The sequence below is a fragment of the Melioribacter sulfuriphilus genome (assembly GCF_052656625.1).
Genome location: NZ_JBQXXK010000009.1, coordinates 57,672 through 115,342, shown reverse-complemented (window position 1 = coordinate 115,342; position 57,671 = coordinate 57,672). Strand labels below are relative to the sequence as shown.

The 57,671-nt window shown below is 37.1% G+C and carries 57 protein-coding genes, 1 tRNA gene and 1 riboswitch (2 of these 59 cut by a window edge); of the genes, 19 read left to right on the top strand and 39 right to left on the bottom strand.

Features of this window, described 5'->3' with window-relative positions; translation table 11 throughout:
* The 4 genes in view from trxB to ACUN8G_RS12585 are tightly spaced (at most 40 nt apart) and all read right to left on the bottom strand, a layout consistent with a single transcriptional unit that may run on beyond the window.
* Positions 1 to 25: the 5' end (the start) of a thioredoxin-disulfide reductase gene (gene trxB, locus ACUN8G_RS12600; RefSeq protein ID WP_437345231.1), read on the bottom strand. Its footprint begins 926 nt before the window's first position; 25 of the gene's 951 nt are visible here — the first part of the coding sequence; the start codon lies at positions 23 to 25; its stop codon lies beyond the left edge, outside the window.
* Between the two features lie 40 nt (positions 26 to 65).
* Entirely contained in the window at positions 66 to 998 is a 933-nt protein-coding gene (queG, locus tag ACUN8G_RS12595; RefSeq protein WP_437345232.1) for a tRNA epoxyqueuosine(34) reductase QueG, read from the bottom strand.
* A gap of 28 nt (positions 999 to 1,026) precedes the next feature.
* On the bottom strand, positions 1,027 to 1,362 hold the full coding sequence (gene nirD, locus ACUN8G_RS12590; protein WP_437345233.1) for a nitrite reductase small subunit NirD: 336 nt from the start codon (positions 1,360 to 1,362) through the stop codon (positions 1,027 to 1,029).
* On the bottom strand, positions 1,359 to 2,210 hold the full coding sequence (locus ACUN8G_RS12585) for an MBL fold metallo-hydrolase (RefSeq protein WP_437345234.1): 852 nt from the start codon (positions 2,208 to 2,210) through the stop codon (positions 1,359 to 1,361). The genes nirD and ACUN8G_RS12585 overlap by 4 nt, the downstream gene beginning before the upstream one ends.
* Positions 2,211 to 2,263: 53 nt before the next feature.
* On the opposite strand from ACUN8G_RS12585, the gene ACUN8G_RS12580 reads away from it, so the two are divergent.
* Positions 2,264 to 3,157, top strand: coding sequence for an endonuclease/exonuclease/phosphatase family protein (locus tag ACUN8G_RS12580; protein WP_437345235.1), 894 nt, complete (start codon positions 2,264 to 2,266; stop codon positions 3,155 to 3,157).
* A 38-nt stretch (positions 3,158 to 3,195) separates the two neighbouring features.
* Here ACUN8G_RS12580 and ACUN8G_RS12575 read toward each other — a convergent pair whose 3' ends face one another.
* The 9 genes from ACUN8G_RS12575 to ACUN8G_RS12535 form a co-directional block, all read right to left on the bottom strand.
* Positions 3,196 to 3,528, bottom strand: coding sequence for a 4Fe-4S dicluster domain-containing protein (locus tag ACUN8G_RS12575; RefSeq protein WP_437345236.1), 333 nt, complete (start codon positions 3,526 to 3,528; stop codon positions 3,196 to 3,198).
* A 122-nt stretch (positions 3,529 to 3,650) separates the two neighbouring features.
* The gene (locus tag ACUN8G_RS12570; RefSeq protein ID WP_437345237.1) at positions 3,651 to 4,355 is read right to left on the bottom strand and encodes a TPM domain-containing protein; all 705 of its coding nucleotides are present in this window, start codon (positions 4,353 to 4,355) and stop codon (positions 3,651 to 3,653) included.
* Between the two features lie 12 nt (positions 4,356 to 4,367).
* Positions 4,368 to 4,973: a LemA family protein gene (locus ACUN8G_RS12565; RefSeq protein WP_437345238.1), complete on the bottom strand. Its 606-nt coding sequence runs from the start codon at positions 4,971 to 4,973 to the stop codon at positions 4,368 to 4,370.
* Between the two features lie 17 nt (positions 4,974 to 4,990).
* Positions 4,991 to 6,352 (bottom strand): PFL family protein, encoded by a 1,362-nt coding sequence (locus ACUN8G_RS12560; protein WP_437345239.1) that lies wholly within the window; start codon positions 6,350 to 6,352, stop codon positions 4,991 to 4,993.
* A 29-nt stretch (positions 6,353 to 6,381) separates the two neighbouring features.
* Positions 6,382 to 6,660 (bottom strand): ACT domain-containing protein, encoded by a 279-nt coding sequence (locus ACUN8G_RS12555; RefSeq protein ID WP_437345783.1) that lies wholly within the window; start codon positions 6,658 to 6,660, stop codon positions 6,382 to 6,384.
* 146 nt (positions 6,661 to 6,806) lie between these two features.
* Positions 6,807 to 7,646, bottom strand: a complete 840-nt coding sequence (locus ACUN8G_RS12550; RefSeq protein WP_437345240.1) for a hypothetical protein — start codon at positions 7,644 to 7,646, stop codon at positions 6,807 to 6,809.
* Positions 7,643 to 8,506: a tetratricopeptide repeat protein gene (locus tag ACUN8G_RS12545; RefSeq protein WP_437345241.1), complete on the bottom strand. Its 864-nt coding sequence runs from the start codon at positions 8,504 to 8,506 to the stop codon at positions 7,643 to 7,645. The genes ACUN8G_RS12550 and ACUN8G_RS12545 overlap by 4 nt, the downstream gene beginning before the upstream one ends.
* Positions 8,493 to 8,915, bottom strand: a complete 423-nt coding sequence (gene yidD / locus ACUN8G_RS12540) for a membrane protein insertion efficiency factor YidD (RefSeq protein WP_437345242.1) — start codon at positions 8,913 to 8,915, stop codon at positions 8,493 to 8,495. Before yidD ends, ACUN8G_RS12545 begins: the two co-directional genes overlap by 14 nt.
* 83 nt (positions 8,916 to 8,998) lie before the next feature.
* A complete protein-coding gene (locus ACUN8G_RS12535) occupies positions 8,999 to 10,147 on the bottom strand; it encodes an acyl-CoA dehydrogenase (RefSeq protein WP_437345243.1) in 1,149 nt (382 codons plus the stop codon).
* Positions 10,148 to 10,185: 38 nt separating this feature from the next.
* On the opposite strand from ACUN8G_RS12535, the gene rlmN reads away from it, so the two are divergent.
* From rlmN to ACUN8G_RS12500, 7 genes are read left to right on the top strand one after another with little or no spacing between them, the layout of a single operon-like run.
* A complete protein-coding gene (gene rlmN / locus ACUN8G_RS12530) occupies positions 10,186 to 11,328 on the top strand; it encodes a dual-specificity RNA methyltransferase RlmN (RefSeq protein WP_437345244.1) in 1,143 nt (380 codons plus the stop codon).
* Positions 11,329 to 11,345: 17 nt separating this feature from the next.
* Positions 11,346 to 11,855 carry a hypothetical protein gene (locus ACUN8G_RS12525; RefSeq protein ID WP_437345245.1) on the top strand — a complete coding sequence of 170 codons (510 nt, stop codon included), beginning with the start codon at positions 11,346 to 11,348 and terminating at the stop codon, positions 11,853 to 11,855.
* Positions 11,855 to 12,298 carry a hypothetical protein gene (locus ACUN8G_RS12520; RefSeq protein WP_437345246.1) on the top strand — a complete coding sequence of 148 codons (444 nt, stop codon included), beginning with the start codon at positions 11,855 to 11,857 and terminating at the stop codon, positions 12,296 to 12,298. The genes ACUN8G_RS12525 and ACUN8G_RS12520 overlap by 1 nt, the downstream gene beginning before the upstream one ends.
* Before the next feature lie 50 nt (positions 12,299 to 12,348).
* Positions 12,349 to 14,679, top strand: coding sequence for a TonB-dependent receptor (locus tag ACUN8G_RS12515; protein WP_437345247.1), 2,331 nt, complete (start codon positions 12,349 to 12,351; stop codon positions 14,677 to 14,679).
* Positions 14,680 to 14,683: 4 nt separating this feature from the next.
* Positions 14,684 to 15,574 (top strand): DUF4249 family protein, encoded by an 891-nt coding sequence (locus tag ACUN8G_RS12510; protein ID WP_437345248.1) that lies wholly within the window; start codon positions 14,684 to 14,686, stop codon positions 15,572 to 15,574.
* 43 nt (positions 15,575 to 15,617) lie between these two features.
* Positions 15,618 to 15,941, top strand: a complete 324-nt coding sequence (locus ACUN8G_RS12505; protein ID WP_437345249.1) for a DMT family transporter — start codon at positions 15,618 to 15,620, stop codon at positions 15,939 to 15,941.
* 2 nt (positions 15,942 to 15,943) lie between these two features.
* On the top strand, positions 15,944 to 16,483 hold the full coding sequence (locus ACUN8G_RS12500) for an RNA methyltransferase (RefSeq protein ID WP_437345250.1): 540 nt from the start codon (positions 15,944 to 15,946) through the stop codon (positions 16,481 to 16,483).
* On the opposite strand, the gene ACUN8G_RS12495 is transcribed toward ACUN8G_RS12500, so the two are convergent.
* The 4 genes from ACUN8G_RS12495 to secA are packed head-to-tail and all read right to left on the bottom strand — an operon-like array spanning position 16,480 to position 22,791.
* Positions 16,480 to 17,136: an AlbA family DNA-binding domain-containing protein gene (locus tag ACUN8G_RS12495; protein ID WP_437345251.1), complete on the bottom strand. Its 657-nt coding sequence runs from the start codon at positions 17,134 to 17,136 to the stop codon at positions 16,480 to 16,482. The genes ACUN8G_RS12500 and ACUN8G_RS12495 overlap by 4 nt on opposite strands.
* Complete coding sequence (locus ACUN8G_RS12490; RefSeq protein WP_437345252.1) at positions 17,133 to 19,364, bottom strand: tetratricopeptide repeat protein; 2,232 nt, start codon at positions 19,362 to 19,364, stop codon at positions 17,133 to 17,135. The genes ACUN8G_RS12495 and ACUN8G_RS12490 overlap by 4 nt, the downstream gene beginning before the upstream one ends.
* 17 nt (positions 19,365 to 19,381) lie before the next feature.
* Complete coding sequence (locus ACUN8G_RS12485) at positions 19,382 to 19,720, bottom strand: P-II family nitrogen regulator (protein ID WP_437345253.1); 339 nt, start codon at positions 19,718 to 19,720, stop codon at positions 19,382 to 19,384.
* 8 nt (positions 19,721 to 19,728) lie between these two features.
* Positions 19,729 to 22,791 carry a preprotein translocase subunit SecA gene (gene secA / locus ACUN8G_RS12480; RefSeq protein ID WP_437345254.1) on the bottom strand — a complete coding sequence of 1,021 codons (3,063 nt, stop codon included), beginning with the start codon at positions 22,789 to 22,791 and terminating at the stop codon, positions 19,729 to 19,731.
* Positions 22,792 to 22,957: 166 nt separating this feature from the next.
* Between secA and ACUN8G_RS12475 the strand changes: the two genes are divergently transcribed.
* The gene (locus ACUN8G_RS12475) at positions 22,958 to 25,741 is read left to right on the top strand and encodes a [protein-PII] uridylyltransferase family protein (protein WP_437345255.1); all 2,784 of its coding nucleotides are present in this window, start codon (positions 22,958 to 22,960) and stop codon (positions 25,739 to 25,741) included.
* Between the two features lie 5 nt (positions 25,742 to 25,746).
* Here ACUN8G_RS12475 and ACUN8G_RS12470 read toward each other — a convergent pair whose 3' ends face one another.
* The 7 genes from ACUN8G_RS12470 to greA are packed head-to-tail and all read right to left on the bottom strand — an operon-like array spanning position 25,747 to position 33,095.
* Positions 25,747 to 26,829: a DUF4837 family protein gene (locus tag ACUN8G_RS12470; protein WP_437345256.1), complete on the bottom strand. Its 1,083-nt coding sequence runs from the start codon at positions 26,827 to 26,829 to the stop codon at positions 25,747 to 25,749.
* A gap of 49 nt (positions 26,830 to 26,878) precedes the next feature.
* Positions 26,879 to 27,544: a diacylglycerol/polyprenol kinase family protein gene (locus ACUN8G_RS12465; protein ID WP_437345257.1), complete on the bottom strand. Its 666-nt coding sequence runs from the start codon at positions 27,542 to 27,544 to the stop codon at positions 26,879 to 26,881.
* A complete protein-coding gene (gene ftsH / locus ACUN8G_RS12460; RefSeq protein ID WP_437345258.1) occupies positions 27,534 to 29,606 on the bottom strand; it encodes an ATP-dependent zinc metalloprotease FtsH in 2,073 nt (690 codons plus the stop codon). Before ftsH ends, ACUN8G_RS12465 begins: the two co-directional genes overlap by 11 nt.
* An 18-nt stretch (positions 29,607 to 29,624) precedes the next feature.
* A complete protein-coding gene (gene hpt, locus ACUN8G_RS12455) occupies positions 29,625 to 30,188 on the bottom strand; it encodes a hypoxanthine phosphoribosyltransferase (protein ID WP_437345259.1) in 564 nt (187 codons plus the stop codon).
* Positions 30,176 to 31,528, bottom strand: a complete 1,353-nt coding sequence (gene tilS / locus ACUN8G_RS12450; protein ID WP_437345260.1) for a tRNA lysidine(34) synthetase TilS — start codon at positions 31,526 to 31,528, stop codon at positions 30,176 to 30,178. The genes hpt and tilS overlap by 13 nt, the downstream gene beginning before the upstream one ends.
* Positions 31,529 to 31,537: 9 nt before the next feature.
* Complete coding sequence (gene ribD / locus ACUN8G_RS12445) at positions 31,538 to 32,623, bottom strand: bifunctional diaminohydroxyphosphoribosylaminopyrimidine deaminase/5-amino-6-(5-phosphoribosylamino)uracil reductase RibD (protein ID WP_437345261.1); 1,086 nt, start codon at positions 32,621 to 32,623, stop codon at positions 31,538 to 31,540.
* Position 32,624: 1 nt separating this feature from the next.
* Entirely contained in the window at positions 32,625 to 33,095 is a 471-nt protein-coding gene (gene greA / locus ACUN8G_RS12440) for a transcription elongation factor GreA (protein ID WP_437345262.1), read from the bottom strand.
* Between the two features lie 473 nt (positions 33,096 to 33,568).
* On the opposite strand from greA, the gene ACUN8G_RS12435 reads away from it, so the two are divergent.
* On the top strand, positions 33,569 to 34,732 hold the full coding sequence (locus ACUN8G_RS12435; RefSeq protein ID WP_437345263.1) for a thioredoxin family protein: 1,164 nt from the start codon (positions 33,569 to 33,571) through the stop codon (positions 34,730 to 34,732).
* Between the two features lie 51 nt (positions 34,733 to 34,783).
* Here the strand turns inward: ACUN8G_RS12435 and ACUN8G_RS12430 are convergent, their stop codons facing one another.
* Positions 34,784 to 35,428, bottom strand: coding sequence for a hypothetical protein (locus ACUN8G_RS12430; RefSeq protein WP_437345264.1), 645 nt, complete (start codon positions 35,426 to 35,428; stop codon positions 34,784 to 34,786).
* A gap of 94 nt (positions 35,429 to 35,522) precedes the next feature.
* Between ACUN8G_RS12430 and ACUN8G_RS12425 the strand changes: the two genes are divergently transcribed.
* The 8 genes from ACUN8G_RS12425 (at position 35,523) to rpsU (ending at position 43,462) form a co-directional block, all read left to right on the top strand.
* Positions 35,523 to 36,020: a CYTH domain-containing protein gene (locus ACUN8G_RS12425; protein WP_437345265.1), complete on the top strand. Its 498-nt coding sequence runs from the start codon at positions 35,523 to 35,525 to the stop codon at positions 36,018 to 36,020.
* Entirely contained in the window at positions 36,017 to 39,115 is a 3,099-nt protein-coding gene (locus tag ACUN8G_RS12420) for a PD-(D/E)XK nuclease family protein (protein ID WP_437345266.1), read from the top strand. Before ACUN8G_RS12425 ends, ACUN8G_RS12420 begins: the two co-directional genes overlap by 4 nt.
* A gap of 49 nt (positions 39,116 to 39,164) precedes the next feature.
* Complete coding sequence (locus tag ACUN8G_RS12415) at positions 39,165 to 40,064, top strand: response regulator transcription factor (RefSeq protein WP_445480946.1); 900 nt, start codon at positions 39,165 to 39,167, stop codon at positions 40,062 to 40,064.
* 163 nt (positions 40,065 to 40,227) lie between these two features.
* Complete coding sequence (locus ACUN8G_RS12410) at positions 40,228 to 40,626, top strand: hypothetical protein (protein ID WP_437345268.1); 399 nt, start codon at positions 40,228 to 40,230, stop codon at positions 40,624 to 40,626.
* Between the two features lie 68 nt (positions 40,627 to 40,694).
* Positions 40,695 to 42,110, top strand: a complete 1,416-nt coding sequence (locus ACUN8G_RS12405; RefSeq protein WP_437345269.1) for a M14 family zinc carboxypeptidase — start codon at positions 40,695 to 40,697, stop codon at positions 42,108 to 42,110.
* Between the two features lie 8 nt (positions 42,111 to 42,118).
* Positions 42,119 to 42,715: a sigma-70 family RNA polymerase sigma factor gene (locus tag ACUN8G_RS12400; protein ID WP_437345270.1), complete on the top strand. Its 597-nt coding sequence runs from the start codon at positions 42,119 to 42,121 to the stop codon at positions 42,713 to 42,715.
* 1 nt (position 42,716) lies between these two features.
* Positions 42,717 to 43,184 (top strand): universal stress protein, encoded by a 468-nt coding sequence (locus ACUN8G_RS12395; protein WP_437345271.1) that lies wholly within the window; start codon positions 42,717 to 42,719, stop codon positions 43,182 to 43,184.
* Between the two features lie 74 nt (positions 43,185 to 43,258).
* Positions 43,259 to 43,462 carry a 30S ribosomal protein S21 gene (gene rpsU / locus ACUN8G_RS12390; RefSeq protein WP_437345272.1) on the top strand — a complete coding sequence of 68 codons (204 nt, stop codon included), beginning with the start codon at positions 43,259 to 43,261 and terminating at the stop codon, positions 43,460 to 43,462.
* A gap of 25 nt (positions 43,463 to 43,487) precedes the next feature.
* Here rpsU and ACUN8G_RS12385 read toward each other — a convergent pair whose 3' ends face one another.
* The 10 genes from ACUN8G_RS12385 to ACUN8G_RS12340 all read right to left on the bottom strand — a co-directional run bounded on the left by ACUN8G_RS12385 (position 43,488) and on the right by ACUN8G_RS12340 (position 52,748).
* Entirely contained in the window at positions 43,488 to 44,333 is an 846-nt protein-coding gene (locus tag ACUN8G_RS12385; protein WP_437345273.1) for an LOG family protein, read from the bottom strand.
* A 71-nt stretch (positions 44,334 to 44,404) separates the two neighbouring features.
* Positions 44,405 to 44,746: a preprotein translocase subunit SecG gene (gene secG, locus ACUN8G_RS12380; protein WP_437345274.1), complete on the bottom strand. Its 342-nt coding sequence runs from the start codon at positions 44,744 to 44,746 to the stop codon at positions 44,405 to 44,407.
* Between the two features lie 22 nt (positions 44,747 to 44,768).
* Positions 44,769 to 44,842 (bottom strand) — tRNA-Met (locus tag ACUN8G_RS12375).
* Positions 44,843 to 44,904: 62 nt separating this feature from the next.
* Entirely contained in the window at positions 44,905 to 45,729 is an 825-nt protein-coding gene (locus tag ACUN8G_RS12370) for a M48 family metalloprotease (protein WP_437345275.1), read from the bottom strand.
* On the bottom strand, positions 45,726 to 46,739 hold the full coding sequence (locus ACUN8G_RS12365; protein ID WP_437345276.1) for a FecCD family ABC transporter permease: 1,014 nt from the start codon (positions 46,737 to 46,739) through the stop codon (positions 45,726 to 45,728). Before ACUN8G_RS12365 ends, ACUN8G_RS12370 begins: the two co-directional genes overlap by 4 nt.
* Positions 46,718 to 47,704: a GTPase ObgE gene (obgE, locus tag ACUN8G_RS12360; RefSeq protein WP_437345277.1), complete on the bottom strand. Its 987-nt coding sequence runs from the start codon at positions 47,702 to 47,704 to the stop codon at positions 46,718 to 46,720. Before obgE ends, ACUN8G_RS12365 begins: the two co-directional genes overlap by 22 nt.
* A 1-nt stretch (position 47,705) precedes the next feature.
* Complete coding sequence (locus ACUN8G_RS12355) at positions 47,706 to 49,271, bottom strand: ligand-binding sensor domain-containing protein (protein WP_437345278.1); 1,566 nt, start codon at positions 49,269 to 49,271, stop codon at positions 47,706 to 47,708.
* Positions 49,272 to 49,374: 103 nt separating this feature from the next.
* The gene (locus ACUN8G_RS12350; protein ID WP_437345279.1) at positions 49,375 to 50,145 is read right to left on the bottom strand and encodes a succinate dehydrogenase/fumarate reductase iron-sulfur subunit; all 771 of its coding nucleotides are present in this window, start codon (positions 50,143 to 50,145) and stop codon (positions 49,375 to 49,377) included.
* A 24-nt stretch (positions 50,146 to 50,169) separates the two neighbouring features.
* Positions 50,170 to 52,080: a fumarate reductase/succinate dehydrogenase flavoprotein subunit gene (locus ACUN8G_RS12345; RefSeq protein WP_437345280.1), complete on the bottom strand. Its 1,911-nt coding sequence runs from the start codon at positions 52,078 to 52,080 to the stop codon at positions 50,170 to 50,172.
* The gene (locus tag ACUN8G_RS12340; protein ID WP_437345281.1) at positions 52,080 to 52,748 is read right to left on the bottom strand and encodes a succinate dehydrogenase cytochrome b subunit; all 669 of its coding nucleotides are present in this window, start codon (positions 52,746 to 52,748) and stop codon (positions 52,080 to 52,082) included. Before ACUN8G_RS12340 ends, ACUN8G_RS12345 begins: the two co-directional genes overlap by 1 nt.
* Positions 52,749 to 52,938: 190 nt before the next feature.
* Positions 52,939 to 53,131: riboswitch (cobalamin riboswitch) on the top strand.
* A gap of 121 nt (positions 53,132 to 53,252) precedes the next feature.
* Between ACUN8G_RS12340 and ACUN8G_RS12335 the strand changes: the two genes are divergently transcribed.
* Complete coding sequence (locus tag ACUN8G_RS12335) at positions 53,253 to 55,163, top strand: TonB-dependent receptor plug domain-containing protein (protein WP_437345282.1); 1,911 nt, start codon at positions 53,253 to 53,255, stop codon at positions 55,161 to 55,163.
* A gap of 3 nt (positions 55,164 to 55,166) precedes the next feature.
* Here ACUN8G_RS12335 and ACUN8G_RS12330 read toward each other — a convergent pair whose 3' ends face one another.
* The 4 genes from ACUN8G_RS12330 to ACUN8G_RS12315 all read right to left on the bottom strand — a co-directional run.
* Positions 55,167 to 55,790, bottom strand: coding sequence for a pseudouridine synthase (locus ACUN8G_RS12330; RefSeq protein ID WP_437345283.1), 624 nt, complete (start codon positions 55,788 to 55,790; stop codon positions 55,167 to 55,169).
* A complete protein-coding gene (locus ACUN8G_RS12325; protein WP_437345284.1) occupies positions 55,777 to 56,709 on the bottom strand; it encodes a sensor histidine kinase in 933 nt (310 codons plus the stop codon). The genes ACUN8G_RS12330 and ACUN8G_RS12325 overlap by 14 nt, the downstream gene beginning before the upstream one ends.
* 111 nt (positions 56,710 to 56,820) lie before the next feature.
* On the bottom strand, positions 56,821 to 57,471 hold the full coding sequence (locus ACUN8G_RS12320) for a peroxiredoxin (RefSeq protein WP_437345285.1): 651 nt from the start codon (positions 57,469 to 57,471) through the stop codon (positions 56,821 to 56,823).
* Positions 57,472 to 57,480: 9 nt separating this feature from the next.
* Positions 57,481 to 57,671 carry the 3' end of a Dps family protein gene (locus tag ACUN8G_RS12315; RefSeq protein WP_437345286.1) on the bottom strand. 280 nt of this gene lie beyond the right edge of the window, so only the last 191 of its 471 coding nucleotides appear in the window; its start codon lies beyond the right edge, outside the window — the gene reads right to left on this strand; it ends in the stop codon at positions 57,481 to 57,483.

The window sequence follows — 57,671 nt, the reverse complement described above, 5'->3', positions numbered from 1 at the left end:
TTACTTTGTGATGATTATTATTCATAATATCTCCCGTATTTTAATTTCGTTAGATGTAAATATATTCAATCCGTTTCAGAATCAAGCAGAAATTTTGCGTTTCGTTTTAGACCATTTACTTTCGACCTTTTGATTGGGCTAATAGAAAACTTTTCTTTGAACTCTTCCTCAGTGATATTTTGAATATCTTCAATTAATAATTCTTTCCCGATCAACGGCTTGAAAGCTTCCTCGTTAGTAGACGAAGAAAATTTTTTATTCCATGGACATACATCCTGACAGATATCGCAACCGAAAAGCCAGCTGTTAAACTTACCTTTGAACTCCCGCGGTATCTCCCCTTTATTCTCGATTGTTAAGTATGAAATGCATTTGTTAGCATCAACAACGTAATCCTGAACAATGGCATTTGTAGGACATGCATCGATACAAGCTCGACACGTTCCACATAGTTCATTTACTGGTCCAGTATATTCGAATTCCCGATTATTTATTAATGTGGCAATAAAAAACCAGCTGCCTAAATATCGGTTTATGATATTAGAATGCTTTCCCATCCAGCCGAGGCCGGCTTTAAGAGCCCATACTTTATCCATTACAGGACCTGTATCTACATAAGATTTCGATATAAAGCCCTCGTCCAGATTCTTTAGTTCTTCTTCGAGTAGTTCGAGTTTATCCCATATAATCAGGTGATAATCTTTACCCCAGGCATATCTTGAAATTTTTCCGTGTCCCGGCAAATTAGAATGCTTTTCGTCTGTATAATAATTCAGCCCCAAACTGATAATTGATTTTGCTTCGGGCAATATTTTTTTAACGTCCTCTCTTTTTTCGATATTTCTTTCCATGTATTGCATGCCAGCGTGGTATTTTCGATCGAGCCATTGAGCGAGCCTGTCTGCTTCATCTCGTAAAATTTGATATGGAGCAAAACCGATTAAATCGAATCCAATTTCTCTTGCTTTTTCAATTACGATTTCATTTGTAAGTTTCATAATTTGACCGAAAATTCTGTATTGTTTTTCACCAATCCGGGAATCGATCGGTAATTTTCACGAATACATCGTCTCCGATTAATTTTACTTCATATACAGGTATACCACGACTCCCATTAGGCAAACGGCCATCTTTCAAATTAAATTTCCAGCCATGCAAAGGACAAATTACATATTCGTTTTCAATAATACCGTCATACATAAGATGAGTCTTTTGATGCGGACAAATATTACTTATAGCATATACATTATTATCGATTTTGAATAATGCAATTTCCACATCATCAACAAAGAATTGTTTCCCTTCTTCTTCTTTTAATTCATTGATTTTGCAGACTTTTACAAAACCGTCGGGTACCTTCATGGCAGTTTATCGAATTTTTCTTTGATAACGATTGTTCCCTTTTCATTGCGCTCGAGCGTTGCGGCAGCACTAAATGGGTCGTGCTCAAAAAACAAAATCCAGTTTTCCTCAACCGCTCTGTTAAGTATTTCAGTTTTCTCTTTCAAAGTTACCAGCGGTTGGAGGTCGTATCCCATAATGTATGGCAAAGGAATATGTGAGGTAAACGGGAACAGGTCGGCACAGTAAAGGAGTGTCGTATCCGAATCGCAAATTCGAACAAGTTGCTGCGCAAATGTGTGTCCGTTAACTTCGATTAGTTCAATTCCTTCAGTAAGTTTTTGATCACCTTCTGTAAAAACAACCCTATTTTTATCTACAAGAGGTTGATACCGCTCATTAAAGTAACTCGCTTTATCTCTCAAAGAAGGGTTCATTGCCCATTCATATTGCTTTTTCTGAATATAATAAGTGGCATTGGGAAATGAGGGTTGCCACTCGCCGTCAACTAATTTTGTTGCTCCTCCCGTATGGTCAAAATGTAAATGCGTTATAATAACATCCGTTATTTCTTCATGACGTATGCCGTTTTGCAACAACGACTTTTCCATTGAAAAGAGTGAATTATCGATACAATAAATGCTTGAAAATTTTTCGCTCCAGTTTGCGCCGACACCTGTATCAATTAAAATTTTTCTTTCTGGAGAATTTAAGAGAAGACAGCGCGCATGCAAAACAATCCTGTTATTTTCGTCGGGGGGATTTGTCTTTTCCCACAATATTTTCGGTACAACGCCAAACATAGCGCCGCCGTCGAGTTTGAAACTGCATGTCTCAAGTGGAATCAGTTGATATCTATCTATTTTCATTAATTTTTCTTATGTTTTTTGGAAAAAAACATCAATTAAGATGAAGGTACATCATGAACATCAAACACAGACTGTTGAGTTCAGCTACGCTGCTCATTTTGCTTGCACTGCTTGGTTGTTCTCCTGCAAATCTAATAAAAAAAGAAGAAAAAGATGCCGTTGCCATAAAAGTAATGACGTTTAATATTCGATATGGCAGCGCCGAAGACGGAATTAACAGCTGGAGCAATCGTAAAGAAGTTGCCTTCGATGTAATAAGAAATTATTATCCAGATTTGTTAGGGATGCAGGAGGTACTCAAATTTCAGCTCGATGAAACACTCGATCAATTTCCGTATTATGCTTACGTGGGGGTTGGGAGAGATGACGGCAAAACAGGTGGAGAATATTCACCCTTATTCTATTTGAGGGAGCGGTTTATAGTTGATACATGCGGAACATTCTGGTTCTCTGATACACCTGAAATTCCAGGTTCGAAATCGTGGGGTAACGAAATTACAAGAATAAGTAGCTGGGCCCGGCTTTTTGACAAATTCACAGGAAATGTAATTGAAATTTACAATCTCCATCTTGACCACAAATCGAAAGAATCGAGAATTAAGAGCGCCCAGTTGTTACTCAGTAAAATCAATGAGAATATTCCCACTATAATAACTGGAGATTTCAACAGTTCCGAAGACGAAGAAACTATAAAGTTAATATTAAACAGCGGCTTTAAGGACACCTACCGTTTTGTCCATGCAAAATCAAGCCACGAGGGGACATATCATCGTTTTATAGGCGACGATAGAGGAGATAAAATAGATTTTATTTTCGTTTCGAATCATTTTAAAATAGTGGATGCAGAGATAATTAAAACATACAAACTGACAGGTAATAATAAGTACTATCCTTCAGACCATTTTCCTGTTGTAGCTGAAGTAGTAATAGATGTCCACCTTAAATAAAAGAATCCCGAAGCTTCTGAAGCTTCGGGAATTTAAAATTATCTCCCTAACGAATCGAGATATTCTTTCTTTTTTAGGAGAGTTTCTTTGTCTTCTACATGCTTGGGGTCGGGAACGCAGCAATCGACTGGACAAACAGCAGCACATTGAGGCTCGTCGTGAAAACCAACACATTCAGTACACTTGTCGGGGACAATGTAAAAGTAATCGTGCGAGAAAAATCCAGTAGCACCGGATGGAGCCGGATCGTCAGGGCCATAGGTTTTACCTCCCAGTGACCATTCAGCACCGCCTTCATAAATTGCATTGTTAGGGCATTCCGGTTCGCAAGCGCCGCAATTGATGCATTCATCAGTAATCATTATAGCCATTTTCAAATCTCCTGGTTTATTTGATAAAAGAAAATTTAGCTTAAAATCTTTCTAAAACCAATGAAATAATAATAAAAGGATAATATAACTTCAAGGGAAAAAGGACTTTCGCTCTTGAAATATCACCAGCTTCCGCTTGCACCTCCGCCTCCAAAAGAACCTCCTCCACCGCTAAATCCTCCTCCAAAGGACCCGCCGCTCCAACCGCTACCTCTACCTCCCATCGAACCGATAACCAGCCACGGCAGTAATCCCCCTCTCCTTCCACCTCTGGTTAAAAGTATGAAAAGTATTATCATTATTATGTAACCGATCGGTAATTTTATATCGTCCTTTTCTTCCCGTTTTTCATTAGTATATTCACCTTTGACAGCCATCATAATAGCTGCTATGCCCGACTTTATGCCTGAATAGTAATCGCCTTCCTTAAAATAAGGCCTTACTTCATTTCGTAAAATTGAACTTGCGAGCGCATCGGGCAAAACTCCCTCCAGGCCGTATCCCACTTCGATACGCATTTTCCGGTCATCTTTTGCAACAAAAAATAAAACTCCGTTATTTTTACCTGCCCTTCCTATTTTATTTTTTTCTGCAACTTCATAGGTATAATATTCGAGTGGGTAACCTTGTAAAGAACGAATCATAAGAAAAACAATTTGTGTAGAAGTTGAGTCGTCGAAACTTTTGAGTAAATAATTAAGCTCACTCAATTGCTGTTGTGCAAGTGTTGAAGTAAAATCGTTGGCATAATTTTTCAGAAGAGGTATTTCCGGCTGAGCCGCCAACTGAATTGTAATTAAAAATATTAATAAGACAATTTTTTTCATCAATTGTACATCTTAAAATTGAACTCTGGGAGCTTCTTCCGCTCCGGTTGCGGCTCGGAAATACTCTTTTTCTTTAAAACCCGACATATTTGCAATAATAGAAGCAGGGAAACGTTTGATTTGAGTATTGTATTCCTGTACTACCTGATTATATTTCATTCTTTCGACGGCAATTCTATTTTCCGTTCCTTCGAGCTGAGCCTGTAACTGCAGAAAATTTTCGTTTGCTTTCAGTTGAGGATAATTTTCAGAAACAACCAGCAATCTCGATAATGCATTGCTCAAACCATCCTGAGCCTGCTGAAATTTTCTAAATGCTTCAGGGTCACTCAATTGGTCAGGCGATAGTCGTATTTGACCGACTTTAGCCCTTGCTTCAGTAACAGCAGTATAAGTTTCTTTTTCGAAATTTGCCACGCCTTTTACAGTTTCAACTAAATTTGGGATCAGATCGTATCGTCTTTGATATTGATTTTCAACCTGGCTCCATGCCTGATTGACCTTTTCGTTCAAACCAATCAGATTATTGTAGATGCCCACACCCCATCCCACTATAACAAGAATGAGAATGACAAGTGCTGCAACTATGCCCAGTGTAATAATTAAACCTTTTTTCATCATACCTCCTGAAAAAATTAATTAGTAAGACTTCTCATAGGGGCAGGAATTCTGCCTCCTCTATTTATAAAAGCGGCGCTGGAAAGTCTTTTAACTTCCATAATTGGAGCTTTACCAAGCAAGCCGCCGTAATTAACAAAATCGCCAACGCCTTTGCCGAAAGCAGGAATAATTCTGACAGCAGTAGTTTTATCGTTAATAACTCCGATAGCAGATTCGTCGGCAATAATACCAGCTATTGTTTCGACTGGGGTATCTCCTGGTATAGCAATCATATCGAGTCCCACAGAACAGACAGCAGTCATAGCTTCAAGTTTTTCTAATGTCAGATTTCCACTTTGAACGGCACGAATCATACCCATATCTTCACTAACTGGAATGAAAGCGCCGCTTAGGCCTCCAACTGAAGAACTTGCCATCAAGCCGGCTTTTTTTACTGCATCATTCAACATAGCCAGAGCAGCCGTAGTTCCCGGAGCTCCAACATCCTCCAGGCCCATGGCTTTAAGAATATCTCCGATACTGTCTCCTTCAGCCGGTGTGGGAGCCAGTGATATGTCGACGATCCCGAAGGGAATACCGTTTTTTTGGGCTACTTTTCTACCGATTAATTCACCTGCACGTGTAATCTTAAAAATTGTTTTTTTAATTACTTCTGCAAGTTGCTGCAGGTCAACATGCCCTGCTTCACGGATTGCATCGAGTACAACGCCGGGGCCACTAATTCCGACATTGAGCACCACTTCCGGTTCGCTAACTCCATGAAATGCACCGGCAACAAATGGATTGTCCTCAACTGCATTGGCAAATACGACCAGCTTGGCGCATCCGATCGAATCGTTTTCTTTTGTTAATTCGGCTGTTTTTTTAATGACATCAGCCATCATTTTAACAGCGTCGATATTAATCCCTGTTTTTGTAGAAGCGACATTCACACTCGAGCAAACACGCTTCGTCGAAGCAAGCGCTTGGGGTATCGAATTAATTAGTTCAGCTTCGCCATTTGTCATTCCTTTTTGAACAAGAGCTGAATATCCAGCGATATAGTCAATACCAATATCTTCCGCAGCTCTGTCAAGTGTACGCGCAATTTCGATGAATTCCTCTTCTTTGCAGGAATCAAACGGTATGGAAATCGGGGTAACAGAGATTCTCTTATTGGCAATCGAAATTCCGTAATGCGACTCGATTTCTTTTGCATATTTAACGTGATTTTTCCCGTAACGAATTATTTTATCGTATATTTTCTGACAAGTAACTTTAATGTTTCTGTCGGAACAGTCCCTCAAACTTATTCCCATTGTAACCGTACGGATGTCAAAGTGTTCAATTTCTGTCATCCGTATAGTTTCAAGAATTTCTTCGAATTCGTATTGCATATCAGATAATCTTTATTTGTGATTGTCGATTAAATTCTGTGCATAAATCTGAAAACATCCTCATGCTGCAAATAAATTTTAATTTTAAGGTCGTCAGCCACTTTTTGCATTTCATTTTGAATTGCGTTCAAATCTTTTGGAGAAGCAGTAATATCGATAATCATTATCATTGTAAAAAAGTCTCCCATGATTCTTTGACTCAAGTCGAGGATATCACAACTATTTTCGGCAAGCGCCTTTGTGACTGCAGCAACTATGCCGGGTTTATTCAATCCGAACGAGGTGAGAATCACCTTGCCCGAATCCATACTCTTGTCTTCCAGATTTATATTGTCAATGTTCATCTTTTCGATTTTGGAGCGGACTGCATTTTTAATCTCATCTTTTGAAGCTCCCAGACCAAGTTCTTCGATTGTTTCGAGTGTAATTTTTCTAATAACGTCTTCCGTTATTTTCATGGTTTTGCTCCGTCATAATTTAACTGGAAATAAACGAGCGCACGGTTAAAAATTTCTTTGTTTCTTTTGTGTGCACTTTTTTCTGCAGCTTGGATACTTCCTCTGTAAAAACGTAACCATAAAAGAGCGCCATTTGCCATTCCGTCGAAAATACGTTCAGCCGCAAAAGCCTCCCCCGTAAAATAACCGAACAAAATGTTATATCCGAGAGATAATAGTCCTTGTAGATAATTGCCAGTATAAATGAGACCACTTCCCGGCACAATATAAGAAATTGTTTTTGCAAAAGTAACCGAATATTTTTCTTCGATAACATTCCTGCAAATTCGCTGCATCTCATACGACAATTGATTTTCCTTCAGAATCTGATAAGCCGATTCCCAATCTTCATCAAAAATGTGTATCCATGCCTTCCAGTATAAAAGCGAATCTTTTTTATTCTGGAATCTCGCATCATTCTCCATTTCATGAATGATTTCGCTGGCTCGTGGAAGTGTCCCTCTCAAAATATTCACCTTGACCATTTCGATTTTTGCCCTGAATTCGCTATTGGCATCATTAGCATCGAGCGCTGCTTTAAAAAAATATTTAACCGCATCGTCAAAGTGCGCACCTCCTTTATAAGATTTTCCTATCATCAGATTACAATAGTAAGAGTATTCCTGCTGACGATTAGTCGTCTCTGCAAAAAAAATGAGCCTTTTGTATTCTGTTATAGCATCAAAATAATTATGAGTTTTATAAAGACTGTCTGCTTTTGCCTTCAAAAACTCCAGAGAATTCTGAGCATTTATGGGACTTACAACAAATAGTAATATTAAGAGAAACTTTTTCATTGTAGTGTTAAGTCCGGTAAATAATAATTTCTTGAATGAAAATAAAATTTAATTTTTTTGGCAATTTCTATACGGATTTTTGCATTATAAATATTTGCCGAAGCAACCGAGCCATAAATATTTCCTGCATAAAATGCTGTTGCTATTCCGGCAAAAAGATAACCTCTAAATTTATGATTATGCTGAAAAGCCGATACGGAAAGATAAGCTGTTAGTCCTGTAACTATAAACGAAGTGACGCCGTCGCTTAAATTGCCTGTATAAATTTTTCCAGCTCCTGGAATAAAAGCTGAAAGAAGTCCGGCTTGTAATTCGCTCTTAAGTGGTGGATTAAGTTTAAGATAGTAGAGACTTTTTACTTCGGATCTGTTTGAATCCGGGAAGATCTCAAAGAATGCGGTCGTATCCTCTACTTTTTTGCCTTCATACAGATAAGATATTGCAGAAAGTAATTTCATTTTATCACGATATACTTCCGGTTGATAAACTTCATGTTGTGCCAGTTTTCTGAAATTATCGAATTTACCCGTCAAAAAATTCGACAGGTAAAATTTTAATTTTGCCTTATCTTCCAAACTCGAGTTAAAGAAAAGTGATTTGAAAGTTGCTGCGGCTTCTTCATAACGCTGCATGTTAAAAAAGCAGTCAGCGTACTTAAAGAGAGCAGTGTCGTTATACGAAGATTTAAGATAGGTTTTGTATTCATCCAGAGCTCTTAAATAATCATTTGTACTATAAAGGTAATTGGCAAATTTCAGCCGTAATTCTGGGGAGTAAAAATCGATGTCGGCTGTTTGAGCTACAAGCCTTAATTGAAGAAAAGAGAGAAGAAAAATTACAAGAAGCCTATTTATCGTCATTCAGAATCGCCTGATATTTTTTCGGTGAAAGCGAATAGATTTCGGGAGGGTCGTAAAATTTACCCTTCTTCGAAACGGGATAATGATTAAGTCCTTTGAAAAAATTGATATCTCGTTGAAACCTGTCAGAAAACATGAGAAATCCCTTAAATAATCCTTCCGCTTTGATTGATTTCACAAAGAATGCCGAACATGAAGGTTCGAAGGGGCAATTGTCGCCGTCAATATCGGAAATTAAAAAACGATAGCCGTTAGCAAGGAAAACAAGGAAGTCGTAATCATTCTGTTGAACCTCATCAATGCCATAGTCGACATAATTAATTTCAACCGCGCTCCATTTAATCCATTCGGCTTGTGCGTTCAATGTTGTGCCGAAAATCAATATATACAGTAATACTCGTATCATCATTCACTTAAAGTTAAGGTTCACTAAAATAATTAATTTTAACTACAAGATGGAGGGCGGAGATGAGAATTCCGCCCTCTAAAAAATTAATTGAAATGTTTCAAGATTTCTCGTGCAATAACAATTCTCTGAATTTCAGAAGTGCCTTCGTATATTTCTGTAATTTTAGCGTCGCGCAGATATCTTTCCACATGATACTCTCTAACATAACCATAGCCGCCATGTATTTGAATGGCTTCGAGTGAATTCTCGACCGCAACTTTTGAAGAATACAATTTTGCCATTGCTGCTGCTTCGATGTAATCCATCTGCCTGTCTTTCATAAAAGCTGCTTTAAGGGTTAGAAGTTTGGCAGCTTCGAGGTTAACCGCCATATCGGCAAGTTTGAACTGGATAGCCTGTAGATTTGCAATTTCGGAGCCGAAAGCTTTCCGAGTCTTTGAATATTTAACTGCTGCCGAAAAAGCAGCTTCGGCAATGCCGCAGGCTTGTGCAGCGATGCCAATTCTACCGCCGTTTAAGGTGTTCATTGCCACATTAAAACCTTTGCCGACTTCCCATAAAATATTTTCTTCGGGCACTTCGCAATTATCGAATAATAGTGAGCAAGTGTCGCTACTTCTGATGCCCAGTTTGTCCTCTTTTTTACCCTGTGTAAATCCCGGCATCCCTTTTTCTACAATGAAACAAGTAATACCTTTATGACGTTTTTCCCTATCGGTTTGAGCAAAGACCAAATAATAGTCCGCGTTAATACCGTTAGTAATCCAGTTTTTAGTACCGTTTATAATCCATTTACCACCTTTCTTAAAAGCAGATGTATGCTGGTGAGTAGCGTCGCTACCGGCTTCGGGTTCCGACAATGCAAAAGCCCCAAGTTTTTCGCCCCGCGCCAGGGGTTTAAGATATTTCTCTTTTTGATAATCCGTCCCCCATTCTTCCAGACCGTAGCATACCAGTGAATTGTTAACCGACATAATTACTCCTAGACTTGCATCTATTTTCGAAATCTCAATCATAGCCAGTACATAACTAATTGTGTCCAGTCCTGCCCCACCATAATCGGTCGACACCATCATGCCCATGAATCCCAGCTCCCCCAATTTTTTTACCAGGTCGTACGGAAAAACGGCGTTAATATCGCGTTCCACCACAGATGAAGCTACTTCGTTTTCCGCAAATTCTCTGGCTGTCTGTTGAATTAAAAGATGGTCCTCTGTAAGGTTAAAATCCATAAAGACTCCTGGCATTCGTTAAAATTATTTTATTTCTTATGAAACTAAGGAATGGAATTCCGAATATCAACCAAATTATTGACAGGCAATTAATTTATGGAGTATTTATATTTGGAATTATGAAAGACAATCCCAAAAAAATATTAAAAGGTCAGACGCTGAGTGAACTGCGCAATTATTTCGAATCGATCGGCGAGGCAAAATATCGCGGCGATCAGCTTTTTAACTGGCTCTATAATCATATTGTATTTGATGCGATGGAACTATCAAATTTTCCCAAAAGTTTGCGCATGCGACTGGCCGAAGAAACAGAATTTACTACTCTTACATTACTGGATAAACAACATTCAACCATAACAGGAACGATTAAATATTTGTTCTCAACAAATGACGGACACAAAATCGAATCGGTATTGATTCCCGACGGAGAAAGAAACACACTCTGTTTGTCGACACAGGTAGGCTGTCCCCTCGATTGTAAATTCTGTGCAACGGGATTAATGGGCTTTAAAAGAAATTTGACAGCTGGAGAAATAATTGATCAGTACCTCATAATTGCTTCTAATAACGGCAAAGAAAAAATAACAAATATAGTTTTTATGGGGATGGGTGAGCCATTAACCAATTACCAAAATACGTTGAAAGCTATCGAAATATTCACACACGAATTATCTAAAGGATTGAGTCGCAATCGAATCACAGTATCGACCGCAGGAATACCGGAAAAAATAAGGGAACTTGCTGATAGCAACCTTCGTGTAAAACTGGCATTTTCACTCCATTCTGCATTTAACGAAATCCGCAATAAAATTATGCCAATCAATAAAAAATATCCCCTCGAAAAAAATATTGAAGTATTGAAATATTATGCGGCCAAAACAAAAACACGAATTACTTTCGAATACACAATGCTTCGAGGTATTAACGATCGAAACGAAGATATAAAAGAATTAGTTAAATTGTGCAGTCAGATTCCATCTAAAATTAACATAATACCATTTAATAGCATTAAGCATATGAATCCAGGCGGAATTTCGGCAGAACTGGAACCGACTCCGTACGAAGAAATAATAAAATTTGCAGATAAATTGCGACAACACAACATAAGCGTTTTCATTAGAGATACTCAAGGCGACGATATTGCAGCTGCCTGTGGGCAATTGGCAGTTAAATATAACTAATTAAAAGTGAGTCAATCATGAAAGCAGCAATTATTATCCTGCTTTCGTTTATTCAGGTTTATTCGCAATCAACAGTAGAAAAAGCAAAAACTGTCCTCATATTACCTTTTTATGAACGACAGTTCAATGTATCGACAGAATTGTATCACTCTCTCAAGACGGGCTTTATGAGAGAAAATTATTTAGTACTGGCAAACGATACAGTGTGGAAAAAACTTGATAGTCTCGGCATTTCATTTTCCGACATCGATTCTGAGATTGCAGATTCGATAAAAAAAATCATCGACTGCGATTTAATTGTCTACGGAAGGATTGACGAGGATATTAAGCCACGCAGTTCATCTTTTCACGATCGAAACGTTTCTTATAAGCCTTTTATAATAAAAGTATACGATACGCGTTCAAAATCTCTGGTGCTCTATGAAAGGATAGAACTGATAAGCCGATGGGGACTTTTCAGCGACAATACTGAAATTCACGATATCGGATATAAAACGGCATTGAAATTAAGGGCGCGAGGCTACTAATGATAAATCGATCGTTAATTCTAATTTCGATAATTATAGCATCATACGGTTGTGAAGTGTCGAATACCGAACCAGAAGCACATAATTTCAGGTTCGAGCAATTAGATGGCTGTCAAACTCTCTTGTACCAGAATAGTCTGGATAAGTCAACCGCTGCAAAGGACAGTTGTTTTAATTACAGCTTTAACGAAAATTTAGTAGTTGAGTTTTGCGTAAGAGGAAACTGCTGTCCCGATTCCAACCGATTTGCTGTAGATGGAAAAGTAGTGGGAGACACTATCAACATAGCAGTCAAAGACACCGCAGCTAACTTATGCAGATGTATCTGCAATTACATTATTTTGGCAGAATTTCAGAATTTAACCGGCGACGAATATTTTGTTAAATGCATAGAAAAAGACTCGGGCAAAATTCTTTATCTGAGAGAAGTAAAACGTCGCTAACTTTTTTGAAGTTGTTTCGTCATATATTCATAAATTTTCCAATTATTCGAATGAAAAAACTGATAATAATTTGTTTCCTTTTTTCGTCTCTTGTTTACTCTCAGCAGAAAGGAACTATTAATGGTTTTATATACGACGTCTCCAATGGCGAGGCTCTAATCGGAGCAAATATTTATCTTAAAGGGATCAATCTGGGAACGGCTTCGAACACCAGTGGTTACTATGCTATCCCAAATATTCCCGAAGGGACATACGAGCTTACGGCAAGTTATATCGGCTACGAAACTTTTTCTACTAAATTCACAATTAAAAAAGGGGAAGAAAAAAGGCTCGATATTAAATTAACTCCGAAAGCTGTTGAAAGTCAGGAAGTTGTGGTTTCAGCCGATTCGGTCGGAGTGCCAGAAAGACTTTTCAACAAACCGGTATCGAAAATTGACCTTACCCCCGTTCAATTGAGCAGAGTGCCACAAGTAGTAGAAGCCGACCTGTTACGCACACTACAAAGCATGCCAGGCATTGTGCCTGTATCCGATTTTTCCTCAGCAATATATGTGCGGGGTGGTACACCTGATCAGAATTTATTTTTAATCGACGGCACGGATGTTTACAATCCCGAACATGCATTCGGATTGTTTTCTACTTTCAATACTGATGCAATTAAAAAAGTAGAAGTATATAAAGGAGGATTCGGCGCCGAATATGGTGGTCGCCTATCGGCAGTAATAAACGTTACCAACAACGACGGTAACAGAAAAAATTTCGAAGGGAAAACTACATTAAGTCTTCTTACATTAAATACTACTTTACAAGCACCGATTGGTAAAATTGGTTCGCTATCCGGCTCATTGCGCCGTACCTACCTCGATCAAACACTTGCAAAAGTAATTGATGACATACCAGACTATTATTTTCTGGATGGTAACTTAAAAGCCTTTTTTGATATTAATAATAAAAATAAACTAAGCATAAGTTTTTATGGCGGCATAGACGACCTCGATTTCAAGTTGGATGAAGACCGTCCTCAATCATTCGGCTTCAAATATGTTTGGGGAAATCAAACGGGGAGTATTAACTGGAAAACAATATTATCCCCAAAACTTTTCGGAAATTTCTGGATAACCGCCAGTAGATTTTTCTCTGATTTTAATATTGATCTAGTTGAATTCAGAGAGGAAAACAGAATTGAGGATTTTACTTTTAAAGGAGCGATTGATTATTTCTATAGCAAAGAGTTTAATTTTAAATTGGGTTTCGAACAAAAGAATATTAACGGAGCTTTAAAACAGAGTTTCACGTCTGCGCGCATCGATGTATCGAAACACAGAACTCTCTACTCACTTTATTTCAGTGCACAATGGAATCCAAATCCTCTCTGGAATATCGAAACGGGTCTGCGCTACGATTATTTCGATTCCGACAAAAATTTTAGTAATCTCGATCCGCGTTTGACAATCAAATATAGACTAACTGAGGAGAGCAACCTTAAATTTTCCACCGGAATTTTTCATCAATATGCAAACAGAATTCCGAGATTATTTTTCGTAAGCATCTGGGTCAGTGCCGACGATTACATAAACGGTTCCAGTTCAAACCATTACATCCTCAGTTACCAGCGCATGCTCACTAAAAATGTCGAATTGGAAATTGAGGGCTATTATAAAACATACAACAACATTTACTCCTTCAATCCCAATTATACAGCGGAAGTGGAACCGCAGGGTTATTCGGAAGACAATTTACCCATCTTTGCTTCAACCAAAGGTTTGTTCAACCGCGGTGATGGGCATTCGAAAGGCATTGAAATTCTGCTCAGAAAAGACGCTGGAGCATTAACTGGCTGGCTGGCCTATTCTTACGCACAAACAGAATATCTAATTAATAACGTTAACAATAACAATTATTTCAATCCCAGACACGACAGAACTCATGCAATAAATTTTGTACTCAATGCTGATCTAAACAATCTATTCAACGAATTATACGGAAGGAAATTTACTAATAGCAAAAAGCAATGGAATCTGGGATTAAACTTCACGTACTTTTCAGGACAACCAATTACACTCCCCGCTTCAGTTTATATTGCAAATTCTGTTCCCGACTGGGACTTAACCAAGAACAGTTTACAACTTTATCCTTCAGGAATAAATGAATTCAGGTTACCATATTATGCACGACTCGATCTTAGTATCAATTATAAAATATTATACGATGGATGGTCACTTTCTCCTTACATTCAGGTATTTAATCTACTCAATAGAAAAAATGTATGGTTTATTCAATACGAAAATGAAATTGAAAATAATACTGCACGATTGAAAGTTAAAGATGTAACAATGTTTCCAATTCTTCCAAGTATTGGCATTACAATAAAATTCTGATAAAATGAAAAAATATTTATTAGCAATACTTAGTTTGTTACTGGTAGCATGCGGTGAAGGTACCGTTGAAATTGGTACCGAACAGTACAAACCGAAAATTGTAGTTGAAGGGTATCTTATACCAGGGAGTTCCATAAAAGGAATTCGTATAACCAGAAATTTCCCGATTAACACTCAACCAAATCCTTTTGATCTTATTCTAAAAAATGCCAACGTTAAGATTACAGAGATTGAAACAGGGACTACAGAACTCCTTTCCTACAACGATTCAATGTTTTCATTTGAGGGTTCGGACAATTTTGTTATCAAATATAATAAGTCATACCGCCTAACAGTTGAAGCTGATATTGATGGTTATCGTCTCAGAGCCTCAAGCGTAACGACTACGCCTGCAGAAGGTTTCGAAGTCATACGTGGAGAGTCGGTACTCGATTCGATGAAATACCGTCAGAAGGAAACTGATAACAATGTCAAAAATTTCAAAGTTGTCTTTAAACCATCGCCTGGAACGGACTTTTATGCTTTTTCAATAGTTGCACTCGATGCTTCATATTCTACGTTTATTTACGATAATCCATATATCGCTGTCGATTCGTCGGACCTCGACGAGAATTTTGATAATTTGAGGAATCAGCTTAAATGGCTTCAGTACGTAAATTCATCGGCAGAAAAAATTGAATATGAGATCGAGTGGCTCGATACCTGGTTCTACGGCAGATACCGTTTAATAATTTATGCTGGGGACGAAAATTTCCGTCGCTTCCTTTTAACTCATAACAACGTTCAGGAACCAGATGGTAATTTCCATGAACCGTTGATGAACTTCGAAGGCGATGCCATTGGTATTTTCGGTTCGTATCTTGCTGATACTCTCTACTTCAAAGTTCTCAAGTAATATCTTCTCGTATTTATTATCTTTGTAAAAAAAATTTTTTTGTATGGGTTGGATTTACATATTAATTGCCGCTTTGTTCGAAATAAGCTGGGTTGTTGGCTTAAAATACAGCAACGGACTTACTAATCTTAAAGCGAGCATTTTTACCATAATTACAATGCTACTTAGTTTTTATTTTCTTGCACTCGGTTCAAAAGAATTGCCGATAGGAACTGCTTATGCTGTATGGACAGGCGCTGGAGCAGTTGGTACAGTAATTTACGGCATGTTCTTCTTTAACGAATCGAAAGAATTTTTAAGAATATTTTTTATTATGATGATTATTCTTGGAATAATAGGCCTGAAATTAACTGACAAACAATTTTGACAATGAGAAAATTATCGCACGAAGAAATTTCAAAAAACAGAAGCACACTCGATACGCTTCATAGAGTAAAAAAATTGCCCGTCTACGCTGTCCTTCACAATATCAGAAGTAGCTACAACGTAGGCTCGATATTGCGTACTTCGGACGGAGCCATGATAGAAAAATTGTATTTGTGTGGGTTCACTCCTGCACCTCCGAAAAAAGAAGTCCTCAAAACATCGCTTGGTGCTGAAGAGAGCGTAGCCTGGGAATATATTAAAGATACCAAAAGCATTATTAATGAGCTTAAATCTAAAGGCATTAAAATTTGTGCACTGGAATTGACCGATAGCAGCAAACCGTATTATAATCTAACAAAAAATGATTTTCCGCTCTGCCTAGTAGTTGGGAATGAAATCAGCGGAGTAACCGACGATATACTCGAATTATGCGATATTTCAATTGAAATTCCTCAGTACGGAATAAAGCAGTCGTTGAATGTAGCGGTTGCTTATGGCATATCGATTTTCGATTTAAGGAGGATTTACGATACAAATAATTAGCCCGCATATGTAAAATAGCTTTCCCCTCTGTCGTTAATATGAATCAGCAAAATATTTGCACGGACAAGTTTAATTAAAGTACGCGACGCTCTACGTTCAGAGATATTCGCAATTTTACAAAGAGTTTTAACGGTTATCGTTTCATGCCTGTCAAGGTAATCAAAAACAATTTTTTCGTTTTTCCCAAGAGAATAATTTTTTAACGACACGCCTGCTGACTGTGTCTGTAACAACTTGATCATTTCTTTACTCGCCTGTACGCTTTTATCGTTAATCCTGACGTACACAATTGCGTTATTTAAATCAAGGTTGGGTTTATAATCCTGTAGTCTATGGGGTTTAAGTTTAGATTCTTTAATTTCCACGACCATAATTTCTTTGTCATTAATTGGAATAACTGAGGTAGAATATTCGATAGGTGGTTCAATAAATTCACGTGCGGTTTTTTCAATTAACTCGAGATCGGATTTTTCACTTTCGATGCCATAAATTTTTTTATCGTCGTCCACTCCAAATAAAAGATAGCCACCGCGCGTATTTGCAAAAGCCATCATTTCTTTGGCAATCTTTTCGTAGGAGGAGAAGCGCTGTTTGAATTCAACATATAAACTTTCACCTCCTTCTATTAATTCCAATATTTTTTTGCGGTTCATTTCAAAAGCTTTTTCTTCACAGAATCGGCTTTTTCTTCGTGTTGAATTACTGGATGTTTTGTAGTATCCTGTTTAACGCCTTCGGATTTTTCCTCTTGAATTAATTCCCTTTTCATCATTTCTTTTTTCACATTAACTGAGTCAACCGTCTTTTCAGCATCATGTACTTCCCTCGTTTTTACGGTATCCTTAGATGCGTTTATCTTTTCGGCTTTTTCTTTCTCAAGTCGTTCCATTTCATCTTTGTATGTATTATACTTTGCAGCCACAGCTTTTCCATAAGGCGTCGAAAGGTAATCTTTGGAAGTCAATATTTTATAGTAAAATGCAGCTGAATCGTTCTTCGCCTGTTCTTCGTAGATAAATCCGATGTAATAAATTGACTTTGGTGCATAGGGTGAACGGGGATGCTGAAGATAAATATTTTTAAATGCCGCAATTGCCTCGTTATAATTTTTCTGGTAATATTTTTCTTCAGCTTCAACATATAACTTTTCGACAGGATCATCAACTTCTTTTATTTCAGTTGCATCTTCTATTAAACCGAGTTGCTTACCAGCCGCTGTATATAATTTATGTCGGGGATAATTATCATAAATTATTTTAAAAAGACTATCGGCTTTTTCTTTGTTCCCTTCGGCTTCGTAATATGTACCAAGCGCGTAAAGTGTATTAACCTTGAACTGACTTTCTGGATACTCTTCCAGAACTTTGTTGAAATAAAACAATGCAGAGTCAACATTGTTCAGTTCTGAATAAAACAAATTTCCTTTTTCAAACAGATTCTCTGCTATTAAAGATTTAATCGAATCGACACTAATTGAAGGTCGCGCGGGCTTTTTGACTTTTCCTTTTGCAATTAAGTCGATTAGCGACTGATTTTTTTCCGACATATCAGTAGTGTCGCTTACGGTTGTATCTTTAACGGCAACGGTATCCTCTTGGGACTCGCCTTCTTTGCTCCTTCTCAAAGGGTTATTTGTTCGAGCAGTATTCCGTTCCATTTTTTGGCGGTTCTGTTCGAGGTATTGTTTGTATGCAATATCGTAATCGACCGAATCGCGTATGAACCGGTCAGGATTCACCATGTAAATATATTGCAGATTTAAGTCGTTAATTTGGTCGTTCAGTTTGAAATATTTATCCATTACTTTATTGTGCGATACTACCTCGGCTTTCAATTCCCTGTCAATTAAAGGAGAAGTAACCACCTTATTATAATATTTGTAGGCACTATCAAAATCTCCTTTGTATAGTTCATAAATTTTTCCGATCATAATATCGGCAGAGACAGCAGAATTTTTCTTTTTGTATGTGGTATCGATATTCTTGTAAATCTCAAGAGCTTTATCAATTTCTTCTTTTTCATAATAAATATTACCCAGTTCCAGAATAATCCTATCTTCCTGTTCCTTGAATTTACCTTCGCCCAACAAATCATTAATCATTTCCTCGCTCTCTTCGACTTTGCCCAGGTCTCTTAAAAGTCGGGCGTATTCAATTCTACTTTCAAATTCGACGTCGAAGGAGGGAGAATATTCGAGAACTTTTGCAAAAGATTCGAGCGCTTTTTCTTTGTTGTCAAGGATAAGATGGATCTTACCAAGCTGATAATAAATCAAAGCCACCGTTTCGTCGTCTTCGGCATTAGTAAGAAATGAATTACACTCGTCTACTGCATTTTCGTATTCTTCCCTGAATAGAAGAAATGCAATTTTAGTTATCGAAGCTTTTTCAAATAACTCATAATCTTCGTCGACAAGAGCTGTCTTTTTTACTTCTTCGATGAGGTTGAGACCCTCTTCGAAATTTCGAAGTTGCAGATGTGTTTTAGCCAGCCACAATTTATTTTCGAGGGCATATTCCGATTCCGGGATGGCAGACAATTCAATGAATTTACGTTGAGCTCTCGCATATTCCTGCTGATAATAAAATGCTTTGCCGGTAAGGAAAAGCGCATCGTCGAAATACGAAGATTCTGTATCGAACTGTAATATTTTAGAGCACTTTTCGATAACCCTCGTCAACTCTTTATCGAGTTGAGGTCGGACTTTTTCCATTCTAAAAATAAATGGATCTGTTTGTTCTTTAAGGATATCTTCTTCAGCGCGTTCGAAAATTGTTTTTGCATTATAGTAGGTGTTGAAATAAGTAGTAAAATTTTTCCAGAGGCTGCAGGAATAGAAAACGAATCCAATCGAAATAAAAATAAAAGTTCTCTTGAACATAAAATTACCGTTCAATTTCAAAGCGCTTCGGTGCCCGATTCGTCCGTACGTATACGGATTGCATCCGAGATATCAGAAATAAAAATCTTGCCGTCGCCCACCTGTCCAGTTTTTGCTGTATTCAGGATTGCATCGATGGCTTTCTCGAAAATTGATTCGTCGACTACGACTTCGAGTTTAATTTTAGGAACGAATTCTATTTGATATTCACTACCTCTGTAAGTTTCTTTATGACCTTTCTGGCGTCCGTAGCCGCGCACTTCGGTAATGGTCATACCTCTAACGCCGACTTCGAGTAGAGCCTCTTTGACTTCGTCGAGTTTAAAAGGACGAATTATGGCTTCTATTTTTTTCATAAAGTCCTCTAATTAGAAAATTTACCGTGGCAATTTTTGTATTTTTTTCCGCTGCCACAGGGACAGGGATCGTTTCTGCCGATTTTTTCTTCAACGCGTACGGGCTTTTTCTTTACCATGGTGGTTGCCTCTTCCATAGGCTTCGCCCTCAGACCAAGATTATCAGCGGAATCTTTTATTGTACTCATTCTGGAAGGCTGGTGTCTTCTGCTTTCTTGAACTTCAACTGCTCTCTGAGGCCAGAATTTAAAGACAAAAGAAATAATTTCGTTTCTGATAGTATCGAGCAGCTGAACAAATAATTTGAATGCCTCGGCTTTATATTCAAGGAGTGGATCTTTTTGACCGTAAGCTCTCAAACCGATACCTTCTTTAAGGTCGTCCATGTCGCGTAGATGTTCTTTCCATTTTTCGTCGATAACGCTTAGAACGGCGTATCTTTCGAGGCGCGACATCAACTCTTCACCAAGCATTTCTTCTTTACGTCTGTAGAAGTCTTTTGCAGCTTCAAGAATTTTTTCTTTTAAACCATCTTTCCCAAGCTTTTCGATTGCATCTGGTTCGAATTTAATATCAACAAGAATTCTCTGGAATAATTCGTCATGAATAACATCAAAATTACCCTCATCAAAATTTTCTTCAACTAAAGCATTGACATACTCTTCGAGGTATTCGATAATTTCACCTTTGAGGCGTTCGCCTTCGAGAGCCTGCTTACGTCTTGCGTAAATTACTTCGCGCTGTTGATTCATAACGTTGTCGAATTCGAGCAAACGTTTACGGATTGCGAAGTTGTTTTCTTCAACTTTTTTCTGAGCTCTTTCAACCGAGCGACTTATCATTGGATGTTGAATCGCCTCGCCGTCTTCCATTCCAAGTCTTCCCATAATCGATGTTATTCTGTCGCCTCCAAAGAGTCTCATCAGATCGTCTTCGAGTGATATGAAAAATTTTGACGTTCCGGGGTCGCCCTGCCTTCCGGCTCTACCCCGCAGCTGTCTGTCGATACGACGCGATTCATGACGTTCAGTGCCGAGTATATAAAGTCCTCCCAATTCCCTGACGCCTGCTCCGAGTTTAATGTCCGTGCCGCGTCCTGCCATATTGGTTGCAATTGTAACGGCGCCTGGCTGGCCAGCAAATGCTACGATTTCCGCTTCTCGCTGGTGCTGTTTTGCATTAAGTACATTATGAGGAATTCCCTGCCGTTTTAACATACGGCTCAGAGTTTCGGATACTTCAACGCTTGTAGTACCGACAAGTACAGGACGCCGCTGTTCGCGCAACTCTTTTATTTTTTCGATAACCGCATTGTATTTTTCTCTTTTCGTTCTGTAAATCGCATCATCCTCGTCTACTCTGATCACGGGCTTGTTTGTGGGAATAACAACAACTTCCAGTTTATAGATTTCATAGAATTCATTTTCTTCGGTTTCAGCAGTACCTGTCATACCAGCGAGCTTTTTGTACAATCTGAAATAGTTCTGCAGAGTTATGGTAGCAAGTGTTTGAGTGTCTCTTTCGACCTTAACATTTTCTTTAGCTTCGATAGCCTGATGAAGACCGTCGGAATACCTTCTTCCTGGAAGGATACGACCGGTAAATTCGTCGACGATTGCAATCTTGCCATCTTCTGTAACGACATATTCAACATCTTTTTCGAAAAGAGTATAGGCTTTCAACAGTTGATTAATGGTATGTATTCTATCGGAACGTTCAGTAAATAATGCGTAAAGTTCGTCCTTCTTTTTCAGTTTATCTTCGGCAGAAAGGTTCGGATCGTTTTCGATTTTGCTTATTTCGGTGCCCAGGTCGGGAATAATAAAAAATTCTTTCCCTTCATTGCTGCCTGCAGCCAATTCTTCGCGACCTTTTTCGGTAAGGTCAATTTGATTAAGTTTTTCATCGATAGCAAAATAGAGTTCTTCGTCAATTTCAGGCATTCTTTTGGCATTCTCTCTCAGGAATTCCAATTCGGTCTGCTGAAGTAACTTTTTATTTTCTGGTTCTGAGAGCAACTTCATCAATGCCTTATTTTTCGGGAAGCCTCTGTAAGCTCTTAATAATAGAACACCTGCTTTTTCTCGATCTTTGGCATCTCCTGAAGCAAGTAAAGTTTCGGCTTCTTTTACAATCGATGCAACAAGATTAGCCTGCTTTCTAAACAGGCGCTCGACGCGTGGTTTCATTTCGTCGAATTTATGTTCAGCCTTTTCAACTGGTCCTGAAATTATTAGAGGTGTTCTGGCTTCGTCAATGAGTACAGAGTCGACCTCGTCGACAATTGCATAGTTGTGACCTCTCTGGACACAATGACTTTTGTCGATTGCCATATTATCGCGCAGATAGTCAAATCCAAATTCGTTATTCGTGCCATAGGTTATATCGCAATTGTATTCTTTGATTCTCTCTTCGGGTGTCATATGATTTAAAATACATCCGACCGTAAGACCGTGGAATTTGAATATTTCTCCCATCCATTGACTGTCGCGTTTAGCGAGATAGTCGTTTACCGTAACAAGATGAACACCCCTACCAGTAAGCGCATTGAGATACAGAGGCAATGTAGCAACTAAAGTTTTTCCTTCACCTGTAGCCATTTCTGCAATTTTACCCTGATGCAGAACAATGCCACCAATCAACTGGACATCGTATGGAATCATATCCCATGTAATTTTGGAACCAGCTACTTCCCACGATTTTCCTACCAGACGCCTGCATGTATCTTTTACAACTGCAAATGCCTGTGGCAATATTTCATTTAGAATTTCCTCGTATTTATCGTCGAGCTCTTTTTCCAGCTCTTCAATTTGATCATATACTTTGTGTTTTTCGCTTGCATCTTCAATATGGGCAAGTCTTTCTTTGAGCGTTTCAATTTGATTTCGGATTTCAGCAGTTTCCGATTGAATTTTTTCTTTAAATTCAGCGGTTTTTGCTCTAAGTTCGTCGTCCGTCAAATCTTTTAGTTTTTCGTATTCCTCATTGATTTTGTCGACTATTGGCCATAATTCTTTCAATGCTTTTGTATTCTTATCCCCAAAGATTTTTTTCAATAGCGTACTAATCATCAATCACTCCAGTTTTTCGAAGTTGAAAGTTAAATAATGAGGTTCTGAAATGCAATTAATCACCTGATAACTCCACACTTATAAAGTCAACCAATCAGATAGTTCCACTCGATATAAAAATTGGAACAGAATATTCTTATTTTTGTTTTCAAACCTTTAGCCTAATATGAATAAGAAGAAATTTCGGTTTTCAGAGAAATTCACAAAAAGATTAATCGAGCTCTCGGAAGGTTTGATTAATTCGGAGGAGTTCGAATCTGTCTTAAGTCTCCTGAAGGAAGAAGCGTCGAAATATTATTTTTCTCCCTCCTCTGAAGTAAACTTACTCAGAGTATTGACTGCAATATATGACAAGCGAAGCTTTTTAAATGAATTGTTAGTTTATCCCCACCACGCCGAAATTCTAATAGCAATTACTGCCAGCAGCAATTATTTAACAGATATAGTTGTGCGTAACCCGGAATATCTTTATCAAACTTTCGATCAGGAATATCTTAAGAGTATTCTCGAAGAAGAAAAACTAAAAGAAGAATTGTTAGCAGGGATCGAAAGATATTCAACAGTAAACGCAAAATTAAATTATATACGACAATTCAAAAAAAGATACATACTGAAAATTGGATTAACCGATTTGCTGGGCATGGGTAACCTCGAGGAAATAACTTCTCAATTAGCCACACTGGCTAAAGTAATCAATTCCGGTTTATTCGATTTTTGTTATTCTGAAATATTAAAAAAATACGAGGTGGAAAATATTGATAACAGATATTGTCTGTGCGCTCTTGGTAAATTAGGAGGCAACGAATTAAACTACAGCTCAGATGTAGACATGCTGCTTTTTTATGATGAGAATGGTTCATACGGCAATAAAGAATACCACGAAATTTTATCCGAAGCCGCCCTGCTTTACATCAAATATTCGACAGAAATTACTGAAAGGGGTTACATCTATCGCGTCGATTTCAGACTGCGACCAGATGGTAAATTTTCGCCTTTATGTAAATCCTATACAGATTACATACGTTATTACGAGGCACGGGGTGAGGATTGGGAAAGGCAAATGTTAATTAAACTCGACTTTGTTTCGGGCGACAGAGAACTTTACAAAAAATTTTACGATCTAATTCAACCATATATCTTTCCCGCATCGTTTACAAAATCCCTTAAAGCGCAAATTAAAAAGATGAAGACGAATATTGAGCTTCATAGCAAATCAGAAAAAAACATTAAATTGTTTGCTGGTGGAATAAGAGACATCGAATTTACCGTTCAGGCGCTTCAATTAATTAACGGCGGAAAAATAAAGGAACTGAGAACTGGCAATACTTTGATGGCAATAAAAATTCTTAATTCTTATCGCCTGCTAAACGACCATGAAGCTGAAATACTGAAGGACGCTTACATTACCTACAGAAAAATCGAGCATTTCCTCCAACTTATGAACGATACACAAACGCATTTAATTCCTGCGGAAGGCGAGTTACTCTTTAAATTGCTGAACTATCTTGGATTTAAAAATCCTGCGGAATTCAATAAGAAACTTGATGAATTAAGAAAAGAAGTAAGAAAAATTTACAACGATATTATGGGCGAAGACGAAGAGGCTTCTACAGATCTTTTCGTCAATATTAAATTTACAGATATTAATCGTGCGGATAAAAATCTAAAATACTTGCGTAGCGGGATTGGATATCTTGAACAAAAACAATTCGACTCCAGAACGATTGAACTATTTTCTAATCTTGAAAAAGACCTGGCGAACTATCTTGAAAACTCAACGGCTCCGGATGTAGTACTCGAGAATTTTACTAAAATTATCAGAGCAACAAAATTTCCGTCAATCTGGTATGCTCAATTTTCTAACACCGATTTTTTCAACGACTTCCTGCGCATTTGCGAATTCGCATCGAAAGCAATCGACATTATTACAATAGATAAGCTCTCTGAAGAGTCTTTTATTTCAGGAGAAGTTTTTCTTAAAAATTTATTCGACGACATTAGTAATTTCAGTCTCAATAAAATCATTCTATCAACTTCTATCCAGTATACACTGGGTTTTATTGACGTAGATACCGTTTCGAAAATTTTGTGTAAATATATTGACATAGCAATACGTGAATCGTGTGAAAAATATAGAGAAGAATTTCCCTTTTTCGTTGCAGGACTGGGCAGTTACGGAACGATAAAAATGCACTACGTTTCTGATGTCGATTTAATCGTCGTTACTGATGATATTACAAAACATCCCGAAATCCACACCATTTTTCAAAACGTACTGGGAATTATTAAGAACAGGCTACCTTCATTCGAAATCGATTTTCGTTTGCGACCCGAAGGGAAAAGCTCGCCTCTCGTCTGGGACATTAAGAATTATAAACAATACCTGCGAACAAGAGCGCGCACGTGGGAACTTCAGGCATTGTGGAAATCGCGTATAATTACGGGTGAATTGAATTTATTCGAAGATTTCAGAGGAGAAATAATCTCCCGAGTAAAAGAATCCGACAAGGAGAGATTAAAAAAAGAGATTCTGGAAATGTATAAACGCATTCAGAAAGAGGAGATACTCAGAACGGGTGATACATTTAATATTAAAAAACAACGAGGTGGTCTCCTGACGCTTGACTTTCTCACTCAATTTATTGCACTTACAAATGCAGAAATTTTTGATTCTACATTCGGACAACCGACGGTTCATACTCTCGATATTTTAACAGAAAAAGTCGACAGAAATGATTTCGAAGCGCTCTCCAAAAATTACAGGAGATTAAAAGAAATTGAGTTGGCAATTCAGATACTTTTCAATACGAAAAGTACAATTGTGCCGCTTGGCACAGAAAAGAAAAATCAACTTGCTGCATTTTTCGGCCAGAGTCCTGATGAATTCATGAACGAATTCAAGTCGATTATCAAAGAAAATATCCAGTTGTTCGAAAAATATACTGCTTGAATGGACTATTCGAGTTCATCCATCAAATCTTCTTTTTTCTCCGGGTCGACTTCCCTTTCGGTCATGAACGATTGTAATAACACATCTACCTGTTGAATTAATTTTTTCTTATAATATTTCGGCGCATAAATTGAAGCGTCGAGCATATAAAGCCGTTTAGTAGGTTCATCGTAAAAAGTATAATTAATAAAAGGACCACCCATCGAGCCGTCATTCATCTTCCATAATCCTTGAGTCATCAAAGCATAACGTCCCAGAAAATTGACTTCTTTTGTAGTTCTGTAGTTATCTTCGATTACGACGTAATTAGAATCGTCTGAAGTTCTATAGAATTTTTCTGTAACTCTATTACGAATAGCATAAACTGAATCCCTATTAAGAAGCAGAGGCGATGCATTATCAATCCAGTGAACAAAAATCCATCTTTCCATATCCGTACCGGGAGCTCGTCTTAGCCATACAAAATTATGCTTGGGATTATCGATTGCCAGATGATAGTCGGCCTGTACATAAATCAACCAGCCGTAATTTTTAAGAAGTTTAGCTTCGATATCTTTTTTTTCGTATCGGGAGTTGTACAAACTCTTAAAAAGTCGCTCGTTGGATATTTTCTGAAAAGAGTAGAGCAGATTTTCATGTTCGTCCAGAATTTTTTTGCTGAGTGTGTTCAAGTCGTTAGCTGTGAGAATCATTACCAGTTGTCCTTTTGCCCACACGTCAAATTTATTTATCACAAAAACAGAATCCTGACGCACCATCTCCTTTACCTGCCTATTTAATAATCCATCAATATAATTCGAAGTATTCGATCCACTCCCCAGCGGTGCAATGATTATAATGTTTTTCTTGTTTTTGTATTTATCGAGGTCGGAGATCTCTTTTCTGATCAGGATGAACAAATTTTCAGGCTGTGGTGTGTAAATGATCTTGCTAAAGACGGTCAAAAGCGAGGCTTCAATTTGTTCATATTCGGTGGAATCTGCAAAGACTATGATTTCGTCCTCATTACCTGTAGCACTTTTCTTGGCATCGCAGGCAACAATCAATGCAATCAGTATCGGAATTAGTAAAAGATTTTTTGTTCTCATGACTCAAATTTAATTTTTGACCTTATACATGGTGCTTTCAATAATTGTTTCAGTAAGGGACGTTATGAAGCAGAAGGGAAACGTTTGGGAAAAAAATCGCATACAAAATCCACATAACGATTCCCACAGATATCGGTATTGTTAAATTGTCATCTAAAAAACCTGCCGATAAATTTTCTACTATAGCTCCTGCAGCCACAGCTACAAATCCGATAAAATACTCAGCCACATCGCCTGTAACTTTTGGTGTAAAGAGAACTACCAATCCAGAAAAGAAAAAAAAGGCAAAGGTGCCTTCAAGACTTTTTTTCAGTAATGGTGTGTGTCCATATTTCCGGCCTACTAAAGCAGCTGCAATGTCGCCAATTATCAGAACGGCAAAAGCAGTAACTGCAATAACTTTTGGAAAGACTGAAATCACTATTACGGCGGATACCAAAACATAAGTTGCGCCGTTCAACCTTTTTGTGGAATGATCCTTTTCATGATTTCTCAATAGGAAGCCGAATAATTTATAAAAAAAGTCGCTGACTGGTTTAATGTAATACCTGCTTAGGTCGATAATTACAGATAAGATAAGAAGAGGCGCAAGTATAGTGAGTGCCAATTCCTTAGTTATATGGTAATAGATAACTGGAATTGACATGGAGCACAGATGAATTGCCTTCCTGAGCACTTCGTTTTTATAATCGATTGTAGCGTAGTCAGTCGGCATTATCTGACTTATTGTTATCGTCTCCGGTTTCTCTCTTCTTTTTTCTTTCTTCGAGTAATTGCTTGACATGTTCGGGTACTTCGTTCTCTTCTTTTTGTGTTTCGGTATTATTTCTTTTTACCGGCGGAAGTTCCTCGCCTTTAATAATTTTTTCAATTTCTTCGCCGTCAAGAATTTCTCTTTCCAGCAATTCTTTAGATAGTTTATGAAGCAGGTCGATATTATCAGAAAGAATTTTTTCGGCTCTATTCATACAGGTCATAACAATGTTCTTAATTTCGTCGTCAATCTCCTGTGCAGTTCTTTCGCTGTAATCTTTGTGACGAGTGATTTCTCTGCCGAGGAATATTTCCTCCTCTTTTGAACCGTAAGAAAGCGGACCTAATTTTTCGCTCATACCCCATTCGCATACCATTTTACGGGCAATATTTGTAGCTTTTTCGATATCATTGCCTGCACCTGTAGTATATCTTTTAAAGACAATCTTTTCAGCTGCTCGTCCACCTAAGGCGTAAGTAATCATCGCTTCGAGGTATTCTTTCGAATACGTATGTTTTTCGTCAACGGGTAAATATGTAGTAACTCCGAGAGCCCTGCCGCGAGGTATAATAGTTACTTTATGAACGGGATCGGCTTCCGGAAGCATTTTTGCAACAAGCACATGTCCAATTTCATGGTAAGCCGTAATTTTCTTTTCTTCTTCTGAAATAATAAGGCTTTTACGCTCCATTCCCATCATTACTTTGTCTTTAGCCTCTTCAAAGTCTTCCATCGAAACTTTCTTTTTATTTTTACGGGCAGCCAATAATGCTGCTTCGTTGACCAGATTTGCCAGTTCAGCGCCTGCGAGTCCTGGCGTTGCTTTGGCAAGTACACTCAAATCGACGTCTGAATCAAGAGGAATTCTGCGAGTGTGCACTTTTAGAATTCCTTCCCTGCCTTTAACATCGGGACGATCGACAACAATCTGACGATCGAATCTGCCAGGTCTGAGCAATGCCGGGTCGAGAACGTCGGGTCGGTTTGTAGCTGCAATAATAATTACTCCGCTATTTTGTTCAAAACCGTCCATTTCAACCAGCAGCTGATTCAAAGTTTGTTCACGTTCGTCGTGACCGCCACCCAATCCGGCGCCTCGATGTCGACCTACCGCGTCAATTTCGTCAATGAAAATTATGCAGGGTGCATTTTTCTTGCCCTGTTCGAACAGGTCGCGTACACGACTGGCACCGACACCAACAAACATTTCAACGAAATCGGCTCCTGAAATTGAAAAGAATGGAACACCTGCCTCGCCAGCAACAGCACGCGCCAGTAAAGTTTTACCCGTTCCTGGAGGTCCCAGCAGAAGAACGCCACGCGGAATTTTTCCGCCTAACTTCTGGAATTTGCCCGGTTCTTTTAGAAATTCGATAATTTCTTCGAGTTCAAGCTTGGCTTCGTCTGCACCTGCAACGTCTTTGAAAGTAACTTTAATTGCCGATTCAGTAATTAACTTTGCACGACTTTTACCGAAGTTGAACAAGCCTTTTGTTCCACCAGCACCACTTTGCATCCTTCTAAATAGAAGGATCCATACGCCAAATAAAATTATCCAGGGCAAGAATCCCAATAAAATGGTTGTCCACTCGTTGGAATCTTTTACAAATGTAAACTTGATGTTTTTCTCTTTCCACAGTTTTACCTGTTCTGATAGGACGGGCTCAATAAGAGTAACCACGAAGACCTTGACTTCGACATTTACACCGTTGAGAAAAATATTTTCCTGAGTTTTTAGCTTGCCTTCGAAACGGTAATCGTTAATGTCTGTTTTATAGACTTTAGCTTCCGATATTTTATCCTGATTTAAAAAGTTTTCATAAACATCATACGGAACTTCAACAGCGTTATCTACTCCGCTGCGCATAAATTGCATAATAATCACAGCAATAACGATTATAGCGCCCCAGCTAAAAACTGTTCTAATAATTTTCGACCAATCAAAATCGCCGTCAGGTTTTTGTTCGTTATTGTTTAACGATTTTCTCGGTTTTGAATTTTTCTTTTTATATTCGTTTGGCATTCCTTTTTTAACCTCAATTTATTCACTCAATGCATAGATGGATTTTAAATTCCTATATTTTTGGGCGTAATCGAGACCGTAGCCGATTACAAATTTGTCTTCAATTTCAAATCCAATATAATCAATTTTAACGTCATATTTTAAACTGCTCGGTTTTACCAGCAGAGAAACAACCTTCATACTTGCCGGATTGTGCCCGGCTATTAAGTTTTCGATATATTTAATGGATAATCCACTATCGACAATATCTTCAACTATAATGAGATGCCTGTCCGAAATATCGGCATTAAGATCTTTTATAAGTTTTACATTGCCTGAACTTATCTTAGAATCTCCGTAACTCGAAAGTTTAAAAAAGTCGACCTCACATTTGATTGTAATTTGTTTCATTAAGTCGGACATAAACATAAACGAGCCATTTAACACACCAATGAAAATTGGTAGTTTTGTTTTATAGTCGGCCGATATCTGACGTCCCAATTCTTTAATTCTGTTTTGTATTTCTTCTTCTGTAAGATAGGGTACAAATTTTTCCGTGCCGACCCATATTTCGTTATTCAAGGGATTTATCATTTCATCCATAGTTTGTATATCTTCCTTGTGTTAGTTGTAATTTTAAATCGTTCGTCTATCCTTAAACCGACGACCCAAATAATATAGTTCCCATTTGTCATGACCAGTTGATTATTCCTTTCGACCGGCGCTACTCTGGAATCGGTAAGGAAATCTGAAATTTTCTTGTGGTGTTTCATTCCCAGCGGGATGAATTTATCCCCCGCTTTCCATTTCCTGACCACAAAATTTTCGGATAAATTGTCTCCCGTAATATATTCAACTTTCCCTGATTTCTGGTAACTTACTTCCGTTTTGTCGACAGGAGTGATCCCGATGGTTTGCCCAAATATTTTCACGCTTGTCCCCGGTGTTAATTTTACACTGCAATCCTTAACTTTTTCAGGTTCGAGAAGTGTTACATATCCTCTCTGTCGAACTGCAATAAGTTGTTTTTTTAATTCAATCGTTTTACCTGTTTGATTTAGATTTCCGATCGACTTCAAGTCTGTATATTCGAGTTCTATTTTCCATTTTTCTCTAACAGCCTTTCTGATCGCATCATTTAAAAGTACGCTTTCAACTTTTTTAAATGCTGTCGATTTTATTGATAATTTATTTTGCTTTACGATGAAAAAAGAATTGATGATTTTATTTATTTCCTTTTCGAGATAATCAAAGTATTTTTCAATTGTTTTTGACGTGCGAAAGACAGCGTCGTCAGCAGAGGGATTTATTTCTTTAAAAAGAGGAATAATTTTATTCCTTATAAAATTCCTCCTGAATGCGTTTTGAAGATTCGTGCTATCAATTTTGAAATCGATATTTCTATCATTAAGATATGATAATATTTCTTCCTTGGTCAAAGCAAGGAGGGGACGTATGATATTATCTCTTTTAACGGGAATTCCCGAGATTCCTTTCAAGCCGGTTCCTGAAATTAGATTTAGCACCACAGTTTCCGTATTGTCGTCTTTGTTATGAGCTGTTATGACCTTAGCATTCAGTTTTTTAGAGAGCCTGGCGAGTTCTTCATATCTTAGATTACGCGCCGCTTCTTCAACAGAAAGTTTATTCTTCTTTGCATATTCTTTTACGTCCAGGTCGATAATGGTCAATGGTATTTTTAACTTGTCGCAGATTGAAACTACAAATTCACGGTCCCGATCGGATTCCTTCCCTCTCAAGTGATGGTCGAAATGGACAGCATAGAGGTGGCATTTATATTTTCGCGAATATTTGAAAAAAAATGAGAGAGCAAAAACGGAATCCGGTCCTCCGCTGAGTGCAATCAGCAAATTATCTCCCTCGTTGACAAGCTCTTGTTCTTTAATAAAATTAATTACTTTCTCTTCTATCTTTTTAATCATTCAAAATCCTTATCTTCTCATTAGACGAATCAAAGCATCTTCTCCAACTTTTCGGACTTCATTCATATAGAATTTATAGGCTTTTGAAAGACTATTGATTCCCAATCCGCTGCATAATGGAATACCTTCGCAAAGCAGCTTGGGAGCAATGAACAGAAGAATTTCGTCGTCGAGCTTATTCTTAATAAACGACGAGAAAACTCTACCCCCTCCTTCTACAAGTATCGAAGTGATTTTCATTTTACCCAGTTTTCTCATCAACGATTTGAGATCGAGCATTCCTTCAGAACTTACAGGGACAAAGACAAATTCTACACCCGCTTCGTAGTATTTAGTTAATTTCGGTAGATCTTTGTTTTTTTTGTCGGTAACAATTATCAAGTTATTGTCCTTATTTTTCCGTACGAGATCAGAATTTGGTTTTAGTTCCAGACGGGTATCGAGCACAATTCTTTTGGGATTGCGCCCTTCTACCAGTCTTACGGTAAGAGAAGGTTTATCTGTTTTAACAGTATTATAACCTACAAGAACAGCATCATATTCGGTACGAAGTTCATGAACCATACTTCTCGATTCGACAGAAGAAATCCATTTCGAATTCCCGTTTATATCGCTTATTTTCCCATCGAGTGTAAGCGCCATCTTTAACGTAACATAAGGTGTTTTAAAGGAGCTGTATTTCAGAAAGAAGCGGTTTAAATCAATCGATTCTTTTTCCATTATTCCGGAGATAATTGCAATGCCACTTTCTTTTAATTTCTTTGCAATTTTATTGTAGAAAAGAGAATTATTGTCGAGGGTGCCGAAGACCATCTTTTTGACGCCTGAATTTCTGAAAAGGGCAACATATCTTTCTTCTTCTCCAGAAGTAATAATGGGATTGATATTTGAATAAAGTATTGAACCATTTGGAACATTACACTTCGAAAGAAGAACAAATTCAGGTTGCTCCGAATGACGGTCCTTCAGAAATTCGGCAGCAATAATTTTACCGTCATTTACAATAACGACGCCTCTCAAAGAAAGGGGGCTAACTGCTCCCTTCCCTTTTTCAGCCATCTGGAGTGTAATTTGAATGAAAGATTCGTCTTGCAATTTATTCCAGCTCTAAGATTTCAAATTTTATAATGCCAGCCGGAACTTTTGCTTCCACGATCTGACCCACTTTAGCGCCAATTAATGCCTGTCCGACAGGCGAAGAAATTGAAATTTTACCCGCCTCAAGATTTGCCTCTTCGGGAGATACGAGTGTATATGTATACGTTTTTTGATTTTTCAGATTTTTTACTTTTACAGTAGACAGGATATGTACCTGGTCTTTCGGCATATTGGATGTGTCGATAATTCTGGCTCTCGAAAGGAGTTCTTCGAGCTTGCTAATTTTCATTTCAAGAAGACCCTGTTCTTCTTTGGCGGCGTCGTATTCAGCATTTTCCGATAAATCGCCGTGTGCGCGAGCTTCGGCAATTTTTTCCGCCATCTTTTTTCTGCCGTTGGTCTTTAATTCATTCAGTTCTTTTTCTATTTCCCGCATTCGCTCTTTACTCAGATATACAAAGTTTGCCACTTCAATGACTCCTTTTTCTTTATTTTTGTCTTTTCGTAAAAAAAATTGCCACCGCATTCGCAGTGGCATCGAAAAAATAAAAATATTCATCGAAGTTTTCAACTATAAAAGGCATATCAAATAGGAAATCAATTTGAGTCGTTTGATTTGCTAAAATAAACCAACCATGTGAAAAGTACTTTATCCAGATAAAAATTACACAACAAGACGTAATAAAAGTAAAACTAAACTACGATGAGATTATATGATACTAAATTGAGAACTCGATAACACCGTAAGCTTAACATTACTTTAATGAATACCATTAAAATATACTTAATGGGGGAAGCAAAATTTAAGAAGCGAAGTAGAGAGATGATCTATTTGACTTTAAGGATACCTTTTACAGTAATCTTTATATCAGTAATTTAGAGCAAACTTTCAGTTTTGAGTTGGCTTTCTTAAATTGTAATTACTAATACTGTAGGGCAAAGATGAACAAAAAATTGTTAAGTCTGATTTTATTCTCAATAGCGATGGCTTATCTTGAAGCAAGTGTAGTTGTATATTTACGTAAAATCTACTATCCCGACGGTTTCAATTTCCCTTTGAAGCAAATTGAAACAAAGATGTTGATAATCGAAATCGGGAGGGAAATAGCCACAATATTGATGATAGTATCGATTGCATATATTTTCGGGACAAATCTTCGAAAGAGATTCATAACTTTTTTGCTGGTATTTGGCATCTGGGATATTTTTTATTACGTATGGCTCAAAATACTTATAAATTGGCCGCTTTCACTTTTAGACGACGATCTATTATTTCTTATCCCCGTTCCGTGGGTATCGCCAGTTATCGCTCCTGTAATCGTATCGTTATTCTTCATATTGATTTATATACTTGAATCGAAATTTGCAGACGAAAGTCAGACAATTAAACGCAGCGCCATTTTACCTCTGGCTACAGGAACTACTTTAATACTTATTTCGTTTATGTGGAACATCAACGAAAGGATTAAATCGTATTCTCCTGTTGAATTTCTTTGGGAAGTTTTTACTGCAGGGATAATACTCTGGATAGCAAGTTTATTAATTACATACAGAACTAAGGAGAAAATTATGGCTACGGAAAAATTAAAACTCGGTTCTAAAGCACCCGACTTCAGCCTCGAGGGTGTTGACGGCAAAACATATTCGCTCGACAGTTTTAAGGAGAAAGAAGCTTTAATTGTGATTTTCAGTTGCAATCACTGTCCTTATGTACAGGCATATGAAGATAGAATCATAAAAATTCAGGAAGATTACGCCGGAAGAGTACAGGTTGTAGCAATCAATTCAAATGATGATGTAAAATATCCCGAAGATTCGTTCGAAGAGATGAAAATTAGAGCCGAAAAGAAAAAGTTTAATTTTCCATATCTAAGAGACGAAACTCAAGAAACAGCCCGAGCATACGGAGCCACGCACACACCTGAAATTTTTTTGTTTGACAAAAAGCGTGAACTCCGCTTTCACGGTAAGATTGACGACAACTGGCAGGAACCTGCAGCAGTTAAACAAAATTATCTACGAGATGCACTTGATGAATTACTCTCTGGCAAAGAGATATCTGTGCCGGAAACTTTTACAATTGGCTGTACGATAAAATGGAAATAAAAAAAGCTGCCATAAAGGCAGCTCAAATTCTGACTTTAAATCTTCAGAAATTTAATACATAATTCCGAGATTCAGTGTGATGTAAATATGTCCAAAATCCTTGCGAACCTTACCTTCAAGGCTTTCAACTCCATCGTCGAGCATATGAATAAAATAATAGCGCACGTTAAGCCCGGCAAGATTTTTTTTGCTAATTCCAAAATTGGCGCCAATTCCTACATACCCGCCAGCAGCGTAGTGCATTTTAGCATCGCCGAAGGCTGAAAAAAATTCCTTTTCGTAGGGTGTTGTAAAAACAAATGTTGGACCTACACCCGCGTTGACATAAGGTCTCAAATTATCTGTTAACGTTTTACTGAATAGTCTGTACTGAATTCCGAGGTTCAACGGAAGAAGAAACACACGATTCTTTTTCCCGATTACATAAGGAATTCCAAAGTAAGGGTCGATATATTCGATTTCCCGCTCGTCTTTCGATTCAGAAACTGATAAGTCAACAAAGCCGGTAATATTTTCACTCAAACTTTTTCTGAAAAAAGTACCAAGTCCAAATCCTCCTTCTCCAAACATAATATCAATTCCCCAGCTGTTCTCGGGAAAAATTTCATTCCGTTTTTCAGGTGCAAGTTTTCCAATACGTTGTCCGTATGCTGAGAACAAGGGCAACAAAATCATCATAACCAAAAACCTCTTCATAATACACCTCCTTTTCGACTTGTAAACCAATTTTTCACCTTTAATATGTATATTAGACAAGAATAAAACAAATTAAACTGCAGATAGGTTTAACATGCCACAAAATCTGGAACTAAAAGTAAGGGTACAATCACATCGAAGATTTCTTACCTGCTTAAAAAATAACAATATACCGTTAGTTTCTCAATTAAATCAGAAAGATATTTATTTCACTTACGATCAAGGATTGTTAAAATTGAGAATAGAAAACGGAAAATATTCTCTTATAAAATATAAGCGGAATGAATCCGGGAAAAGATGGAGCAAATATCAAATATTGTATCTCAACGGCGACGATCCATACAACTATTTAAAGGAGATTCTCCAGATCGAAACAGTAGTTGAAAAGAAGCGCTTTCTCTACATTTATAAAAATACCCGTATTCATCTGGATAAAGTAAAACTGTTAGGATTTTTTATCGAGCTGGAAAATGTATTAAAAGAAAATAAAAAAGATGCATCTCAAGAATTTAATTTTATAGTAGAACTTCTTAATTTGAATAACGAAGAAGAAATAAGAGGTTCATATAAAAATTTAATAGACTCTTTATGATACTAACTAAAGAACACAACCCGATATTAAATATTCCAGATGCTATTGACAGTATTATAACTTCCAAAAAGTTGAACGAAGCATTATTCCTTGTACCGACGAACCGTAAAGCCCGGCATTTAAAGAAAGAAATAATTTCAGGCGTTCCAGGAAATTCAACCGGGAAAATTAACATCGAAACACTTACCACATTAACCTCAGGCATCCTAAACAGGAAATATAATTTTAAGACATTAAGCGATGCCTCTGCATCTGTTTTTATCAAGCAAGCGGTCAATAGCATCGAGCTTCGATACTTCAAGGTATATAACGGAGAAATTCCACACGGCACGCTTGACAGGCTAAAAAATGTGATTTCTGAATACAAGCGACACGGTATTACACCTGAGAATTTGAGAAATTCCGCAGATGAACTCGACTCAAAAGAAAAACAGAAAGCGCTCGACATAGCTGACATTTATGAAATTTTTAAGAAGAAATGTTATTCGACAAAAACATTTGAAATAGGCGACATCTACGAAGAGCTCCTTAACCTAAACAAGAATGAATTTGAAAAATATTTCAGAGACTATTTACCGGAAGTACAATTCATATTTGCAGATGAATTTATTGAATTCACACATCCAGAAATTAAAATACTAAGCAGGATTTCAGACATCAAAAATGTGCATCTGTATATCAATTTCGATTATAACAAAGACAATAAGTTACTTTTTGGTCACCTCAATCAATGCTATTCGTATTTTGAACAAGAAGGCTTTACGAAGATTTTCGATACGTCCATCTATCCTGAAAGTAATTATAAAGTAACATTAAAAGAAAATTTATTTAATCTCACGCCGGTCAAAAAAGAATCAAGGAAAGTACCCGAGCAGGACAAAATCTTACTATTAAAATGTGACGACCGCGAAACTGAAGTGGAAATGATATCCCGAGCAATAAAGAAACTTCTCAAAGAAAATAACGCAGAACCGCATCGTATATGTGTTGCCTTTAATAAAATACAGAATTATTCAGTTATCATAAGAGACGTTTTTAGAAAAAACGGACTTCCAATAAATTTAACCGATCGATTTACACTTGCAAACAACAATGCCGTAAACGGAATTATTAATTTCCTGGAAATCATAGAAAGCGATTTTTTTTATCAAAATATTTTAAGAGCACTGAATAACAATCTCTTAACTACCAGCGATATTTCTGCTTCAAACCTTTATAAAGCGGCAGTAGAATTAAAAATAATTGCTGGGAAAAAAAATTGGAAGACTGCATTAGAAGAGGCAGTAGAGACAGAGAAATATACACTTTACGGTGATGAACCTGGAATTTCTTTCGCACAGGCAAAGCGGGATTTCGATAAGTTAGTAGAGTTTTTAAAGCCCTTCGAGAATTTAAGCCAGGAATTCTCAATCGAGGAATTCGACAAATGTTTGAGAGAATTTATTTATAAATCGGGTTTACCATTCAAGATTTTATCTGACGAAACCGATAAAAATATACTTGAAGAAAATATTAGAGCATTTGAAAAATTTATCGATACTCTCGACGAAATATTTTTCTTATTGTCAGAAGAATACGGAAAAGAGACTAAATTTAAATTAAGCTTTTTTATTGAACAATTAAGAACGATAACGCAGTGGACCCGATATAATACAAAAGAAAAATCCGGATACGGCATTACAATTACTACACTCGATGAAATACGAGGTTTGAAATTCGACTATCTTTTTATCGGTGGACTTTGCGAAGGTGACTTGCCAACAAGATATAATCCCGAAATTTTCTTCAGTGGAAAATATAAAAAAGGCGCAATGATTCATCAATTAGAAGAGCGTTACCTTTTCTACAAAGCATTATGCTCGTGGGATAAACAACTCTATTTATCTTACCCGCTTACAGATAATGGCAGAGAATTAATTAAATCAAGTTTCCTGAACGAACTCGAATCACTTTTTGACATTAAAGAAGTCGACATGTCGGAACTAAATGAGTTTATCTATTCTGAGGAAGAGTGGTTGATGAACTACGGTCGAGGGCAAAAGTGCCAGTACAACTTCTCCAGGAGAAGTATCGATCTCATAAAAACAGCAATAGAAATTGAAGCCACACGTGAACAAAACCAGGAGTCTTTCGAATATAACGGTTTTATTAATTCAGCAACGATGAATAAGTACAGAAGTATTAATAAGGGCAATGTTTTTTCTGTTTCGCAACTGGAAACTTATGCACGCTGCCCTTTTAAATATTTCGTTGAAAGTATATTAATGGTAGAAGCAGAATCACAACCGACAGAAGACGTTGAAGCGAGAGAATACGGAAATTTGTTGCATTATATTCTATTCAAGTTCTACGAAAGCATAAAGAAAAATAGTTTAGATATTACGAATGATAGAAATAAAGCGGAAGAACTTCTCTTTTCAATTGCAGAAAATACACTGGGCGGCACACTTTTTAGATCACCTTTTTCTTTCTTCGACAGAGAAAAAATACTTGGAATAAACAACGACAGAAAACAATCCGTGCTTTATAAATTTCTTGAAAAAGAGATCGAATATGCAAAGAATGGATTTCGCCCTGCATATTTTGAAATCTCATTCGGCAGAAAAAAACTTTCAGATGTTGATAAGGAATTGAGCACCCCGGATGCTGTCGAGATTGCACCTGATGTTAAATTAAGTGGTAAGATCGATCGCATCGATATTTGTGACAATGCCTTCGACATCATCGACTACAAAACTGGCAATAAAACGCCTACAAAATCAGACTTACAAAAAGGTTTATCATTGCAGTTACCGCTCTATGCTCATATTGCTTCGCAATTGCTAAAAAATTATTATTCTATCGAGTTCAATAACCACGAGCTGTACATCTACACATTAAAATACAACAGTAATTCCTTTGGGAAGAATCCTCTTCCTAAATTCAACGACAGGACTTCAAATAATGAAAAAATTAATAATGCCATCGAAAAATCGAAAGAATTTTTCGATGGGATACAGAACGGTAAATTTCACGTATCGACACTTCCCAACAGACAAACAATAGTCTGCAACTATTGTAACTTATCGACAGTATGCCGCGTTAAAAATTATTGAAGCCCTGATATAATTTCACTATTTTTATTATTGTTAATAATGAAAAAATATGGATACTGTCAGAATATTATTTCTCATTATATATGTAAGTTACCTTGGTCCGCTTTTCAGATTTAAGGGACACAAACTATTTTACTTCTTTTTTATTTACGCAATATCAGATCCGTTGTTATTAATTTTGGCAACATCTACAAGTATGGAGCCTTATCATTATTATTACTACCTTTTTATTCTCTTAATCGCAGTTTTCGTTTTACCGGATATTGATATAAAATATAAAGCAGCAATAATCTTCAGCACACTTTTTTATTTATCGATTGACCCTGATTCATTAGATAAAGTGATAGCAATTATTCTTTTGCTATTATTTCTTTGCTTCTATTTTGCGAGTATGTTCTTTAAAGAATTAATTACAAAGAAAAAAGTTTATGTTTATTTATTGGCATTGATTGGAATACATGGAATTATAATTGCTTCTAAATGTCTTTATTACATGGACAACGACCTGTTAAAAGAGCTTTATTCAATACGCTTGTCAATTAATATTCTACTGGTTTTATTAATAACACTTGCAGGACCTGACCTGGCTATACCTATTAATCTTAAGATTTTTGATAAATTGGCAAAAAAAAGGCTCGGCAATCTCGAGTCGCCTTTGACTTTCATTTCCGAGCTCAAAAAATTAGGACTCACCAATCGCGAACTTGAAATATTGAAATATATCGGCGACGGCTATACATCAAAAGAAATTGCCCAAATGTTAAATCTTTCAAAGAAAACTATCGATTACTACAGAAGTGTGATAAAAGAAAAATTAAATGTTAAAACTAAATCAGAATTAATCCAAATCGTTAAAAACAATAGCTTAGAGATTGAGCAATATATAAAAAATAACAACGGCTCTAACATTGAGAATTCTTCTTCCCACCTACAAACTTCAATTAATTGACATTTACGTGTGAATTAGTACTTTTTTAGGATTTTTTCCCCTTTAAAATGGGAATAAGCCCCTACCTACTTCTCCAAATTAAATTTATTTTTGCACTGTTTCGAGGGCACCATTAGGACCGGATCACCAATCCCGATCCGGTCTGCAGTGGTAATCAAAAATTATGATTAAGAACATCAAAACAAGAAAGCACAAAGTTTCTAATATTCTAACTGCAATACTTTATCATCTCCTTACCTTTTTACTTTTTATTGATTCTGTTACATCTCTGCTTTACCCAAAATTATTGTTCGAAAGATTTACGAAGGATCTGCACATTATACCCGAAATTGCATTTTTCGCAGTTACAATAATTCCATTATTCATACTTATACTCAGCACTTTGCTTTGTTTCAAAATAAAAATTAAGTTTGTTTTGATTTCCGTTTTACTGATTTATTGTATCGATCTACTCTCGCATCTAATTCTATTTTGGGGTGGTCAAGGTGTTGCATATTTTGAATTACTGACTAATCTGGTAATAATTTTAATCACATCCTGTCTGTTAACCAACTACAAATAACTTCCGTTTATTGCGGCTGACTTTCGTTCATATTATTCATAATTTTAGATTAAATAAAAAGAAAATCTATGCTTGATAAAGAAACACTAAAAATACTCACCGAGAAATATCCTGTCTATAAAGTAAAGGATATAAATACTGGCTATATCAAACCGATCGACTTGTATAAAAAATTGAATAAAAATAGAACAAGTTACACTGTTGAATTAGTGGGAAAATCGATTGGTAAAAGAGAGATTTATAAAGTAAGGTATGGTAACGGCAAAATTAAAGTTTTAATATGGACACAGATGCACGGCGACGAACCCACTGCAACATCGGCAATACTCGACCTCCTCAATTTCTTCGAACATGAAGATGACATTCATAATTTGAAAAAGAAAATAAAAGAGAACCTCACAATATCAATCATTCCAATGCTCAATCCCGACGGAGCAGAACTATTTACGCGGGAAAATTTAATCGGGATCGACATCAATAGAGACGCATTACGCCTCCAAACTCCCGAAGCTCAAATTTTGAAAGAGGAATTTGAAAAGTTCAAACCCGATTTCGCCTTTAACATGCACGACCAAAATTGTTACTATACAATTGGAAATAGTGATAAGCTGCCATCGATCTCATTTCTTGCACCCCCTTTCGATTATAATGGTTCTATGAATTCAGGCAGAATCAAAAGTATGAAACTCATAGTCGAGCTAAATCAAATCCTATCATCCATTCAGCCCGCTTCTGCTGCTCGATACAAAGATGACCACGAGCCGAGGTCGTTCGGAGACTATTTTTCGAGCAGGGACACAAGTGTTATTTTAATTGAATCCGGTAACTCGATCGAAGGGGATGGAAAAGAACTTATCCGCAAATTGAACTTTCTCCTTCTTCTTGCCGCATTTGATACAATTGCAGATAATTCCTTTATTCATAATGACGAGTCACTCTACTTCGCAATCCCCGAAAATAAAGAACGCATGTACGATTTAATACTCCGAAATGTAACCTTAGAGAGATTCAATCAATCTTTCACAGTCGATATTGGAATTAAAAGAACCAAAAAATACGATACAAATGGAAAAAGATTTTATTACACTAGTAACATAGAAGAAATTGGAGATCTTTCGACTTATACGGCATGGGAGGATTATAACTTAGAAGGATTTACAATTCAACCATTAAAATATTATTACAATGAAAACTCAGCTGCCTTTTCTGACAACTCAGTTAGAGAATTATTAAAAAAAGGATACGGCTTTATTGTCGACACCCTCCAATCAGATAGCATGGTTTATACTACAATGCCAATTAATCTTGCAAGGTCGAATAAGTTTATTGATTATCCCGCAATCGGTCAGCCTGCCAATATGATGTTGTTAAATAAGTCTAATGAATATTATGTTCTAATAAACGGTTTTATTGTATCGAGTAAAGATTTAAATTTCTTACCTGATTTGTCAAATAAAATAAAGAATGCTCTCATATTCGATTAGAATAGTAGATGACGAAAGAAAACAAAATAGCGAACGATAAAGATCTCTATAAAGAATTCGAGCAGGAAGCGATACCGCATATGAATGCTCTCTACAATTTTGCATTGAGATTGACCGGGGATCCCGAAGAAGCCGACGACTTACTTCAAGAAACTTATCTAAAAGCATTCAGATTTTTCGATAAGTTTGAAAAAGGTACAAATTGCAAAGCCTGGTTATATCGAATAATGAAGAATTCCTTTATTAATGACTATCGAAAAGAAACTAAGGAACCTGTTAAAGTTGATTACGAGGACGTACAGAATTTTTACGAATCGATAAAAGCTTCGGAAGTTACATTCAATCATTATCAACCCGATGCATTCAGCAATCTTTTAGACGACGATATTACTGGAGCTTTATCGGATTTGCCAGAAGATTTCAGAACTGTGATAATACTCAGCGATATTGAAGGATTTTCTTACGAAGAAATAGCCGACTTTGTCGATATACCTGTTGGAACCGTCCGTTCCAGACTCCACAGAGCCAGAAAAATGCTCTATTCAAAACTTTTCGATTATGCAAAATCAAAAGGTTTTCTAAAAAAAGCTGGTAAAAACAAGTGATATGAAAAACGTTAAAAATATTATAATGCCGACGGATTTCAGCAAGCTTTCATTATCCGCTTTCGAGTTAGTTAAACAGATATCCGAACTTATAAATGCTGAAATACACGTTATCCACGTAGTAGAACCAAATCCTCCCTTAATTACAATGAAGTCTTACAACATCGATGAGCAGGAAGTTAAATCAAATTACATTGCACAAACCCGTGAAGAACTTGAAAGAATAGTTGATGAATTACGGGATGAAACCGATAGCAAAATAAAATCGGTTCTTTTAACGGGAATCGATTTTGAAGAGATTGTAAAATATGCCGCAGTTTTACACCATCCGAATGAAGCTGAATCGTTAATAGTTATTGCTACCCACGGCAGAACAGGATTGATGCATACATTGATGGGAAGTGTGGCTGAGAAAGTAATTCGTTATTCAAAATGTCCGGTATTGGTTGTACCGCCCAATCCTGATTGATTCTTAAGGTATTTATTTATAACTTTGACGTGCTAAATAATTTCTATTAAACTAAATAAAGGCAGGTGAGAAGAGTGGTAGGCATCATTGTCCAGGAAAATGAAAATATCGATAAGGCTTTAAAACGTTTTAAGAAGAAATACGAACGTTCAGGCATTCTCAAAGAATACAAAAAAAGAACGTTTTACGTTAAGCCATCGATTGAAAAAAGAATGGATATGATCAAGGCCAAAAGAAGAGCTTCACGCGAACAAGCTCTCAGAGACAAAAAGGCTTGAAAAATAAACCCCGACTAATCGGGGTTTATTTTTTCCCGTTGTTTTCAATCAAACTTCCTTTTTGATTTAAAAAATACTTCTTAAAATGAGTGGTAATTTTATCGAATGCCTCGTCGACTGTATTACAAAAATCGAATAATTTCATGTCTTCTTTACTAATTGTACCATGCTCAATTAATGCGTCAAAGTTTATAATTTCTTTCCAGTATGCTTCGTCGTAAATTATAATCTTCATTTTTTTTGTCACTTTCTTTGTCTGTACAAGAGTCAGTACCTCCATTAGTTCATCCATCGTACCAAATCCACCAGGGAATACTATAAGAGCTTTTGCCAGATACATAAACCAGAGTTTTCTCATAAAGAAGTAATGAAATTCAAAAGCAAGTTTATGATCGACATATTTGTTAACGAATTGTTCGTAAGGTATACTTATATTCAGTCCGATTGAATGGCCACCGGCCAGATATGCTCCTTTGTTGGCTGCTTCCATAATACCGGGGCCACCGCCCGTGCAGATAATAAACCTGTTGCCATTGCCGTCAAGCTTCTTCGACCAGAGTGTCAACTTTTTCGAAAGTTCTACTGCATCTTCATAATATTTTGACATTTCAAGGAGTTTAACGGCTTTCTCAAAATTTCGCTTCCCTGCTGGAGTATTTTGCTTTTTTGCTTCATTTACGAGTTTCAATGCGTCTTTTCTCGATAAAATTCTGGCGGAGCCAAAAAAAACAATTGTATCGATAATTTTATTTTTTTCAAATCTCGATTTGGGTTCATAATATTCAGATAAAATACGAATGGTTCTGGCTTCAGCAGAATTCAAGAACTCGGCGTTTTTATAAGCTTTGACAGGTCTCATAGATTTGCCCATTTTTACCTCGGATGGTTTAATAGGAAAGAATTTTAGGGGCGAAAGAACGACCTTCACCCCTTTTATTTAAATTATTGATTCGGTTGTTCTGTCGATTGTTGAGGTAAAACAGGCGTAGCAGGCACTGATTGTTCGCCACTGCCCTGAATTACACTTTCGCGTTCATTTACTGTAGATTTGCCTGGGAGGAAGAACAGGTTGATTAAAATAGCCAATAGAATCAATGTACCTGCCAACCACCAGGTAGATTTGCTCAAAAAATCAGCCGTCCTTCTCGAACCGAATATTGTGCCGAATTGACCTGTGCCACCAAATGTACCTGCCAGTCCTCCACCTTTACTCGATTGCATCAATACAACTACAATCAACAGGAAGGAAACGATCAAAGCTATGGTTACTAAAAAACTGTACATTCTCTTTTCTCCGATGATATTGTAGCGAGGGAGGGATTCGAACCCCCGACACGTGGATTATGATTCCACTGCTCTAACCTACTGAGCTACCTCGCCAATCATTTAAAAATTGGATAGTAAATATAAAGAGTTGCATCCCAAAGTTCAAGAATTTTGTCTTATTGCATTTTTGACTTAATAAATCGTTGATACTCTTTGAAAAATATCCCTGCGGCGGCAGTGTCTTTGTAGGTCAAAATTTTCAATCCCATTTCTCCGATTCTTTTTTCTGTATTCTCTATTCTGTCGAGAGGGTCGGGATGAGTAGATAAAAACAGAGCAATCCCCTTTTCTCCGCTCGATATTTTACCATCATCCCTTAACTTCTCAAAAAAGAATTTCACGCTTCCCGGGTAAAAACGTGTGCCCTTTAAATACAAAATAGAATATTGATCGCTCTCGTCTTCATTTGCGCGACTGTTTGCAAGGAGCGCCAGTCCAGTAAACATATTTGCCGCAAGTTCTGCTAATTGAGTAGGATTATTTCCCAAGACAATACTCATAACAAACGAAATGCCGTACGCGGCTGTTATTCGCTGTGTGGCGTGTCGCCTTTCAACATGTGCAATTTCGTGACCGAGTACACCCGCGAGTGCGGCTTCCGAATCGAGATACTTAAGCAATCCTGTGTAGACGTATACGTAGCCTCCTGGTACAGCAAATGCATTCAGCACAGAATCATTGTCTATGATTTCGAGCTGGTAATTGTACACAGTCCTTTTTTTGACCTCTGGCGAGTTTAATATTTCTTTGAAGATATTATTTTCAATGTATTTTTTTACTTCAGGATTTTTATTGTAGATTGGATATTCTTTAGAATTTTTCCGTATTTCCTCGTCGAATTTTTTACCGAGTCCAACTTCATCGCTGTCAGAAAATAAATTTATACCTGTTGAACAAGCTACGGTGAAAATTATTAGTATGATCGATATCTTCTTCTTCATATAACCTCAAAACTTTTTTTTCTCTTTAATAAATAAATAAAAACAGGAGCCCCAATAATCGATGTAATGGCTCCTACTGGCAATTCAGCAGGAGCAATAACCGAACGTGCAATTGTATCGCACAATATTAAGAAAACTGCTCCAATTATAAAAGAAGCAGGGAAAACAATTCTATTATCTGTGCCAAAAATCAAACGACATACGTGTGGAATTAACAGTCCTACAAATCCAATGATACCACTTACTGAAACAAGCGAGCCAACTAATAAGCCGGTCAATAGATAGGCGATTGTTTTCAAAAGTCTGGTATTGAGCCCTAATTGCTTTGCTGAATAGGTTCCCATACTCAGAATATTAAACTTATTCGAAAGCCCTACCAGGAAAATTGATATAGATAAAGAAACAATTAGCACTGGATATACATGCTCTTTAGGAGCCATTGATATGTTTCCAATTAACCAATAAACAGCCGTTCTTAAAGAATCATTCAAAAAACTCATAATCAATAATATCAGGGCAGAGAAAAAAGCACCGACCATTACACCCGACAGCAAAAGAGTATTTGGTTCGATTTCTCCAAATCTTTTCCCAAGAATAAAAACAATCATCATAACCAGCAAAGCACTTGAAAATGAAAGAACTTGTGTGCCTTCAAAAGTTAATCCCAATACAAAAGAAAGAACTGCGCCGAAAGTACCACCGCTCGAAATACCGAGTATATACGGCTCTGCCAGAGGGTTCATAAGTATTGATTGAAATACTGCTCCTGCTATCGATAAACCACCCCCTATTGCTAAGGCATATAAAATTCTCGGCAGTCTAATGTCGAATATTATTCGCAATAACAAATCGTTCTTTTCGTTCCCGATTAAAATATTTACCAATTTTTTGAACCCAAAATCTGCACTCCCAACTGATATCGAAAATAATACTGTCAGAAGAAGAATTAAGAATAATAATACAATTTTGATTATATAAAGTGTGGGAGTTAGTCTTTTAATTCTGTCCATAATGTATCCAGTAATTCATCAACACCATAGCCGCTAACAGCCGAAAAAACCACTACCTTTCCGTTATAATTATCAAAAGTAAGTGATTTTATTTTCTCAATTTGTTCAAAAGTTAGCAAATCTGCTTTCGATATTCCGTATATTTTTTTCTTCCGGGCTAATGTTTTCGAGTAGTTATTCAATTCCTTAAGGAGTATATAAAAATCGCGTTGATAATTGTCCGAGATGCCTTCAACCATTATAAGTAATATCTTTGTCCTTTCAATGTGTCTTAAAAATTTCAGTCCCAATCCTTTTCCTTCATGGGCACCTTCTATGATTCCAGGAATATCTGCAATTGTAAAACTATCATATTCTTTATAACGGACGATTCCAAGGTTAGGTTCTAAAGTTGTAAAAGGATAGTCAGCAATTTTAGGCCTTGCTGCAGAAACTGCAGAGATCAAAGTTGATTTGCCTGCATTTGGGAAGCCAACTAAACCCACATCTGCAATCAACTTTAGTTCGAGAATTAAATTCTTTTCTTCGCCTTCTTTCCCTTTTTCGGCGTAACGCGGAGTCTGATTTGTGGGTGTTGCAAAATTACTGTTTCCTTTTCCGCCTTTACCGCCTCGTGCTGCTATAAATTGTTTGCCGTCCTCATTTAAATCGCATAGAATTTTGCCCGATTCTTCATCTTTAATAATTGTGCCTACGGGAACTTTAATTATTATATCTTTACCATTTCTGCCGTCTTTTAAAGAATTGCCTCCTGCCTGACCGTCTTCTGCAACATATTTTCTGTTATATTTAAAGTCGAGCAACGTACCCAGATTTGAATCCGCAACGAATATAACATCGCCACCTTTGCCTCCGTTGCCGCCTGCGGGACCTCCCTTTGGAACGTATTTTTCTCTCCTGAACGCAACTGCGCCGTCTCCACCCTTGCCAGCCTTGACGTAAATTTTTGCATAATCGATAAACATATCAGGAATCTTTTCCGAAGTGTTCTGTAATGATTGATTTGAATAGTTCCGCTTCTTTCCCTGTGGAATCGATATTTCTATTGAGTAATGCCTCGTTTATTATTGCGTAGGCTTCATATATATCTTTTGACTTGGAGATATTTTCTATTGTGTTTGTGAATTCTTCAATATCGTAATCGAATATTACTTCAATTATTTTATTGATATCTTTGTTCTCTAGCAACTTATTGATATCAATTTTTTCTTTACTCTTTTCAGCTCTCGAAAGTTCTTCAGTCGATTCTTTAGTTTCATAATTCTCCTCTTTATCCCTCTTTTCTGTCACAGGTTCTTTGAATAATGTAATTTCATCCTCGCTATCCTCCAACTTTTCTCCGGTTATGTTAGCCTTCTCATCTATTTCATCAACATGGATATCGACCCTCGGCGGCTTATAAGTAATTGACACTTCTTCGTCTAACAAACCGTTATCTACTTCTGAATTTTCCTTTTTTTGTTCGTCCGGTTCGTCTGCTTCACTAAACTCTTCTTTAATGGTTTTTTCTTGCTTGTCCTGTTCCTGTGAAATGTCTTCGAATAATGTTTTCTTTTCAATTAATTCTATCTGTTCATCCGTTTCGGTTATTTCAATTTCTTCATCCCTGGTCTCATTTGTTTCTTCCTGTTGTAAATTTTCAGAATCGTTTTCTTTAATTTTTTCTGCCAACTCAGATGAATCAATTTTGTTTATTTCCACTGTTTCTTCTTCTTTTTCCAACTGAATCAACTCTTCATTTTCATCTTCATCTTCTTTAACATCTTCTTCAACTGTTGTTAAAATAGTTCCGAATTCTTTCATAAGGTCGTGGACATTGCATCTAATCGATTTGTCGTCGCCGTAGAGGATTCTTAGCTTTTTTATATGTTGATCGAGTTGTTTTTCTTTCAAAAATTCTTCTACAGCAAGTAGAGGCACTTTATTTTTCTGGAGTTCACCAATATTAAAGAAATCAGCCATCGATTTTAGGGCGTTTAAAATCAAACTTTGCAGATTTGTCTCAATGCCGATATCGTCAATTTTTTTCAGTAAGTCTGAAAATTCTTCTGCATTCAGAGAAATAATTTTCTTTTTGTCGATATAAGATGAAATAATTTTTTTGAGGTAGGAGTAATAATAGAGGTAATTAAGTATTTGTTTAATTTCGAGGGTTGTGCGATGATTGTTCTCGTCGAAAATGAATTTGGTTAATGTCCAGCGCGGGCGAGCGAGAAAATTAGCATTAAATGATGAAGCGTGTAATAATAATTTCGATACAAAGTCGGACGGCAATTTTTTAGTTCTTTTGATTTCTTCATTTATTAAATAAAAGTAGTGAGAAATTTTTTCGCCGCTGTAATCGAAAAAAGAATTGCTCAAAAGTTTTTGCCTATCCTCGAATATGATAAAGTCGATTTCAGCTGAGATATAATTTATGATGGCAGGGTGAAGTTCCAGATTTTTAAGTTGTTCGAAAGTAAAATATGTCCCGAGCCTGTTTATTTTATTCAGGTTAAAGTCATAAATAAATTTTATTTCCCTTTCGAACATAAAAATAAGCTCGTTGAATTAAGTATGAATAAATTATGGAATTAACAATTCAATAATACCAAAAAGGTCAAAAAAAATCCCGACATTCAATGTCGGGATTCAGTCAAACGTCCACCTCTTCGGATTTGATTTTAGCCATTATAAATTCCCTGTTCATTCTGGCAATATTTTTAATGGAAATTCCCTTTGGGCATTCGGCTTCGCATGCGTAAGTATTCGAGCAAGCCCCAAAGCCGAGCTCATCCATCTTTTTGACCATCGCCTGTACTCTTCGGTATCTTTCTGGCTGACCTTGTGGAAGCAATGCAAATTGTGATACTTTTGCGCTAACGAATAGCATAGCAGATGCATTCTTACAAGCAGCCACACATGCACCGCAGCCGATACATGAAGCGGAATCCATAGCTTCCGAAGCAACATCTTTGGGAATTGGAATTGCATTGCCATCGGGCACACTGCCAGTATTGACTGATATAAATCCTCCAGCTTCCATTATTCTGTCGAAAGCCGAACGGTCTACCATTAAATCCTTAATTACAGGGAAGGCTTTTGCACGGAATGGTTCGACCCAGATTGTATCGCCATCTTTGAAATTTCTCATGTGCAGTTGACATGTGGCAATTCTGGGAAGTGGTCCATGAGGGTGGCCATTAATTACAAGTCCACAGGTGCCGCAAATTCCTTCCCGGCAGTCGCTTTCAAATGCGATCGGGTCGAGGTTTTGACTTTCAAGTTCATTGTTCAATTCATCGAGCATTTCGAGAAACGATGAATCGGGCGAAACAGTAACTTTATACTCCTGAAATCCGCCGGCTGCATTTGGAGCCGGTTGTCTCCAGATTTTTAACGTCAAATTTAATTTTTTCTCTTCCATTTTAATACCCTTAACTTTTCAGTATTATTTGTAACTTCTTGTAGCTAACTGAATATTTTCGAATTTGAGTTCTTCTCTTATAAGTTCCCAATTTCCTAATTCTTTGAATATCCAGGCAGCCACATAAGCGTATTCTTCGTCGTTTCTAAGAGCTTCGCCTTCTTCGGTTTGATATTCTTCTCTGAAATGAGCTCCGCAAGATTCATTGCGGTTCAAGGCATCGATAGCCATCAGTTCGCTTAATTCGAGATAATCGGCAACTCTGCCCGCTCTTTCCAGGCATTGATTGACATCTTCGTTTTTGCCAACTACGTTAACATTTTTCCAGAATTCTTCTCTTAACGTTTTAATTTCCTCGATTGCTTCTTTCAAACCTTTTTCATTTCTCGACATTCCAACTTTGTTCCACATAATTCTGCCAAGTTCTTTATGAATGCTGTCGACCGTTCTCTTACCTTTAATCGACAAAAGTTTATTAATCATATTCTTAATATTGCTTTCAGCTTTATCGAACTCTGGATGAGATGTTTTAATTAGTTCAGGTTTCTCAGAAGCTATATAGTTGCCAATTGTATAAGGCAAAATGAAATATCCATCGGCAAGTCCCTGCATAAGTGCGCTTGCGCCAAGCCTGTTAGCGCCGTGGTCGGAAAAATTAGCTTCGCCTGCAACAAACAAGCCGGGTATTGTACTCATCAGGTTATAATCTACCCAGAGTCCACCCATAGTATAATGTGGTGCGGGATAGATCTTCATCGGCACTTCGTATGGATTTTCACCCGTAATGGTTTGATATATTTCGAACAGGTTACCATAACGTTCTTCAATTACTTTTTTACCGAGTCGTTTGATTGCATCTCTGAAATCGAGATAAACAGCTTCCTGGCCCTGAGCACCCCTCCCTTCGTCTACAACTTCTTTAGCCGCTCGGGAAGATATATCGCGTGGACTGAGATTACCATAGGAAGGGTATTTGCGTTCAAGATAATAATCGCGTTCTTCTTCTGGAATATCATTCGGATGTCTTTTATCGCCTTTTATTTTAGAAACCCAGATTCTGCCGTCGTTACGCAAGCTTTCACTCATTAAAGTCAATTTCGATTGACCTTCTCCATGAACAGGCAAGCAGGTCGGATGAATTTGAGTGAAACATGGATTTGCAAATGCGGCTCCTTTTTTGTGCGCACGCCATATTGCAGTAGCATTACTGTTCATTGCATTTGTAGATAAAAAGTAAACATTCGAATAGCCGCCCGTAGCAAGTATAACGGCGTGAGCCGAGTATTTCTCAATCTCGCCTGTTATTAAATTTCTAACGATTATGCCCCTTGCAACACCATCCACCACAACCAGGTCGAGCATTTCCCTGCGCGAATAAAGCTTTACTTTACCTAAATTAATCTGTCGGTTCATTGCCGAATATGCGCCAAGCAATAATTGTTGTCCCGTTTGGCCTTTTGCATAAAATGTTCTTGAAACCAATGCCCCACCAAAAGATCGATTGGCAAGTGTACCGCCATATTCACGGGCAAAAGGGACTCCTTGAGCCACACATTGATCAATTATATTGCCGCTCACTTCGGCTAATCGATACACATTGGCTTCCCTCGAACGAAAGTCACCGCCTTTAATTGTATCGTAAAATAAGCGATAGACAGAGTCACCGTCGTTCTGATAATTTTTAGCAGCATTAATTCCGCCCTGAGCTGCAATACTGTGCGCTCTTCTGGCGCTGTCATGGAAAGTAAAAACTTTGACGTTGTATCCCAATTCACCGAGAGTTGCCGCTGCTGATGCTCCTGCCAGTCCAGTCCCGACAACAATTATATCGTATTTACGTTTATTGGCAGGGCTTACAAGCTTCATATTGAATTTATGATTAGTCCATTTTTCTTCAATCGGACCTGACGGAACTTTAGAATCTAATTTTAACATCAGTTACCTCCGTAAAAAAATAAAAAGTAGATAGGAATCGAGGCAAAGCCAATAACCATTATATAAGTGTAAATATCTCCCAATTTTCTGATAATCGGGAAATATTTATTGTTATTCCATCCGAAAGTTTGAAAGGCACTCTGGAATCCATGTTTCAAATGAAAACCGAGTAATAGAATTGCCACAACATAAAACAATGAATAAACTGGATCCATGAATGCTTGAACTACAATTTCATAATAATTATGAGATTGAGCCAATGGATGACCCAAATTAAACGATACCCAGAATGTGCGTAGATGGATTACCAGAAAAATAAAAATTATGCTTCCGCTCCAGATCATTGTTCTTGAAAATAAAGTACTATTTTCCGAAGAAGCGTTGATTTTATAGTTGATTGGACGAGCTTTTTTATTTCCGTACCATACACGAATGGCGTCATAGATATGAAAAACAAAAATGAGAACAAGTATTAATTCAATAACCCTTACAAGCGGTTTGATACTTTCGAGGTTTTTAACAACTGTGTTGAACAACTCGGGTCCGCCGTAAAGTGTGAGATTATTAATCAGATGAATTATCAGGAAGAGTAACAGACAGACGCCGGTTAATGCCATTATAAATTTTTTACCGATAGACGAATTAAGTGCATTAGCGATCCAACCCATTAATTATCTCCCGTATTTAGATTGTGGTTGAATATAATTATTAGATGTGCCTTTGAGAAATGTGAATGTAAATTCGAAGTCACGATTAATACCGAACTTTAATAATTCTTAAATTAAGATAAGTTTATTAAATATCTTTTTCAAAGGAAATTTTATTGTTGTATTAAATTATATTTTCTATATTCGCTCAGTTCTTAAAAAAGTTTGCGGTGTCTTTAAAGACTTAATAGGGAAACCGGTGAGGTAACACAAATCCGGTGCTGCCCCGCAACTGTGAGGGACATATAAATCCTTCAGCAAAATGCCACTGTACTGTCAAACGGTATGGGAAGGCGCTGATAGGAGTCCCAAGCCAGGAGACCTACCGCAAATTAAGAATAATCAACCTTCGCGGGTGAGGTTGTGATTAACGAATTTTCTCACATTCGTTCGTTCCAATCCCCTAACCCACGAAGTTACAACTTTTTAATCAACCGATTCTTAATTTAAAAAGGAGTAACTTCTATGAAAGCTTCCATCACTTTATTATTAATTTTTTCTTTCTCGTTTTTAAATGCACAAACCGATACGCTTAAAACTACTCTATCGGAAGTTGTTGTAACTGCAACCAAAACCGAAACTCCCTACTACGCAATTGCCAGCTCGGTTACGGTTTTTACACGAGATGAAATTGAAAATTCCAATCTCAACGACGTAATCGATCTATTGAGAAGAGCACCAGGCATTTCTATCACTCAACAGGGAGGACGCGGTAGAATATCATACTCGTTCATCAGAGGCGCAAATTCAAACCATACGCTTGTTTATATCGATGGAATTAAAATGAACGATCCCACTTCACCGAACAACGCTTTCGATTTTGCGAATCTAACAACCGACGATATAGAACGAATCGAAATTGTAAGAGGTCCCCAAAGCACTTTATACGGCGCTGACGCAGCAGCTGGAATTATCAATATCATTACTCAGAAAGCCGGAGCGAACAATTATTCTCTAAATGCTGAAGCGGGGTCACATTCAACATTTAAAGGTGCTCTTAACCTTAACAGCACTATTGGAAAACTCAATTATTTTATTAATCTAAGTAGACATTCAACAGAGGGAATTTCTGCAAGCAATTCGAAATACGGAAACACAGAAGACGATGGTTACACAAATAACGGCATTACCGTTAAACTTAATTACCCGCTACTTAACAATCTTAATGCAGAATTTTTATATAAATATATAAAGACAAATACCGATCTCGATCAAAACGATAAATATGGAGACGATCCGAATTACACTTATAAAAATGAAGACCAGGTTTTCAAGGCAGCACTTAATTATAAGGGACTGGAAAATTTGCTCGAGCAATCTCTGGTTCTTTCAGCAACCAGAAAATTCGCCAACGCAATCGATCTACCTGACGATTTACGACCTTCAACTTCATCTGACAGTTACAATAGAGGGACACGTCTGGCAGCCGATTTTATGAATATATTACATTTGAACTCCAACACAATAACCGCCGGCGTTGCTTACGAAAAAGAAACAGCTTACACAAACTATTTAAGCAATTCGCAATGGGGCGAATATGCCAGCACCTTCCCTGAATCGTCGATGGACAATGTGGGAATTTACTTACAGGATCAAATCAACATAGCAGGTAAAATTTTCATCACAGCAGGAATTAGATTCGACAAACACAGCAAATATGGTAACAAAACCACATACAGATTTGCACCATCTTATTTTATTTCTCAAACTGGCACAAAGATTAAACTTTCATACGGTACTGGTTTTAAAGCTCCTTCCCTCTATTATTTGCTGGATCCACTTTACGGCAATCCTGAATTAAAACCTGAGGAAACAACCGGTCTGGACATTGGAATAGAACAGTCACTAATCGACAACAAATTTATAACTGGCATAACATATTTCCAGCTCGACATGAAAAATATGTTTGGTTATGATGAGAATTATAAAACTATTAATATCGCAGAAGCGGAATCCAATGGCTTGGAAACTTATATTAATTTAAGAAATTATTACGGTGTTGATTTGAACTTCAGTTATACTTACAACAAAACCAAAGACAAGTACTTGGCAAGCGAAGATTATGGAAAAGAACTTTTAAGAAGACCCGCTCATCAACTCTTCTTTTCAGCAGGCTACCAGATAGATCGTTTTTATCTTGCTGCTGAGTTAAAATATAAAGGTAGCCGATACGACAAAGATTTTTCGGTTTATCCAGCTCAAAGAGTGGAATTGAGTCCTTACACTCTTGTTAATTTTTCGGTTTCATTTAAATTGACTGATAAAATTAGATTGTACGGAAGAATTGATAACATCTTTAATGAAGATTATGAAGAAATACTTTATTATGGAACTTATGGAAGAAGTCTTTATGGAGGCATTAAATTAAGTATGTAGCTTTTAACGCTGCTTCGTATTCGATAAAAAATGCGAAGCAGCTTTTTTATTAATTATTTTATAAAATTCCGAAAGCTTTCTTCCTTGCAACTGAAGTACTTCCCCGGGTTTCATATTTTTTAGATGGAGATTTTCTATTCGCACTCGTACAAGTCGCAATGTAGGATAACCAACAGAAGCCGTCATTCTTCTAACCTGTCTGTTTTTCCCCTCAATTAATGTAATACTTAGCCAGCAAGTAGGTATGTTTAATCTTTTTCTAATAGGTGGAATTCGTTCCGGAAGGTCGGGAGACTCAATCAACCTGACTTTTGCAGGCAATGTTTTCATTCCTTTAATAAACACTCCTTTTCTCAATTTATCGAGTGCTTCTTCATCGGGAATTCCTTCAACCTGTACATAATACTCCCGCTCGTGACAATAATCTGGATTTAATAAAATATTATTTATTTTTTTATCGTTAGTAACCAATAACAAGCCTTCGCTATCCATATCTAATCTACCAACAGGATAGACATCTTTCGGAAACGGGAAAAGTGATTTTAATGTAGGTCGTCCCTGATTATCAGAAAATTGAGAAAGCATCCCGTATGGTTTATAAACCAAGTAGTATCTATACTCTTTCATGATCGCACGGTAGAATTATTGTAAAGCGAGTACCTTCGCCTTCTTTGCTTTCTACTGTAATTTTTCCGTTGAGTTTCTCAATCATTTCTTTACATATCAATAATCCCAATCCAGTGCCGCTTTCATTCTGAGTCCCAGCTGTCGAGCGGTTACTGCCTGGTTTGAACAAAGTTCTCAATCTCTCGACTGGAATTCCTACTCCTGTATCCTGTATCGAAATTTCCAGAGTGTCCGAATTGAATTCGCAGCGTGCAATAACTTTGTCGCCGTCGTCCGAATATTTAATTGCATTACCTATCAAATTATTAAAGATGGAATTGAGCATATATTCGTCGCTCTGAACAACGGCTTTCTTATCAATTTCATTCAATAACTCAATATTTTTCTTTTTAGCATTTGGCATATGCAGATTATAAACTTCCTGCACCAGCTCGTATAAATTAATTTCTTTTATTTCTATTTCCATTCTATTGGTTTTTAAGCGCGACCATTCAAGGAGATTAACTAAAAGATTGTAAATATTTTTCGTTGAGGAACGAATTCCTTTGGCAATTTCAAGTTTAACATTGTCGTCCAATTCGTTGAATTCCTCATAAAGCATTTCCGAATAGCTAAGTAAACCCTGGAAAGGATTTTTAAGGTCGTGTGAAATTACAGAAAACATTCTGTCTTTATCTCTGTTGGATTGCTGAAGTTCCTCTGCCTTTTCGAGTAATTTTTTCTCCGTTTCTTTTCTGAGTTGTATTTCTTCCATTAATGTATTATTGAGGATTTCGAGCTGCTGAAGTTTGAGGTTAAGTTGATTCTCGAGTTCCCTGCTTTTATTCTTTATCTTTTTTATCAGAAAATAAACTAAAATGCTCGCCAGTAAAGAGAGCAGCAGGAGAAGTATAAGTATTAGTTCAAGGTTTATATTCATTATGAATACATAACTTAAAGATATCCAATCAATTTAAAATAGAAAAAGCAGGGCTCATTTGTAAAGAGGAGGGAGAAATAAAAAGGCTGCCAGAAAGGCAGCCTATAATTGTCAAAGGGATTTATAAGTAAACCACCAATCGTATCCTTCTTTTGAGGATTTTCTTTTTTCGGCTTCTGCTATGTCTTTCGGCGGTGGTATGATTACTTTATCCTTAATCAATTCGTTATTGGGCCAGTTTTCGGGCATAGCCACTTTATTAATATCCGAAATTTGAAGTGCTCTTAGAGCTCTCAATACTTCGTCAACCTGCCTACCGATTTCCTGTGGATAGTAGATCATAAGACGGATGACACCATTCGGATCAATTAAAAATACCGCCCGTACAGTATTTGTACCTTTACCTGGATGTACCATTCCAAAGGCTTCGGCAACTTTGCCCATATCGTCTGCGATAATAGGGAAAGGAATTTTAACGCCGATTTTTTCTTCGATCCATTCGACCCATTTAATATGCGAGAAGACCTGGTCGATTGAAAGCCCCAGCAATTCTGCATTTAGTTTTTTGAATTCGTCATTTCTCTTTGCAAAAGCAACAAACTCGGTCGTGCACACTGGTGTAAAGTCTGCCGGATGACTAAAAAGTACAATCCATTTACCTTTGTAATCACCAGGAATATTTTTTATACCGTGAGTAGTTTGAACTGTTAACTCTGGCATTTTGTCGCCAATCAATGGAATTCCATTTCTTACCTGTTCCATTTTTCCTCCTTAGTTATTAATTAATGATTTAAGCATCCACAGATTTTTCTGGTATTTCTGAGCAAGACCATATAACAGTCCCGCTGTAATTTCATCCCTGAATTCGTCTTGAATTTTTATAGCATTTTCAATTATACGATTTGTTACAAGTTCATAGTCGTTTGTAAATGTACGCACCATTTCCTCGGCAGCTGGATAGT

Excerpts from the sequence above, each read along its gene's own strand:
- queG (WP_437345232.1), bottom strand. The coding sequence starts at position 998 with ATGAAACTTACAAATGAAATCGTAATTGAAAAAGCAAGAGAAATTGGA.
- nirD (WP_437345233.1), bottom strand. The coding sequence starts at position 1,362 with ATGAAGGTACCCGACGGTTTTGTAAAAGTCTGCAAAATCAATGAATTA.
- ACUN8G_RS12585 (WP_437345234.1), bottom strand. The coding sequence starts at position 2,210 with ATGAAAATAGATAGATATCAACTGATTCCACTTGAGACATGCAGTTTC.
- ACUN8G_RS12580 (WP_437345235.1), top strand. The coding sequence starts at position 2,264 with ATGAACATCAAACACAGACTGTTGAGTTCAGCTACGCTGCTCATTTTG.
- ACUN8G_RS12575 (WP_437345236.1), bottom strand. The coding sequence starts at position 3,528 with ATGGCTATAATGATTACTGATGAATGCATCAATTGCGGCGCTTGCGAA.
- ACUN8G_RS12570 (WP_437345237.1), bottom strand. The coding sequence starts at position 4,355 with ATGAAAAAAATTGTCTTATTAATATTTTTAATTACAATTCAGTTGGCG.
- ACUN8G_RS12565 (WP_437345238.1), bottom strand. The coding sequence starts at position 4,973 with ATGAAAAAAGGTTTAATTATTACACTGGGCATAGTTGCAGCACTTGTC.
- ACUN8G_RS12560 (WP_437345239.1), bottom strand. The coding sequence starts at position 6,352 with ATGCAATACGAATTCGAAGAAATTCTTGAAACTATACGGATGACAGAA.
- ACUN8G_RS12555 (WP_437345783.1), bottom strand. The coding sequence starts at position 6,660 with ATGGATTCGGGCAAGGTGATTCTCACCTCGTTCGGATTGAATAAACCC.
- ACUN8G_RS12550 (WP_437345240.1), bottom strand. The coding sequence starts at position 7,646 with ATGAAAAAGTTTCTCTTAATATTACTATTTGTTGTAAGTCCCATAAAT.
- ACUN8G_RS12545 (WP_437345241.1), bottom strand. The coding sequence starts at position 8,506 with ATGACGATAAATAGGCTTCTTGTAATTTTTCTTCTCTCTTTTCTTCAA.
- yidD (WP_437345242.1), bottom strand. The coding sequence starts at position 8,915 with ATGATGATACGAGTATTACTGTATATATTGATTTTCGGCACAACATTG.
- ACUN8G_RS12535 (WP_437345243.1), bottom strand. The coding sequence starts at position 10,147 with ATGGATTTTAACCTTACAGAGGACCATCTTTTAATTCAACAGACAGCC.
- rlmN (WP_437345244.1), top strand. The coding sequence starts at position 10,186 with ATGAAACTAAGGAATGGAATTCCGAATATCAACCAAATTATTGACAGG.
- ACUN8G_RS12525 (WP_437345245.1), top strand. The coding sequence starts at position 11,346 with ATGAAAGCAGCAATTATTATCCTGCTTTCGTTTATTCAGGTTTATTCG.
- ACUN8G_RS12520 (WP_437345246.1), top strand. The coding sequence starts at position 11,855 with ATGATAAATCGATCGTTAATTCTAATTTCGATAATTATAGCATCATAC.
- ACUN8G_RS12515 (WP_437345247.1), top strand. The coding sequence starts at position 12,349 with ATGAAAAAACTGATAATAATTTGTTTCCTTTTTTCGTCTCTTGTTTAC.
- ACUN8G_RS12510 (WP_437345248.1), top strand. The coding sequence starts at position 14,684 with ATGAAAAAATATTTATTAGCAATACTTAGTTTGTTACTGGTAGCATGC.
- ACUN8G_RS12505 (WP_437345249.1), top strand. The coding sequence starts at position 15,618 with ATGGGTTGGATTTACATATTAATTGCCGCTTTGTTCGAAATAAGCTGG.
- ACUN8G_RS12500 (WP_437345250.1), top strand. The coding sequence starts at position 15,944 with ATGAGAAAATTATCGCACGAAGAAATTTCAAAAAACAGAAGCACACTC.
- ACUN8G_RS12495 (WP_437345251.1), bottom strand. The coding sequence starts at position 17,136 with ATGAACCGCAAAAAAATATTGGAATTAATAGAAGGAGGTGAAAGTTTA.
- ACUN8G_RS12490 (WP_437345252.1), bottom strand. The coding sequence starts at position 19,364 with ATGTTCAAGAGAACTTTTATTTTTATTTCGATTGGATTCGTTTTCTAT.
- ACUN8G_RS12485 (WP_437345253.1), bottom strand. The coding sequence starts at position 19,720 with ATGAAAAAAATAGAAGCCATAATTCGTCCTTTTAAACTCGACGAAGTC.
- secA (WP_437345254.1), bottom strand. The coding sequence starts at position 22,791 with ATGATTAGTACGCTATTGAAAAAAATCTTTGGGGATAAGAATACAAAA.
- ACUN8G_RS12475 (WP_437345255.1), top strand. The coding sequence starts at position 22,958 with ATGAATAAGAAGAAATTTCGGTTTTCAGAGAAATTCACAAAAAGATTA.
- ACUN8G_RS12470 (WP_437345256.1), bottom strand. The coding sequence starts at position 26,829 with ATGAGAACAAAAAATCTTTTACTAATTCCGATACTGATTGCATTGATT.
- ACUN8G_RS12465 (WP_437345257.1), bottom strand. The coding sequence starts at position 27,544 with ATGCCGACTGACTACGCTACAATCGATTATAAAAACGAAGTGCTCAGG.
- ftsH (WP_437345258.1), bottom strand. The coding sequence starts at position 29,606 with ATGCCAAACGAATATAAAAAGAAAAATTCAAAACCGAGAAAATCGTTA.
- hpt (WP_437345259.1), bottom strand. The coding sequence starts at position 30,188 with ATGGATGAAATGATAAATCCCTTGAATAACGAAATATGGGTCGGCACG.
- tilS (WP_437345260.1), bottom strand. The coding sequence starts at position 31,528 with ATGATTAAAAAGATAGAAGAGAAAGTAATTAATTTTATTAAAGAACAA.
- ACUN8G_RS12435 (WP_437345263.1), top strand. The coding sequence starts at position 33,569 with ATGAACAAAAAATTGTTAAGTCTGATTTTATTCTCAATAGCGATGGCT.
- ACUN8G_RS12430 (WP_437345264.1), bottom strand. The coding sequence starts at position 35,428 with ATGAAGAGGTTTTTGGTTATGATGATTTTGTTGCCCTTGTTCTCAGCA.
- ACUN8G_RS12425 (WP_437345265.1), top strand. The coding sequence starts at position 35,523 with ATGCCACAAAATCTGGAACTAAAAGTAAGGGTACAATCACATCGAAGA.
- ACUN8G_RS12420 (WP_437345266.1), top strand. The coding sequence starts at position 36,017 with ATGATACTAACTAAAGAACACAACCCGATATTAAATATTCCAGATGCT.
- ACUN8G_RS12415 (WP_445480946.1), top strand. The coding sequence starts at position 39,165 with ATGGATACTGTCAGAATATTATTTCTCATTATATATGTAAGTTACCTT.
- ACUN8G_RS12410 (WP_437345268.1), top strand. The coding sequence starts at position 40,228 with ATGATTAAGAACATCAAAACAAGAAAGCACAAAGTTTCTAATATTCTA.
- ACUN8G_RS12405 (WP_437345269.1), top strand. The coding sequence starts at position 40,695 with ATGCTTGATAAAGAAACACTAAAAATACTCACCGAGAAATATCCTGTC.
- ACUN8G_RS12400 (WP_437345270.1), top strand. The coding sequence starts at position 42,119 with ATGACGAAAGAAAACAAAATAGCGAACGATAAAGATCTCTATAAAGAA.
- ACUN8G_RS12395 (WP_437345271.1), top strand. The coding sequence starts at position 42,717 with ATGAAAAACGTTAAAAATATTATAATGCCGACGGATTTCAGCAAGCTT.
- ACUN8G_RS12385 (WP_437345273.1), bottom strand. The coding sequence starts at position 44,333 with ATGGGCAAATCTATGAGACCTGTCAAAGCTTATAAAAACGCCGAGTTC.
- secG (WP_437345274.1), bottom strand. The coding sequence starts at position 44,746 with ATGTACAGTTTTTTAGTAACCATAGCTTTGATCGTTTCCTTCCTGTTG.
- ACUN8G_RS12370 (WP_437345275.1), bottom strand. The coding sequence starts at position 45,729 with ATGAAGAAGAAGATATCGATCATACTAATAATTTTCACCGTAGCTTGT.
- ACUN8G_RS12365 (WP_437345276.1), bottom strand. The coding sequence starts at position 46,739 with ATGGACAGAATTAAAAGACTAACTCCCACACTTTATATAATCAAAATT.
- obgE (WP_437345277.1), bottom strand. The coding sequence starts at position 47,704 with ATGTTTATCGATTATGCAAAAATTTACGTCAAGGCTGGCAAGGGTGGA.
- ACUN8G_RS12355 (WP_437345278.1), bottom strand. The coding sequence starts at position 49,271 with ATGTTCGAAAGGGAAATAAAATTTATTTATGACTTTAACCTGAATAAA.
- ACUN8G_RS12350 (WP_437345279.1), bottom strand. The coding sequence starts at position 50,145 with ATGGAAGAGAAAAAATTAAATTTGACGTTAAAAATCTGGAGACAACCG.
- ACUN8G_RS12345 (WP_437345280.1), bottom strand. The coding sequence starts at position 52,080 with ATGTTAAAATTAGATTCTAAAGTTCCGTCAGGTCCGATTGAAGAAAAA.
- ACUN8G_RS12340 (WP_437345281.1), bottom strand. The coding sequence starts at position 52,748 with ATGGGTTGGATCGCTAATGCACTTAATTCGTCTATCGGTAAAAAATTT.
- ACUN8G_RS12335 (WP_437345282.1), top strand. The coding sequence starts at position 53,253 with ATGAAAGCTTCCATCACTTTATTATTAATTTTTTCTTTCTCGTTTTTA.
- ACUN8G_RS12330 (WP_437345283.1), bottom strand. The coding sequence starts at position 55,790 with ATGAAAGAGTATAGATACTACTTGGTTTATAAACCATACGGGATGCTT.
- ACUN8G_RS12325 (WP_437345284.1), bottom strand. The coding sequence starts at position 56,709 with ATGAATATAAACCTTGAACTAATACTTATACTTCTCCTGCTGCTCTCT.
- ACUN8G_RS12320 (WP_437345285.1), bottom strand. The coding sequence starts at position 57,471 with ATGGAACAGGTAAGAAATGGAATTCCATTGATTGGCGACAAAATGCCA.